Source organism: Limnohabitans sp., assembly GCF_046052825.1.
GTDB lineage: Bacteria > Pseudomonadota > Gammaproteobacteria > Burkholderiales > Burkholderiaceae_C > Limnohabitans.
Genome location: NZ_JAVLFP010000028.1, coordinates 1 through 55,540, shown reverse-complemented (window position 1 = coordinate 55,540; position 55,540 = coordinate 1). Strand labels below are relative to the sequence as shown.

Here is a 55,540-nt window from a genome sequence, read left to right as displayed (position 1 = left end):
CGCACCTGGGCGGTGCTGCCGTCCAGCTGGAGGTGCCCCAAGGCTTCGCGCATGGCAAAACCCACGGCGTTGCGGATCATGCCGGGGTAAATCGCCACGCCAATGCCGTGGGTGTGCAACTGGTCTGAGGTCAACTCGGCCAGTGCGCCACCGGCGTCGATGTTGACCACACAGGGCACCGGCACCCCATCGGCGATGCGGCGGATGTCGGCCAGGATGCCCGCGTGGCCTTTGAGTTCCACAAACACGGCCCCAGCTCCTGCCTGCGCAAAGGCTTGGGCACGCCGGATGGCTTCGTCTAGCCCCATGGAGGCCGCGCTGTCGGTGCGGCCAATCACCATGAAGTCGGGGTCGTTGCGCGCCGCCACGGCCGCGGCAATTTTGGCCACCGCCTCGTCAAACGGCAGCACGGTGCGCGCGCCAGGCAACTGGGCGCAGCGCTTGGGTGAGCATTGGTCTTCGATGTGGATGGCGGCCACGCCTGCGGCCTCAAACTCGGCTACCGTGCGCTGCAAGGCCACGATGCCGCCATACCCGGTGTCAGCGTCACAAATCAGCGGCAAGTCCATGCAGGCCGCCACGTTGCGGGCATGGTTGGCCATCTGCGTCAAATCAATCAAGCCCACATCGGGGCGACCCAACAAACAGGCCGACACGCCGTTGCCGGTCATGTACGCAGCTTCGAACCCGGCTTGTGCGACCAGGCGTGCGCCGTAGCCGTCGTAGATGCCGGGTGCCACCAAAGCACGCTGTTGGACGGTGGTCAAGCGCTTCTGAAAAGCTTGGCGGATGCGGGTGACGCGGCCCGGGGCGCGAGAGGTGGTGGTCATGCGGTGACTTCCCAGTTGGGGTATTTTTTCAAGAACGGAATCAGCCCGCCCTCACGCAAGATGGCCAAGATGGCCTCGGGCAACGCCCTGAAACTGCGCGTGATGGGCGGCTGACTGGCGTCGGCTGGGGTCACCGTGAAGGTGTGGGCCTGCAAGTCCAAACGCGCTGAGGCGCCGTTGAGCAGCCCCGTGGTGTCGCACTCCAGCACCAAGAGCCCGTTGTTGATGGCGTTGCGGAAAAACTGGCGCCCGAACGACGGCGCCACGATGGCCGCCACGCCCATGCGGCGCAAGATGTGTACCGCTTGCTCCCGCGAGGAGTTGATGCCAAAGTGCGTGCCCGCCACGATGATGTCGCCCGACTTGAAGCGCTGCACAAAACTCGGATCGACGGCTTCAAAGGCGTGGGCCGCGATGTAGGCCTCGTCTTTACCGGGCAGGTATTTGCCCGAGCAGTTGAGGTCGGTGTTGACGTCGTCGCCCAGCACCCAGGCGGTGGCTTCCATCAAGTGTTCAGACATGGCTGGCCTCCCATTGACCGCCTTCCACCGTGCGCGGGTCGGTGATGCGCCCGGTCAGGGCAGACGCGGCCACCGTGGCCGCCGAGCCGAGCCAAATCTCGGCCTCGTGGTTGCCCAAGCGGCCTTGGAAATTGCGGTTGGCGGTGGAAATCACCACCTCACGGTCACCCGGAATCAAATGGTTGGTGATGCCCACACAGGTGCCGCAGCCTGCGGCTTCCACCGAGGCACCGGCTTCGGTCAAGGTCTCAATCAGGCCCTCCCGCAAAGCTGCCAAATAAATTTGCCGCGACGCGGGGGTGATGATCATGCGCACGCCCGAGGCCAAACGGCGGCCTTTCAAAATCGCGGCGGCTTGGCGCATGTCGTCCAAGCGGCCGTTGGTGCAGGTGCCAATCAGCGCAAAGTTGATCTTTTGGCCGATCACCTCCTGGGCGGCCACCACATCGTCCACCGCATGCTTGCGTGCGACTTGGGGCGCGAGTTGCGAGGCGTCGATGTTCAGCCGATCGGCATACACCGCGTCGGCATCGGCAAACACAGGCTGGGGTGGACGCGCACCGTGCGCCGCCAGCCAGGCGAAGGTTTTGTCATCGGCTTCGAGCAGCGCGGCCTTGGCGCCGAGTTCGGCGGCGTGGTTGGCCAGGGTCATGCGGTCGTCGATTTCCATGGCGCTCACGGCCGAGCCCACGTACTCGATGGCACGGTAGTTCAAGCCTTCCGCGCCAAAGCGACCCAGCATGTACAGCGTCAGGTCTTTGGCCCAGACACCGGGTTGCAAACGGCCGTTGAGGGTGACGCGCACCGACTCGGGCACACGCAGCCACACCTTGCCGGTGGCCATGACGGCGCTCACGTCGGTGCCTTCGATGCCGGTGCCAAAGGCGTTGAACGCGCCGTAGGTGACCGAATGGGTGTCGGTGCCCACCACCAAGTCACCACAGGTCAGGTGACCGCCTTCAGGCAGTACCTGGTGGCAAATGCCGTCGCCAATGTCGTACAGCTGGCTGCCGTGTTCTTTGGCAAAACGGCGCATGGCGCTGTGGCCTTGTGCCGCCTCTAGCGTGGGCGGGGGCGAGTAATGGTCGAGCACCCACGCGGTCTTGGAGGCAAAGGGCAGCTTGGCGTCCATCTTCTCGACCATGCGAATGGCGTTGGGGGCACGGGCGTCGTGCACCATCGCGTAATCCACCTGGGCCACGACGATGTCGCCCGCGTGCACCTCGGTTTGGCCCGAACGTCGTGCCAGTATTTTTTCAGCCATGGTGGCGCTCATGTCAATCTCCGCTGATGCCTGCATTGCGCACAATCGCGCCCCACTTGTCGCTTTCCACCCGCATGTAGCGTGCGGTGTCTTCGGGCGAGGTGGGTGTGGGGACCAATCCCAGTTTGCGCAGCTGCGCGGCCACATGGGGGTCATTCAAGGTGGTGGTGATGACCTCGTTCAAACGCTTCACCACCTCTGGGGGGGTGCGCAGCGGCGCGGTGAAGGCATACCAGTTGACAGCCTCAAAGCCGGGGTAGCCCAACTCGGCCATGGTGGGCACGTTGGGCAACACGTCCATGCGCTTGGCGCTGGTCACGGCCAGCGGGCGCAGCTTGCCGTTTTGGATGAACTGCATGGCATCGGTCGGGCTGGAAAAGATCGAGGGCAGCACCCCACCCAACAAATCGTTCATGGCGGGCGCGCCACCCCGGTAGGCCACATGCTGGTTGGTCAAATTGGCGGTGGCCTTGAACAACTCACCCGCCAAGTGCCCTGCACTGCCAATGCCCGAAGAGCCAAACGACACCCGCGAGCGCTCGGTCTTGCCCTGGCGCACATAGTCGTCCAGGGAACGGATGTCGCTGTTGGCGTTGACCACCAACACGTTGGGGAACACGATGGCCATGCTCAAGGCCTGCATGTCGGTGACCGGGTTGTAGCTGAGCTTGTTGATGTGTTGGTTCACCGCCAGCGAACCAATGGTGCCCAGCATGATGGTGTAACCGTCTGCGGGCGCTTTGACCAATTGCTCAGAGGCGATGTTGCCACCGGCGCCAGGCCGGTTTTCGATCACCACCGACTGCTTGAGCAACTCGCCCATGCGGGGTGCCATGATGCGCGCCACGGTGTCCGAGCTGCCGCCCGGGGCAAAGCCAATCAGCAACTTGACGGGCCGTGTGGGAAAGGGATCGGCAGCGTGTGCTGCAGACAGCCCTCCAAAAAAAACGGCACCCAAAAGTGCCGCTAAAAACTGTCGTGTGTTCATGTGTTCTCGCAAGTGGCTAATCAACCTTCGCACCCGAATCTTTGACGATGCGCGACCAGCGTTGCAAGTCGTCGCGCACGATGATAGCGAGTTGGTCTGCCGTGCCTTTGAATGGCTCGCAGCCCAGAGTCGCCAACTTGTCTTGAGTTTCCTTGGCATCCAGCGCTTTGGCCACCTCGCCTTGAATTTGCGCCAGGATGTGCTTGGGCGTGCCCGCCGGGGCAAACATGCCATACCAAGGCGTGGCACCAAAGCCCTTGACGGTCTCGCCAATCGTGGGCGCATCGGGCAGTGCCGCCAAGCGCTTTTCGTTGACCACCCCCAACACCTTGAGCTTGCCCGAGCGGATGAAAGCAATCGAAGACGGCATGCTTTGCACCGACAGCGGCACTTGCCCGCCCACCACATCGGTGGCCGCCATGGCCGCGCCTTTGTAGGGAATGTGTTGCAGCTGAATGCCGGTGGCTTTTTGCAGCATCTCCCCAATCAGGTGGTTCAAAGTGCCGTTGCCCGCTGAAGCGATCGCCAGCGGCTCGGGCTTGGACTTGGCCAGGGCAATCAGCTCGGCCATGGTGTTGGCAGGCAATGCCGGGTTGGCCACCAACACATAACCGGCCTTGGCCAAGGGGGCCACGGGGTCAAAGTCTTTCACCGGGTCAAAACCCGTGCGTTGGTAGAGAAACGGGTTGATGACCTGCGCGCTGTCGGCGTTGACCAGCAAGGTGTAGCCGTCGTTCTTGGCCTTGGCCACCGAGGCCGTGCCCACATTGCCACCCGCACCGGGACGGTTTTCCACCACCACGGGCTGGCCCCATTGCTCGCTGAGCTTTTGCGCCAACACGCGGGCAATGGCGTCGTTGGCGCCGCCCGCAGTTTGGGGCACCACCAGGGTCACGGTTTTGCTGGGGTACTTGTCTTGCGCTTGTGCGCCGCTGCACAGTGCCAGGCTCAGACAAGCCAACCACCAGCTGCGACGGTGCATCGACGTGGACATGGTGGCCTTGCCGCTCAGGTGGTCAGCGCTTGCTTGACGCGCGCTGGGGCCAGTGGGTAGCGGCGGATGCGCACGCCAGTGGCATCAAACACCGCATTGGCAATGGCCGCGGGGAAGCAAACGATGGCAGGTTCTCCGGCACCACCGATGGGCTTGTCGGGACGGTTGAGCAACACGATTTCCACCTGACCGGGGATGTCGTCCAAGTTGGCAATGCGGTAGCTGTTCCAGTCCACGCTGTTGACGCGCTGGGCGTCAAAGTGCACTTCTTCGTACAACGCACGGCTGATGCCCTGCATGATCTGCCCTTCCATCGCTGCGCGCACACCAATCGGGTTGACGATCAAGCCGCAATCGTTGGCAATCACCAAGCGTTTGACCCAGACACGCCCGGTGTCGCGGTGCACTTCCACTTCGCACGCCACGGCAGCGTAAGAACCATAGCCGGCATGCAAGGCCAGGCCACGACCGGTCATGACCTTGGCGTTCGACTTGCCACGCGGCTGGCTGCGCGGTGCCCAGCCCAGTTTGTCGGTGGCCGCTTTGACCACATCGGCTTCACGCGGGTCTTGCATGTGCTTCAAGCGAAATGCGACCGGGTCCATGCCCGTGGCATGCGCCACTTCGTCCATGAAGCATTCTTGGCCAAAGCGGGTTTGCATTTCTTGTGGCGCGCGCATGTGGGCGGTGCGCATGGGCGAGGCCTGCTCCATGTAAGGCGGAATGGTTTCCCACCAGTGCACATGGTTGTTGAACTTGTAGCTTTCTTCGGGCACGTTGAAGTTGTAGGCCGTCCACTTTTTGTGCCCGGTTTGCATGCCCACCAAGGTGTGTTCTGGGCTTTCGGCATTGAACTTGACGTCCCAGCCGTTGAAGCCCTTGACTTTGAACAACCAGCCGGTGACGTTGTTGGCGTCGTCCAGACCCGCTTTCAGGGTGACCACAGCGGCTGGCGCTTTGGGGCCCCAGGCCATGCCATCGGCCCGCGACCATTGCATGCGCACAGGACGGCCAAACTCTTTGGACAACAGCGCGGCCTCATAAGGCGCCTCATCGGCATCGCTGCGACCATACGAGCCAGCACCGTGCATCCACTTCACTTGCACATTGGCCTCAGGCAAGCCCAAGAACTTGGCAATGCCTTCGCGCAAAAAGTGTGGCTTTTGCACATCGGCCCACACTTGCACTTGGTCGCCTTTGACGTCGACCACACCGCAAGAAGGGGCGATGCGGGCGTGGGTTTGGAAGCTGCATTCGTACTCCGCCTCGATCACGCGCTTGGAAGTCGCCAAGGCAGCCAGGGTGGGCTTGGGGTCGTAGTCCTTCTTACCGCCAAAAATGGGAATCGCATTGGATGCGGTCACAGGCGCCGAGCGGATGTGCTCAAACACGTTGGCTTCTCCTGCACCCAAAGGCCCTTTGGCATCCGACCAAGTGACCTTGAGTTGGCGCGCCGCACGCACCGCGTTCCACTCGGTCTCGGCCAACACGGCCACAAAGCCACCCTTGACAAAGTGCTTGGCACCGGGGATGTTGGCAATCGAGGCAGCATCCACCGACACAGGGACGGCGCCCGCCACAGGGGGGCGCACGGGGCGGGCGTGCAACAAGTTGTCAGGACGGATGTGCGCCGTGTAGTGCTCTTTTGCGCCTACCTTCTCGGCAATGTCTTTGCGCTTGAAGCCTTGACCCACGACCTTGTACTGCGACACGTCTTTGGGCTTGGCCATGCCTTGGGCGTTCATGCCGTTGCCAATGGCGTTGTTCCATTTCAAAGAGGCGCCAAAGTCTTTGCCGCCAATCAGGTCGGCGTAGCTCACGCTTTGCGCGGCGTTGGCTTTGACAAACACACGGCCGTTCTCGGTGGCCAGTTCGCTGGCGGCCACACCCAAACGGGCCGAGGCGGCTTCGACCAGCAAACGACGGGCTTCAGCGGCGGCGTTGCGCAGCGGGTTGGAGCCCATGCGCAAACCGGTGCTGCCGCTGCCGCCGCCTTGGTTGGGCGTAAGTCTGGTGTCGCCCATCACCACGGTGACCGCGTCCATCGAGACATCGAGCTCTTCGGCCACGATCTGCGCGATGGCGGTGTCCAGGCCTTGGCCGCAATCCATCTTGCCAAAGTTGGCCGTCACATGGCCGTTGGTGGCAATGCGAATCCAGGTGTCGAGTGCCGTGGGTTGTGGGCCAATCACCACCGGGGCGGCGGCTTGCGCCAGGGCATCGCCCACAAAAACAGAGCCACTGGCACCCACAATCAGGGCGCCTTGGGTCTGCATGAATTCACGACGGGAAAGCTTGGGTGTGTTCATGGTGGCTCCTTCAGGCTTTGGCGTTGGGGGTCATGGTGTCGCTGGCGCGTTTGACCGCGCGCATGATGGCAATTTGGGTGCCGCAACGGCATTGCACATTGGCAAAGGCTTGCTTGATCTGTGCCTGGGTGGGCTTGGGTGTTTTCTCCAGCAAAGCCACGCTGTTCATGATCCAGCCGTTCGAGCAGTAGCCGCACTGGGCAGCTTGCTCATGCACAAAGGCTTCTTGTACGGGATGGAGTTGGCCGTTTTTCGACAAACCGTCCAAAGTGCGAATGGACTTGCCCACCGCCACACTGGTGGGCGTGACACACGACCGCGTGGGTTTGCCGTCCACCAACACCGTGCAGGTGCCGCACTGCGCCAAACCACAACCAAACTTGGGGCCTTTGAGTTTGAGCTTGTCGGTCAAGGCATACAACAGCGGTTCATCGGCCTCGGCTTGGACCGTGTGCGAGGCTCCGTCGACGTTGAGGGCGTAATTGGGCATGGCGTCTCCTGGAAGGAAAAAGGTTTCTACAAAAACTGTTCGCATGCTAATGACGATCGCGCGCCAACACCTCAGCGTTTTCCCTTTGGGTATGTACTTAGGTGACAGCCCTCAACCAGTCACCAACGTGTCAGCCTCATGGCGCACGGCCAGCCATGATGCGCGGCAAAACTTGGAGACGCCTCATGATTTGCTTGCAACCCGACTGCACCGACCTCGCCTGCCAAACCCCTTCGGAGAACGCGCAAAGCTTCTTCGGACGACGCCAGTTTTTACGCGACCTGATCGGCGGCGGCGTGGCGGTGGGCAGTTTGTCGTCGATCAGCGGCTGCGCCACTTTGTTGGCGCCCGCGCCCACGGCAGAGACCCTCATCTTCAACGCCCGCATCGCCACCCTCAACCCCAAACAAGCCACGGCCAGCGCCATCGCCGTTGCCGACGGCAAGATTTTGGCCATTGGCAGCGAAGACGAGGTGATGCGCCACAAGGGCCCCAACACCCGTGTCATCGACGCCCAAAAACGGACCATCGTGCCGGGCTTGAACGACGCCCACACCCACTTCATTCGCGGTGGCTTGACCTACTCGATGGAAGTGCGCTGGGACGGTTTGTCGTCGCTCAGCCATGGCTTAGAAATCTTACGCATCCAAGCGCAACGCACACCCTCCCCGCATTGGGTGCAGGTGATTGGCGGCTGGACCTGGGCGCAGTTTGCCGAAAAGCGTTTCCCCACGTTGGACGAAATCAACGCCGCCACGGGCGACACCCCCGCCATGATCATGCACTTGTACGACCGTGCGTGGATCAACCGCGCCGGCTTGCGCGTGCTGGGCTGGAACAAAGACACACCCAACCCCTTTGGCGGCCAGATCGAGCGCGACGGCGCGGGCAACCCCACCGGCTTGTTGGTGGCCACCATTGGCCTGCCTGCGCTGGTCAACACCTGGTTGAAGATTCCACGCCTGTCGCCCGATGACCAAATTTTGTCGACCCAGCATTTCATGCGCGAGAACAACCGCCTGGGTCTGACCAGCGTGATCGACGCCGGCGGCGGTGGCCAAAACTACCCCGACAACTACGCTGCCATTGCTCAGTTGGCGCGCGACAAAAAAATGACCATGCGCATTGGCTACGAGCTGTTTGCACAAGCCGGTGGCAAGGAAATTGACAACTACCAGGCCTGGAGCAAGATGGTTCAAGTGGGCGAAGGCGACGACTACTTCCGCATGCTCGGCGCGGGTGAGTACATCGTTTGGGCCGCAGGTGACGTGACCAACTTTGACAAAGCACCGCCCACCATTCCTGCCGTGATGGAGAGCCAACTCACGGCCGTGGGCAAATTCTTGGCGGGCCAACGTTGGCCGTTTCGCATGCACGCGAGCTTTGACGCCACCGCACAACGCATCTTGGGTGTGCTGGAACAAGTGCACCGCGAAGTGCCCCTCACCGGCTTGCGCTGGGGCTTGGACCACTGCGAAACGCTGTCTCCCCAAACCTTGGAGCGTGTGGCGGCCCTAGGCGGCAGCATCAACATCCAAAACCGCATGTCCTTGGATGGCGAGGCCTTTCTCAAACGCTACGGCCCGCAAGTCTCGGCCAATGCGCCGCCCATCCAGCGCATTCGTGAAATGGGCATTCCATTGGCCGCAGGCACCGACGGTAACCGCGCCACCAGCTACAACCCCTGGGTGGGCGTGCATTGGTTGATCACCGGTAAAACTCTGGGCGGAGCCAAGCTCCAAGGCGACCACAACCTGCTGGACCGCACCGAGGCCTTGCGCCTGTACACCACAGGCGGCGCCTGGATGTCGAACGAAGAAAACAAAAAGGGCACGCTCGAAGTGGGTAAGTTTGCCGACCTGGTGTTCTTGTCGGGGGACTACTTCAACATGCCAGTCGATGAGATCAAGAACCTCGAATCGGTGCTCACCATGGTGGGGGGCAACGTGGTGTACGGAGCCGGTGCTTATGAGACCTTGGCCCAAGCCGCACCGCCCATCAACCAAGATTGGTTGCCCATGAAAGACTATGGCCGCTATTACAAGCGTGCCGGCATGGAGGCACCCACGCCCAATCGCTCAGCCCAAGCGGGGCACCAGCACCCCTTGATCATTGGCGATGCAGGCTCATGGCGCATGGAGTGCCCTTGCGCGTTTTGAACGCGAGGGGTTTTACTCCAGATCAATGCGGCGATCGGCCACCACTTTTTTGAGGTTGCCGATGTCGCGCTCGACGCGCTGACGGAACTCCGCAGGGCTGCTGGCACGCGGCGAACCGCCAAAGTCAATCAACTTTTGGCGCACATCGTCTTGCGCCAGGACAGCCCGGATCTCTTTGTTCAAACGCTCCAACACAGCGGGCGGCGTGCCCACTGGGGCTGCGATGCCCAACCACGACTCAAACACCACCTGAGGCAAGGTGTCTGCCACCGTGGGCACGCCTGCCAAGGGGCTGCCGCCCACCGGTGAGGTCACTGCGATCGCGCGAACGCGTTGGTCTTTGAGCAGCGAAGCTGTGAGCGTCATGGTGTCGATCATCACATCGACACGCCCAGCCAACAGCTCGGTCATGGGTGCGGTACCGCCTTTGAAGGGGATGTGCGTGACCTGCACACCCGCTTCACTGAACGCCCATTCGGCCACCAAGTGCATGGCCGTGCCTACACCTGCGGAGGAGTAGGTGTATTTGTTAGGTTCAGCTTTGGCACGTTTGACGAAGTCGGCAAACGAGGTGATGGGCGAGCCCGGTATCACCGTCAGCGCCAGCGGGTAGGTGGTGACGGTGCTGACCCAGGCAAAGTCTTTCACCGGGTCAAACGGCAAACTCTTTTTCATGGCGGCACTGCTGGCGTGACCGCTGGGCAACAAGATGAGGGTGTAACCATCTGGCGCAGCGCGCACCAGCATGTCGGAGGCGATGTTGCCCCCGGCACCGGGCTTGTTGTCGACCACCACGTTTTGACCCAAGCGCTCGCCCAGCGGCTTGGCCACCAAACGCGCCACGATGTCTGAGCCACCCCCGGCAGAAAACCCCAACAACAAGCGGATGGGTTTGCTGGGATAGGCCGGGTCCGCTGCCAGCGCAGGGGCCGCCGCCATACCCGCCATACCCGCCGACACAAGAACCGAGGCAACACGCGCCAAAGCGCGGGGGATGGAGGTGGCACGAGACAAGGTGGTCATGGCGAAAGCGATCTGTGAATCACAGAACTTGCGTGGCTTGTTCGAACGTCAAACGTGGGTTGCGGCCGAACAATTTGGTGGTGTCCATGTAACCCAAGTTGATCAGGTAGTTGGCTTGCAAGCGTCCGTCAGGGAAAAACTCGGCATTGACTTTGGCCACATCGAAACCACTCATGGCACCGCAGTCCAAACCCAGCGCACGGGCTGCAATCATGAAGTAGGCGCTGCCCAAGGTGCCGTTGCGGGTGGCAGTGCCTGCGGCCAAACCAGCGTTGCCCGCAAACATTTCCTTGGCGTCGGGCTTGTTGGGGAACACCACAGGCATGTGCTCGAAGAACTGGGTGTCGTTGGCAACGATCACGGTGACGGGTGCCTGGCTGGTTTTGTCCACGTTGCCGGGCGACAAGGCGGGCAACAAACGGGCCTTGGCTTCGGGGGTGGTCAAGAACACGTAGCGTGTGGGCTGGGTGTTCATCGAGGTGGGGCCCATCTTGGCAATCTCGTACACCTCTTTGAGCAGGCTCAAAGGCACGGGTTTGTCAATGAACCCGTTGGCCGTGCGTGCGTTGGTGAACAGATGGTCGATGGCGTCTTTGGAAATGGTCATGAAAGCCTCAAGAAAAGAAAAATAGAAAAAATCAGGCAGCCACTGTGCTCACAAAATCCACTTGGTGGCGGGCGATACGCACCGTTCCCAGGGTTTGTTTCACGCGCAAGTGCGCCGGGTGAGATGCGTAGGCATCCAACGACTCTTGCGAGTCGAACTCAGTGTAGAGCACCACATCGCAAGCATAGTCGACATGGCTGTGGTCGATGCCCACTTCCAGCGCCAACAACCCCGGAATGTGCCCCTTCAGCGCTTCAAACTCAGACTTGATGAGTTGGCGGTTGGTGTGTTTGCGCTCGGGCGTGTCGCCCTCGACATTCCACATCACGATGTGTTTGATCACAGGCAGACCTTTCAATCCGCTGCCGGCGCAAAGCCAGCTTTCTGCGGCCACAGGTTGACAAACGCTTGCACCTCGGTGCGCGCGTACAAGCCAGCCTGGGTGAAGGGCTCTTGGGCCAACCAAGCGTGGGCCTGGTCGCGCGATGCAAAGTCAATCGCCAACAAACTGCCCAACATGGTGTGGCCGTCGTCGTGTGTGAGGGGGCCGGCAAATGCGATGCGGTCAGCCACTTGCGCCAAGTACGCCTTGTGCACAGGGCGCAGCTCGGTGCGCAAAGCGGCGCTGTCGGGCTTGTCGATCAAGAAGAACGTGAAGATCATGGGGCCTCGCCTTGTTGCTGGCTCACATCAAGCCGCCACGGGGTTCAAGACAAAGTCGTAATCGACCAGCCAGCTGCCATCGGGCTGCTGCGTCCAGTCCGTCACCAAGGATTGGCGCACACCAAACACGGCATCTGAATCAAGGTACTGGTCGTCGTTGCGAAACACATGGGTGGTCAAGGTCTCGTAGCCTTCGGCGATGATCATGAAATGCAAATGCGCAGGGCGCCAGGGATGACGCTTGGTGGCAATCAACATCTCGCCCACAGGGCCGTCGTGGGGGATCGGGTAGGACTCGGCCAAGATGGAACGGAAGTGGAATTCGCCATTCGGTCCCGACTTCAAAATACCCCGCGCTGAGGCATGTGCGTAGTCGGGCAGTTGCACGTCGTACAAGCCATTGGCATCGGCTTGCCACACCTCCATCGAGGCACCGGAGATGGTCTTGCCGTCCAAGCCGCGCACCGTGCCGCGTACCAAGCAGGGTTGGCCCACGGCACCGTTGCCCACGTCGTCGCCGTGTTCGTAATGCGGTGCATCTTCCACATGGAAAGGCCCGACCACCGTGGCTTCGGTGCAGCCCTCTGGCTTGTCGTTGTTCATGGCGACCGTCAGCATGGACAGACCCAAGGTGTCCGAGAGCAAGATGAACTCTTGGCGCTTGTCGTCGCACTTTTGGCCCACGCGGGTCAAGAAGTCGATGCCCTGCTCCCATTCTTTCTCGGTCAGGCGCACCTCACGCGCAAACGCATGCAGGTGCTGCACCAAGCTGTTGATGATTTCTTTCAGACGTGGGTCGGGGGTGTTGGCAAAGCGCGCGATCACGGCTTGGGTGATGGTGTCTTGGTTCAAATTACGCATGTCGTGTGTCCTAGGGTGATGACGTGTCGGCGACTTTAAGATTTGCAGCAGACGATTGAAAGACCCAAAATAGAAAATCATTGTTCCGGCCAGCGGAAAGATACATGGATCGCCTCAAAGAACTAGAACTGTTTGTCCGCGTGGTGGAAACCGGCAGCCTGAGCAAAGCCGCGCTGGCCTTGGACCTGTCCAATGCCGCCGCCAGCCGTCACCTCGCCTCGCTCGAAGCTCGCTTGGCCGTGCGCTTGGTCGAGCGCAACACCCGACGCCTGTACCCCACCGGCGAAGGTCAGGCTTTTTTCAGCCGAGCCCGCGCCATCCTCAACGACTTGGCCGATGCCGAGTCCGAGGTCAACTCGGCCACGCTCGACCCCAGCGGCACGCTGCGCATCAGCGCTTCTCTGTCGTTTGCCATGCAACTCATTGCGCCGCGCATTGGCGACTACACCCAGCGCTACCCCAAGGTCAAGGTGCACATTGAGGCGTCGAACCGTTATTTGGATTTGATCGACAACGGCATCGACGTGGCGGTGCGCACCCGTGAAATGGAGCCCGACAGCAACATCACCATCCGCCGCCTGGCCACCACGCGGCGCATTTTGGTGGCGTCGCCCAAATATTTGGCCCGCATGGGCACACCCCAGCACCCCAGCGATGTGTCAGCCCACCAACTGCTGGTGTACCTGCATGCCAACAACCCCAATGAATTGCGTTTCACCCAAGGTGACGCGGCGGTGGTGGTGCCGGCCTTGGGCCTGCTCGAGTCCAACGACGGGCAAATCTTGCGCGCTGCGGCGCTGGAGGGCATGGGCATCTTGGTGCAACCCACCTACATCGTGTTCGAAGACATCGTGGCGGGCCGCTTGGTCCCCATCTTGGACGACTGGGACTTGCCACGCCTGCACATCAACCTCGCCTACCCGAGCCGCAAACACCTGTCAGCCAAGGTGCGCAGCTTCATCGACTTCATGGTGGAAGAGTTTGAGCGCCACGGCTACGAGCGCAAGTGGACGGGGCAGCAGGGTTTTTGAAGCGCGGTGAATCCCAGGTCACTCCGGCTGAATGCCCGCCGCCTTGATCAAGGGTACCCATCGGTCCAGGTCGCGCCGCAGTACAGCCTTGGCCTCGTCGCCCACCAGCGCCAAGGGTTTGCCGCCGGCCTTTTCCAGACGCTCCATCACATCGGGCGCGGTGATGACTTTGCGCAGTTCGGTGCGCAAGCGGTTGAGCTCGGCGGCAGGCGTGCGCGCAGGCGCAAAGTAACCAAACCACGACTCCAGTTCCAACGGCGCCACACCGGTTTCGCGCAGGGTGGGCACCGTGGGGTGCATGGGAGAACGGGTGGCACCCGACACGGCCAAGGCCTTGAGGCTGCCCGCATCCACGTGCGTGCGTGCCGTGGGAGACAGGTCAAAAAACACATCCACACGCCCACCGATCAAATCGGTGTAAGCGGGCTGCGCGCCACGGTAGGGCACATGGGTGAACTGCACGCCCGCCAAATGCCACAAGGCGGCCGCCAAGATGTGCTGGCCTGAACCATTGCCCGCCGAGGCGTAGCTCACTTTGTTGGGGTTGGCTTTGGCATAAGCCACCAGTTCGGCCAGGTTGCCAAACGGCAAATCTTTGCGCGCCACCAAGGTGTAGCTGTACGACACAGCCAAGCCAATCGGCTCAAAGTCTTTCACCGGGTCGTAGCTCAGGTTTTTGTACAAGCCTGCATTCAGCACCAAGTTGGAGACCGAGCCCATCAACAAGGTGTAGCCATCGGCCGGCGCTTTGGCCGCCAGATCGGTGCCCACCAAGGTGCCAGAGCCCGTGCGGTTCTCCACCACCACGCCGGGTTTGAACACCTGGCCCAGTTTGTCGGCCAGCACGCGGGCCACAAAGTCAAATCCGCCCCCGGGCGGCTGCGGCACGATGACGCGGATGGCGCGGTTGGGGTAAGCGTCTTGGGCCAAGCCGCTCAAGGGCAAGGCCCCCGCCATCAGGGCGCCCAAGAGTTTCAGGTGGGTGCGGCGTGGGTAGGCCATGCTCAACGCTCCAGGGGCTTGCCGGCCAACCAATCGGCGCCACGGCGGTACAGGTCTTGCACGCCCTCGCCTTTGAGCATGGGCATGTCCATCTTCACGGTGTAGCCAATGCGGGTTTGGATGTAGGCCAGGTGACGGTAGCCTTCAGGGAAGTTGGCCAAGGCCGCTTGGTCGATGTGCAAGGTGGCCGCCGAGTCAACGGGGTCGACACGGTCTTTTTCATAAATGGGTTGACGGTGCACCAAGCCCCATTGGCCGTTGCGCTCTTCAAAAAAGTCGTAGAAGCGCCCGGTACACACCACATCGCACAACACACCTTCGATCAAGCCGCGCTGCGAAATGGTCATCTTGGTTTGCGCAATCGCACGCGTGCCCTGCACGTCGATGGACGAGCCGCCCAAAAAATGCAGAATGCTCACGCCCTTGTTCCAGCCTTCGATGGTGACACGGATGAACTCTTCAAACGGCCCCTGAAACCAGGTGGCCATCATCACGCCGTCGTCATGCCAAACGGTGCGGAAACGGTCCCACAGGCCCGCATCGCGCCAAACGGCCCAGTTTTCCACCAGTTGGCGAATTCGAAGTTGTTGTTCCATCTCGTGTGTCATGCCCGGTCCTTTAGATTGAATGGCGCAGACTCTAGAAGCAGTCCTGCCCAACGTCAACGCTTGGGTTGAAAATTAGTTTTGCGCAGACTGAAAAAGAAACATCGTCCAATGTAGTTTTGTATCCTTGGTTCACCTCAGATTGTTGGAGTCTTTCCCCATGCCTCGCTTGCAGACCGCTGTGTTTCACCCTGTGTCCATCGTTCGCCGCACCTTGCTGGTCTTGGCTGGCAGCCTGTGCCTGAGCGGTGCTGCACTGGCCGACACATTTCCCAGCAAAGCCATCACCATCGTCGTGCCCTTTCCGGCTGGCGGCCCCACCGATGCCAACGCCCGCCTGATTGGCAAAGAGCTGTCTCAGGTGCTGGGCCAACCCGTGGTGATTGACAACCGCGCCGGTGCCGGTGGCACCGTGGGTTCGACCTTTGTGGCGCGCGCCCCTGCCGATGGCTACACCTTGCTGTGGGGCGGCACCAGCAGCTTGGTGGTGGCACCAGCGCTGTACCCCAACCTCAACTACGATCCGGTCAAATCATTCCAGCCCATTGGCATGGTGGTGCGCGGACCGATGATGCTGGCGGGTCGTGCAGGCTTGCCCGCCAAAACCATGGCCGAGTTGCTGGCCTATGCCAAAACCAACCGCTTGAGCTACGCCACGGCAGGCACGGGCTCGATTGGCCATTTGGCCGGTGAACTGTTTCAAGAAATGACGGGGGCATCCCTGGTGCACATTCCCTACCGAGGTGGTGCGCCAGCTCTCAACGATTTGCTCGGCGGTCAAGTCGATTTGATTTTTGAAACCGCGCAGTTCATGACGCCACAGATCAAGGCCGGCAAGGTCAACACCTATGCGGTGGCAGGCGCCAAGCGTTACCCGGGATTGCCAGACATCCCCACCATGGGAGAGTTGGTGGGCAAAGCCTCTTGGGAAGCCTATTCATGGTTTGGTTTGGTGGCACCCGCCAACACACCGGCGGCGGTGACGGCGGTGCTGGAGAAAGCCTTGCTCAAAGTGGTAACCGAGCCCAACACACGGGCACAAATCGTGGCGGGTGGATTAGAGCCGGTCAACTCCAGTGCTGAGTTTTTGGGTCAAGCCATTGAGCAAGACCTCACCAAGTGGCGCACCATCGTGACCCGTCGCAACATCAAACCCGAGTGAGATCGACATGCGCATACTGATTGCAGGGGCCGGCATTGGGGGCCTGATGGCCGCTTTGGCGTTGGCCCAAAAAGGCTTTGAGGTCGCGGTGTACGAGCAAGCGGCCGTTCTGGGCGAAGTGGGTGCGGGGGTGCAAATGAGCGCCAATGGCTCGCGTCTGTTTGATGAACTCGGGCTTGGCGATGAACTCAGCGCCGTGGCCTGCCACCCCACGGGCAAAGAAATACGCCTGTGGAGCTCTGGACAGACCTGGAAATTGTTTGACCTGGGTGCCGAGTCGATTGAGCGCTACGGCCACCCCTACTTGATGCTGCACCGCGCCGACATGCACCGCGTGTTGGTCGATGCCTTGAACCAACTGCGTCCCGGCTGCGTGCACCTGAACCACAAAGTCAAAGACATCCGGCAAGAAGGGCCAACAGTCTCCTTGCACTTTGAGCACGGTGCGTCTGCCGTGGGCGACGTGCTGATCGGCGCCGACGGCGTGCACTCGGTGGTGCGCCGTTGTTTGTTTGGTGCTGACCAGCCCGTGTTCACCGGCTGCATGGCGTGGCGTGGCCTGATTCCGGCCGAACAACTGTCGGCGCATTTGCAACGCCCGATCGGCATCAACTGGGTGGGCCCAGGGCGCCATGTGGTGCACTACCCGGTGCGCCGAGGCGAGCTGGTCAACTTTGTAGGGATTGTCGAGCGCGACGACTGGCAGCAAGAATCTTGGAACGAACGCGGCAGCAAGGCCGAATGTGCCCAAGACTTTGCGGGTTGGCACAGCGATGTGCAAGAAATGATTGCCCACATCGAAACCCCCTACAAATGGGCGTTGATGGGGCGCCCCCCCCTACCCACGTGGCAGCAAGGGCGCATCAGCTTGCTGGGCGACGCCTGCCACCCCACCCTGCCATTTTTGGCCCAAGGCGCCATGATGGCCCTTGAAGACGCGATCGTCTTGGCCCGCTGCTTGGAACGCTTCGCCGACCAGCCCGAAACCGCCCTGTCCCGCTACGAGGCGGTGCGTTTGGAGCGCACCTCCAAAATCGTGGTAGGTTCAACCGAGAATGCCAAACGTTTTCACAACCCATTGCTCAGCGATGCACAAGGCGCACAAAGCTACGTCAGCAGCGAATGGACGACGGAAAAAATCAATGCCCGCTACACCTGGCTGTTTGAATACAACGCAGCCACCGTCAGCCTTGAGGCAGCTTGAAGTTTTTAACCCACGACAACAGGAGACACAGATGCAAACTTTCACTTGGAAACGAATTGCCGCAGCCGCAGCGGCCCTGAGCTTGACCGCCTGCGCCAACCTCAGCATGCACGACAAAAGCTGGACCACCTTGTTCGATGGCCACAGCAACCTCAACGGCTACACCGTGGTGGGCGACGGCAACTGGCGCATCCAAGACGGTTTGCTGCAAGCTGACCTGATTCAAAAGGTCGGGCCCAGCTATCTGGTGACCAAAGAAAGCTTTGCCGACCAAGAAATCTATGCCGAGTTCTGGGTCGACTCACAGACCAACAGCGGCATCTTCATCCGCTGCCAGGACGCGAAAAAAATTGGCGCCGACAGCTGCTACGAAATCAACATCTGGGACACCCGGCCTGACCCCTCGTATGGCACGGGTGCGATTGTGGACGTGGCCAAGGTCTCACCCATGCCCAAGGCGGGTGGTCAGTGGAACAAGTTGGAAATCACCGCCAAAGGCAACCGCTTGATCGTCAAGCTCAACGGCGTGGTCACGGCCGACGCCACCGACAGCAAGTTGGCCAAAGGCCATCTGGCGCTGCAGTACGGCAGCGGCATTGTGAAATTCAGCAAGGTGCTGATTCGACCCATTTAACAGCCGCGACAAGAGCAACGGCCCTTTCGGGCCGTTTGCATTTGGGACTGACAGCGGGCACCACACAGGGCGCTTCAAACGCCGCGCTGAACCCGCAGCATTCAGACCGCGCAGTATTGGTTTTGAATGGCGTCGTCAGCCAACAAGGCTTGGGCACTGCCCTCGTGCACGATCAGGCCTTGGTCCAAGATGTAGGCACGGTCTGACACCGACAAGGCACGAGACACGTTTTGCTCCACCAACAAAATGGTGATGCCTTGCGCCTTCATGCGCGCAAACAGCTCAAACATCTCGTCCACCAGCACCGGCATGATGCCCTCGGAGGGCTCGTCCAACAAAATCATGCGCGGCTCGGCCATCATGGCGCGGGCAATGGCCAGCATCTGCTGCTCGCCCCCCGACATCGAGGTGGCCTCTTGCAACAGACGTTCTTTCAGGCGAGGGAAGGTTTCGGCAATCACCTCAATGCGGGCATCGATATCCACCTTGCGTCGACTCGCCAGCAGCCCCAATTGCAAGTTCTCCCGCACGGTGAGTGAAGGCACGATGCGGCGGTCTTCCGGGACATAGGCAAAGCCTTCATGAAAACGCGCATGGGCGGCTTGGGTCAGCAATTCTTGGCCTGCAAACACGGCGCTGCCAGTGCATTTGGTGACCAAGCCCATCAGCGTGCGCAAGGTGGTGGTTTTGCCAGCGCCGTTGCGCCCCATCAGCGTGACGATCTCGCCCGCATTGACATGAAACGACACGTCTTGCACCACATGGCTGCGGTCGTACCAGGCATTCAAACCGCGAACGTCTAACAACGGTGTGTGTGTTGTCATCATCAACCCTGACCTAAATAAACACGACGGACTTCGTCGTTGTTGCGAATGTCCTCGGGTGTGCCCTGGGCCAAAAACTCGCCGTGGTGCAACACGATCAAACGCTCGCAAATCCCCATCACCAACTTCATCTTGTGCTCCACCAAGATGACAGTGCGTTCCTCGGCCAATTCGACAATCAAGTCCATCATGGCGGTGGTCTCTTGGGGCGACATGCCCGCCGTGGGCTCGTCCATCAGCAGCAGCTTGGGCGAGGCGGCCAGGGCCATGGCAATTTCCAGCGAGCGCTGTTGGCCATGGGCCAAGTCGGCCACGGTTTTGTCGCGCAGCTGGATCAAACCCACGCGTTCGAGCAAGGCATTGGCTTCGTCAATCGCTTCGCGCAACTGGTGTCGCGGCGTGAGGATGTCAAAGCGGCTGTAGCGCATTTGCGCGGCCACGCGAACGTTTTCGTGCACGCTGAGTTGCTTGAACACGTTGGTGATCTGAAAGCTCTTGGCAATGCCACGTCGGGCGTATTCGTGCGGGGCCAGGCCGGTGATGTTTTGACCCTGAAAGAAGATCTCACCCGTGGTAGGCGTCAGGGCACCGCTGAGCACATTGAAAAACGTGCTCTTGCCCGCACCGTTGGGGCCAATGATGGCCGTCAACTGGTTGGGTGCAAAAGACACCGTCACATCCGACAAGGCCTTGAAGTGGCCAAAGTGGCGACTGACGTTGCGCACGTCCAAAAAAGCAGGGGCCGTCATGCGTGCGCTCCCTTCAACACACCGCGCTTGACCAGGGTGTGCATCCAAGTGCCCCAAATGCCGCGTGGGAAAAACAAGACCAAGGCCATGAACAAGATGCCCACCACGGCCATCCAATAACGCGTGAGCGTGGTCACCACGTCTTCCAAGTACAAGAACACGCCAGCACCGACAAACGGGCCGAAGAAGGTGCCCATGCCACCCAGCAAACACATCATCACCGCTTGTCCAGACTGCAAGTAATGCAGCGAATCAACAGGCACCACCGACAGATGCAAGGCACGCAACGAACCCGCCAAGCCGCAAATGCCAGCCGAAATGACAAACACCAGCAGCTTGGCGCGGTCCACGTCGTAGCCGCAAGCAGCGGTGCGTTTGTCGTTCTCACGGATGGCTTCGATCACCGAACCAAACGGCGAGGCCAGCACCCGCGACACCAGCCACAAGGCCAGGGCCACAAAGAACAGCAAGATGTAGTACTTGGACATGGGGTTCAAAAAGTCCAGATGCACCGGCCCGAGGTCGATGGCTTCGGGCTTGATGCCGCGAAAGCCGTTTTCACCACCCGTCCACTTCTCGGCCTTGTAGAACGTGTAGTACACGATTTGCCCCAAGGCCAAGGTCACCATGGAGAAGTAAATGCCGCGCGTGCGGATGGCGATGTAACCCATCACCCAACCCACCAACAAAGCCGCTATCACCCCCACCACGATGGCAGGCAACCAATGCAGGTTGAAGAACACCATGGAGATACCCGTGAGGTAACCCCCCACACCCAAAAAGGCCGCATGACCGAAGGACAACATGCCGGTGTAACCAAACACCAGGTTGAAGCCCACGGCATACAAACCAAAGATCAAGATGTTGACCGCCAGAGCCTCGTAGGGCATGAGCAGTGGAAACACCAGCAAAAAGGCCAACACAGCGCCGACCCGATGACGCGCCACCCAGTTGACGCCGTCTTTGAACACTTCACTCATCCCAATGCCCCCGCTTTGCCAAAGAAGCCTTGTGGCCGAACCAACAACACCAGCGCCATCAACACAAAGATCGACAACTCGGCAAATTCAGGCGCAACCAACGAGGTCAGGCTGAACACCACGCCCACCAACAGGCCAGCCACCACAGCCCCCGGCAGCGAGCCCATGCCCCCCACCACCGTGACCACGAACGACTCGGCCAACACCGGAATCCCCATCTCAGGGTTGACCGCCCGTGTGGGGGCAGCCAGCACACCCGACAAACCGGCAATCGCTGTGCCCAAGCCAAACACCAAGAACCACACCTTGGCAATGTCCACGCCCAGCACGCGCACGATCTCCGAGTCGCGTGAGCCGGCGCGGATGATCAAGCCATAGCGCGTCTTCTCCAAGAACAACCACAGCCCCACACTCACCACCGCCGTGGCCGCAATCAAAAACAAGCGGTACAACGGAAAGTGGCCAAAGCCTAAATTGACCGCCCCCCGCAACGCCGCTGGCGTAGAGGACGGCAAGCCTTCAATGCCAAACAGCACACGTGCCAAATCGATCAACACATACGACAGACCAAAGGTCAGCAGCAAGGGGTAATCGATGCCGCGCCCGTACAAGGGCCGCACCAAGAAGCGCTCGGCCAACAAACCCAAGGCGCCCACCACAAGCGGGGCAATCAACAGGCCCAGCACAAAGCTGCCGGTCAGTCCCAAGAAATAGACGCCTAAAAAAGAGCCCATCATGAAGAAAGCCCCGTGGGCAAAATTCACCACGGTCAACATGCCAAAAATCAGCGACAGGCCAATGGCCAAGAGCGCATACACAGCGCCCAAGGCCACGCCGGTCACCAGCTGCAGCATGAACAAATTGAGGGTGATGTCTGTCACGGGACTTGTCTCCTGAGTGGCTTAAGCCTTGTGGCCGAGTTCGGTGCAACTGCGCAGAGTGGCCTCGTTGGGTGCGTCGGTGCTGACCACATTGAACACGTCGTTCTTGTCTTTCATGCCCTTGGATTTGGACTCGACGATGATGACCGACTGCACCGACTGGTGGTCGCACTTGCGGTAGTACTGGTCGCCCTTGTACCAGTTGTATTTCATGCGACCCATGGCGTCGCTGACCTTGTTGGCGTCGGTGCTCTTGGCATCCAACACGCCTTGCAAGATGCTGCGGATACCGGCGTAGCCCAATGCGCCGTAGTCGGTGGGCACGGCCCCGTTGTAGGCCTTGCGGTATTTGTCGTTGAAGGCCTTGGCCGCGGGCACTTTGTCTTCGATGCCCCAGTAGTACGAGGTGCCACCCACCACACCATCGAACACCTCGGCACCACCGGCTTGGCGTGCGGTGAACAACAACACGGGCGTGATGATGCGGGTCTTTTCTTTCAAACCAAAGTCGCTGGCTTGCTTGGTGGCATTGAGCAAGTCGCGGCCAAAGTTACACATCACCAAGATGTCAGGGTTGAGCGCCTGAATGCGTGGCAAGAAAGCCGAGAAGTCAGAGGCACCAATGGGGTGACGGATGTCGGCCAGTGTGGTCGCACCCAGCGATTGACCGGCACGCTCAAAGCCGCGCACCATTTCGTGGCCGTAGGCGTAGTCGGCGGTCAAATACACCACGCGTTTGCCGAATTTAGGAAACGCATAACGCGCCACGGCGCCCGCCGTCATGTGGGGATTGAGCGCTTCGTGGAAGGTGTAAGGACTCCAGTCCTTGACTTCGTTGATGGCGTCCGATTGGCTGATCGAGTTGAAGATCATCTTGCGCTCGCGCGTGACCGCATTCATCGACAACTGCGTGGCGGCAGACAAAGAACCGGCCATGAAGTCGACCTTGTCTTTTTCAATCAGCTCCAGGGTGCGGGAAGCCGCTTCGCCGGGGTTGAGCTTGTCGTCACGCACCAGCAACTCGGCCTTGCGGCCGTTGAAGCCACCGGCGTCGTTGAACTCTTTGATGGCCAACTCAGCCGCACGCACTTGGTCTTGTGCTTCGGTGGAGTAGGCCCCAGTCAAAGGCACCAAAAAGCCAATTTTGATGGGCGCTGTTTGGGCGCTGGCCATGTTGAACAAAAACGGGGCACTGCCCGCAGCGCCCGCTGCGGCGCCCATTTGCAGCAGCTGGCGGCGGCTGGGAAGCTTGGAATTTGAATGCTCGTTCATGCGTGTCTCCTGTGGGGGTTGAAATGAAATCAATGCTCGGCGTGCTTGGCACCAGCGTGTTGTTGTGTCGGGGCTGGGGTAGGCCTGAACGCGGTGACATGGCCATAGCGGCCCAAGTCAATCGCGGTTTCGGCCACCACCTCGCGGGCGTTGCGCTCGGTGGCGTGGGTGTCATGGCCAGCGGCTTGTGACTGCATGTAAGCGCCCAGCCAACGTGCACGGTCCACCGCCATCTGGCACTGGGGCAAACGTTGTTGCTCGTACACGCGCAAGGCCTCGGCGGTCGCGCCGTGGCTGCGAATGGCGTCGGCCAGGGCAGCCGCATCTTCGGCCGCTTTGGTCACGCCCATGCCAATGTGGGGACGCCCCACAAACGAGGCGTCGCCCATCAGGGCCACGCGGTCAAACGCAATCTGGGTCGAGGCCAAGTCGTAGATGGGTTGCAAAAACGGCTGCGCGGTTTTTTCGATCATCTCGGCAAACTGCGGCGCCAAGATGCGGCGCGCGTCTTGGCGCATGTCGGACACGTTTTGCCATGACACCTTGTTGGGCGAAATACCGCCCGGGTGGTGCACGCCATCGGCGTCGGTGAGCAAGGCATCGAGTGCCGGGCCTGCTGGTGCGGGGCGGTACCACACAAAGTTGTAGGCACGCCGACCACGGCGGGTGTCGTTGCCGGGGCCGGCGACCGGGTAGCCAATGATTTGCTCGCCCACCGGCAAACAAAAGCCAAAGGTGTCGAACACCGTGTTCAGGGTGAGGTTGGACAGCACCGATTCTTCGCACACACCGCGCCAAGCCACATAGCCTGCATACACCTGTTGGATTTGCGGCGCAAACTGCTGACGCACCGCCGAGCGGATGCCGTCACTGGCCACCACCAAGTCGGCTTCGAACGTGACGCGCTGTTCTCCATCGAGGGCATGCACCACCACACGGTCAGCCAATTGCGCCACGCGCTCCACCGACACACCTTGCAAATAACGCTCGGCAGGCACCAAGCGGTGCAGCAAGTGGTAAAGGCGGCTCCACGAGGTAAGCACCTGCGGCATGTCAATTTCAATGCCCACCGACCCATCGTGGTTGAGCGACATGCGCCCATCGATCGCCACGCCCAAAGACTCTGAGTCGTCCAAGCCGGCACGCTTCAAGCCATCGGTCAAGGCGTCGTGGGTGACGATGCCAGCACCCCGCCCGTCCATCGAGCCACGCACTTTTTCAAGCACACGCACATCGTGGCCGTCTTTGAGCAACATATTGGCAGCCATCAGGCCACCCAGTGATCCGCCAACAATCAGTATCCGCGCCATGTGTGTTGACCTTGCGTTCAAGCGGCCAAGCCGGCCGCGCGTTTTTTGTCGAGCGCGTATTTCTCGTCAGTGGGGTAGTTCAACTCCACCACCACACCACTCGGGTCGTCAAAGAACAACTGGTGCAGGTGAATCTCAGGCACCGTGCGCTGACGCGGCACCACCTTCATTTGGGCCAAATGGTCGAGCATTTGCTCCAGCCCGTCGGCAAAAAACGCCACGTGGTCGACGGCACCACTGCCGTGCAAGGAGCCGATGTCGCGGTCACCCAGGTAGTTTTTCAAACCCTCGGGGTCGTTCATGTCAATGCCAATCACGTGCACCACGGCATTGGCCACATCGGTGTGGGGACCCCGGTAGAGCCACAAACCCGGAAACGGAAACGGTGGGCGCGGCCCCACGGTCAAGCCCAACACGTCGACGTAAAAACGCTCGGTGGCAGCCATGTCGGTGGTGCGAATCGAGTAATGGTTCAGGGTGAGTGCCATGTCAAGTCCTTAGGGTGTTGGGTCTGATTGCGCGAGAGTGGGCATTGGAGCGCTTTGTGACGCGCAAAGGTGTCGCCGTCTTGACCTTGGCGGGCTGAGGTTGACTCAACACCACGCAACTGGCCTGCAAATAGCTGCGCACCTGGTTGCGTATGACCACGCGGTCATAGGCAGGTGGATTGCCTTCGTGCACCGCTTGGCTGTAAACCCAACGACGCAGGCCGCTGTAAAAAATGCTGCCGTGCAAGCCCATCAACAACTCACGCTCCATCACCGATGCTTGCGCACGGCTCTTGAACGCGCGGTAGCGACGGGTTTCACGGATGAGTCGCGGGAACAGGCGTTCGCGCAGCAAGTCAAAAAATCGGTTGGTGATGGTTTGGTCGGTCAAACCCGAAAAAATCAAGATGCGCACAAAGTCGTGCGTCAACACCGTCTCGGCGTAATCGATGTAGAACAAGGTGAACTTGTCTTCGGTGGACAAATGGTCATCGTCCAGCCACTGCTCCCACTCGGGCTTCCAGCGGCCCTCGAACACTTCCAAATACACACGGTCCACCAAGGCCTGCTTGGTGGGGAAATAGTGGTACAGCAAAGCATGTGTGACGCCAATGCTTTTGGCCAAATCGCGCATTTGTGCGTCAAAGCCATGGCGCGCAAAAAATTGGATGGCGCCATCGACGATGTGACGATCACGGTCGAGCACCGACATGCGCTTGCGCGCCGCCTCTGGGGCAGCGAGCTTGCCTTTCGGGTTTTTCCTAGGCAAAGACCTATTTACCAATGCGTCAACCATGGGTAGCATTGTTGAACGTTTGGTCAATAACATCATCGGGGCAAACCCTCAGCGCAGGCACCCCTGCGACAAGTCCTCCGCATGGCCATGACAGCCCCACAACATCCTGAAAGAACACCATGGAATTGACTGGAGAAGTTCGCATCAACGCGCCCCGAGAGCGCGTCTGGCATGCGCTCAACGATGCACGCACCTTGATGGCGTGCATTCCGGGCTGCGAAGAAGTTGAGATCACCTCACCCACCGAACGCCATGTGCGTTTGCTGGTCAAAGCCGGTCCGGTGCGGGCCCGCTTCGTCGGAAAAATCACCCTCAGCGATGTGGTGGCAGGCAGCGCCTGCGTGATGAACTTTGAAGGCTCAGGCGGCACGGCTGGCATGGCCACCGGCAAGTCGTCGGTGCAACTGCGCGACGACGGCGACGCCACCGTGGTGCACTACACCGCCACCGCCTCGGTGGGTGGCAAGCTGGGGCAAATTGGCGCACGCATGCTGGACGCCGCTTCCAAACAAATGGCCGATCAATTCTTCAAGCGCCTCGGCCAAGAATTGGGGGATGGGCAGACCCCGCCTTCATCCACCGCAGGTGCACCGCCCACGCATGGTGCCGCTGCCGCGCACTCGGCAAGCACCAGCGCTTCTCACGCCAGCCATGTGCACAGCCCATCTGCCGCAGCCCCGCTCCTCAGTGAAGGCACCCGCTTGCTGTGGTTTGCCTGCGGCTGTGCGGCCACCGGATTTGGCGTCGTGTTGGCCAGCTTGTTTCGCTGAGGCACCGACATGAAATCCCCCGAATTCGATTACATCAAAGCCCGCTCCCTGGAGCAGGCGCTGTCGCTGCTGGCCAGCCACGGTGACGAGGCACGCATCCTGGCCGGTGGGCAAAGCCTGCTGGCCGCCCTCAACATGCGCTTGTCCGAGCCTGCGCTGCTGATTGACATCAGCGGGCTCAGCCACTTGCGCGGCATCCAGGTCACGCCCACCGCGTTGCGCATTGGGGCCTTGACCACCCACACCGACATTGAAAACTCCAGCTTGGTGGCCCAACACGCCCCCCTGCTGAAACTGGCGGTGCCGCACATCGCCCACCGCGCCATCCGCAACGCGGGCACATTTGGCGGCTCCATCGCCAACGCCGACCCCGCCGCCGAGTGGCCTTGCTGCTTGCTGGCCCTGGACGGCCAGGTGGTGGCCCAGAGCCCACGCGGTGAACGCCGCATCGCGGCACTGGATTTTTTCACCGGTCTCTACACCACCGAGTTGGCCGATGACGAGGTGTTGACCGCCTGTGAATTGCCACTGGCACAGCGCGACGACTGGTTTGGTTTTCAAGAACTGGCACGCCGCCATGGCGACTACGCCATCGCCGGCTTGGCCATGCACCTGCGCTTTGCGGGCCCAGTGGTGCAAGCGGCCAAGCTCAGTTGGTTGGGTTTGGCCAGCACGCCCTTGCGCAGCCGCAAAACCGAACATTTGCTGGTCGGCAAACCGCTGGACGCCACCACGTTTGAAATGGTCGTGGCCTCGCTGCGCGAAGAGCTCGACCCCTTGGCCGACCTCACCAACAGCGGCGCCACCAAAAAACACCTCGCCACTGTGTTGGCGCGCCGCCTGCTGACCCAGGCCCAGGCCACACGCCAAAGCGTGGCTGCTTGACACCCCACAAGGCACACACCATGTCAGACCTTCACACCATCCGACTCCATGTCAACGGCCAGCCGCACAGCTGTGCCATCCCACCCCGATTGCATCTGATCGATTTGTTGCGCGACGAACTCGGACTCAAAGGCTCCCATCTGGGCTGCGAGCACGGCGTCTGCGGCGCTTGCACCGTCGAGGTCGACGGCCGCATCGTGCGGGGTTGCCTCACACTCGCGGTGCAAGCCGACGGCGCCCAAGTGCGCACGGTGGAGGGCCTGTCGGACTTGCCCGACGCCCGTGTGTTGCAACAGGCGTTTGTCAAACACAACGCCTTGCAGTGCGGCTTTTGCACGCCCGGCATGTTGATGGCCGCCCGTGAACTGGTGCAACACAAACCCGATGCCACCCGCGAAGAAGTGCGCGAGTGGATGAGTGGCAACTACTGCCGCTGCACCGGCTACCACGCCATCGTGGACGCCGTGTGCGACGTGCTGGCGCAACGCCACCAGGAGGCTGCCGCATGAGCACCGTGGTCCACACCCAAGACACCCCCTTGCACGACCTGACGCAAGACCCGCGCTACATCGGCCACAGCCCCGAGCGCCCCAGCTCACGCCGTTTGGTGCAGGGCCAGGGCTGTTACGTCGACGACATCGAACTGCCGCGCATGGCCCATGTGGTGTACTGGCGCAGCCCGGTGGCGCACTGCCGAATCACGCGCATTCAGGGCGACTTTGCGCGTCGCATGCCCGGCGTGCTGCTGGTGGCAGACGGCCCCATGCTGGCCAAAATTTGCAAGCCTTGGGTCGCCACCCTGGGCCACTTGGCCAACATGAAGTCGGCCCCGCAATACCCCCTGGCCATGGAACGCGCGCACTGGCAAGGCGAACCGGTGGTGGCCATCGTGGCCGAAACCCGCGCCCAGGCCGAAGACGCGCTGCAATACCTGCAAGTCGACTGGGAGCTGCTGCCTGCTGCCGTGGACATGGAAACCGCCCTCGACCCCAGCACCCCGGTGATTCACCCCGAGCTGGGCGACAACCTGTGTTTCACGCGCAGCCTAGACACCGGCGGCGTGGACGAGGCCTTTGCCCAAGCCGACCAGGTGGTCAACACCACCTTCGAGTTTGGCCGCCACACCGGGGTGACGCTGGAGCCACGTTGCCAAATTGCCGACTGGCGCACCGCCGAGCAGCAGCTCACGGTCTACCACTCGCAACAAGCGCCGCACATGATGCAAGACCTGTACGCGCGCCAATTTGACATTCCTGAATCGTCGGTGCGCGTGATCTGCAAAGACGTGGGCGGCTCGTTTGGCATCAAGGTTCACGCCTACCCCGACGACTTTGCCACCGTGGCTTTGTCCATGATGCTCGGCCGTCCGGTGAAGTTTGTGGCCGACCGCATGGAGTCGTTCACCAGCGACATCCACGCCCGCCACCACCGCATCGACGCCCGCATTGCGGTGCGCAACAACGGCGAAATTCTGGCCTTTGAAATCGACGACCTGACCGGCATTGGCCCGTTCTCGATGTTCCCGCGCACCAGCGCGATCGAGGGCAACCAGGTGGTCAACCTGGTGGGCGGTCCGTACAAGCACCAGCACTACCGCGCCAAGTTGAATGTGGTGTTCCAAAACAAAACCCCCACCTGCCAATACCGTGGCGTGGGTCACCCGATTGCCTGCGCCGTCACCGAAGGCTTGGTGGACATGGCGGCACGTGCCATCGCCATGGACCCGCTGGAGATTCGCCGTCGCAACGTCATCCCCGACGACGCTTACCCGTGTTCGGGCATCAGCGGCATCAAGCTCGAAGGCCTGTCACACCAAGCGTGCCTGGACAAGTTGGAAAGCCTGATGAACTACCCGGCCCTGCGTGCCGAACAAGCGGCGTTGCGCGAACAAGGCATTTACCGAGGCATTGGCATTGCCGCCCTGATTGAGCTGACCAACCCCAGCGCGGCGTTTTATGGCGTGGGCGGCGCCCGCATCGCCTCGCAAGACGGCGCCACTGCTCGGCTAGACCCCAACGGCGGTGTGACGGTGATGGTGAGCGTGGGCGAACAAGGCCAAGGCAACGACGCCATCTACACCCAGATTGCCGCCGATGCGGTGGGCGTGGACATGGCGCAGGTGCGTGTGGTCACGGGCGACACCGAGGTCACGCCCTACGGTGGCGGCACCTGGGCCTCGCGTGGGGCCGGTATTGGCGGCGAAGCTGTGTTGTTGGCCGGCCAAGCGCTGCGCGCGAACATCTTGAAGACAGCCGCCGTGATCTTGAAACGCGAGGTGAGCGAGATTGAATTGCACCGAGGCCAAGTGGTGGACGCCCAGACCCGCGAAGTGCTGACGCCGCTGACCGAGGTGGGCCGCATTGCCTACTTCCGCTCCGACTTGCTGCCCAGCGACTTCACGCCCGAGTTGAGCGTGACGCGCCACTACGCGCAGCGTGACTACCCGTTCATCTTCACCAACGGCATGCAAGCCTCGTATGTCGAGGTTGATCCTGACACCGGCTTTGTCAAACTGCTGCAGCACTGGGCGGTGGAAGACTGCGGTCGCGTGATCAACCCCCGCTTGGTGGATGAGCAAATTCGCGGCGCGATTGTGCAAGGCATTGGTGGCGCCATGCTGGAAGAGTGCCTCTACGACAACCAAGGCCTGATGCTCAACGCCAACATGGCCGATTACCTGGTGCCCATGTCCGCCGAGATGCCCGACATCCATGTGGCCCACGTGCAAACCCCCACCAAGAGCAGCCAGCTCGGCGCCAAAGGCGCGGGCGAAGCCGGCACCGCCGGTGCCCCGGCTGCGGTGATGAACGCCATCAACGACGCGCTGGCGCCGTTCAAGGCGCAGGTGCTGTCGCAACCGTTCACGCCTGAGAAGGTGTTGAAGGCGCTGGGCAAGGTCTAAGACCTTCGCGCGGGTTGACAGGCCAAGCTAACAGACGCTTGGCCTGTTAAAGCCAAGTCCCGTTGTGCTGCGGTACCGTTGTGCGCCTGTTTCACGCCTGCGCGTGAATCACCCGCAGCAGCCGATCTGGCGTCATCGGCAAATGGCGCGGTCGCACCCCCAGTGCATGCACCACCGCATTGGCAATGGCCGCACCCACAGGCCCTGCGGCCACTTCGCCCGCGCCCAAGCTGGGTTGTGCGAGGTCGTCCACCAGGGTGATGTGGATGTCAGGCACCGCGTCAAAATTCAAAATCGGGTAAGCGTCCCAGTGGCTGCTGGTGATGCCCTCGGGGCCCCAAGTCACGGCCTCTTGGAGGGTCCAGCTGATGGCTTGCATCACACCGCCCTCCACTTGGTTGAGCAGCCCGTCGCGGTGCACCACGCGGCCTGCATCCACCGTGCACCAAACCTGCTTGACGCGGATGGACTCATCGACCTCCACCTCCACGACCACCGCGCAATAGCCTGCACGGTTTTTGTAGCGACCAAAGGCCAGGCCCAAGCCCTGCCCTTCCCCACCCTCGCCGCGTTGCGCCCAACGCGCCGCTGCTGCGGTGGTTCGCAGCACATGGCTGGCACGGTCATCTTTGGCGTGACGCAGTCTGAATTCAAGGGGGTCCACCTGCGCCATCACGGCCAACTCGTCCATGAACGACTCAATGGCGAAGGTGTTGGCATAAGCGCCGAGCGAGCGCAAAGCCGACACACGGACCGGCCCGTGGGGCACAAAGTGTTGCGTGACCTGCAAGGCCGGCAAGTCGTAATAAGGAATGATGTTGCGCAAGCCGCCGCCCGTGGGCAAGGTGACGTCTTTTTCTTCCGGTCTGGGGACGTCAGGGTGCAAGGCCCAAGCCCCCAAAAGGTTGATGCCGCTCGACCAACCGGGGCGGTTCAAGTGGCTGTGGCTCCAGGTCTGGGCTTGCCAATCGGTGATGCGCCCTTGTGGGTCTAGGCCTGCGCTCAGCTCCACCAAGCTGGCAGAACCCATTGGCGAGACACACAACTCGTCTTGCCGCGTCCACTGCACACGCACCGGCACTTGGAGTTGATGCGCCAAGAAGGCGGCGTCCAAGGCCACATCGTCAGCGCCGTTGTGGCCATAGCAACCCGCGCCGGGGCTGTGCACCACATCGAGGGTGTCCACCGCCACGCCCAAAGCAGCGGCCATTTGTTCGCGCAGCTTGAACACGCCCTGCGAATGCGTCCACACGGTCAAGCCCGCTTGTCCGCTGCCCGTGAGTGAAGGCTCGGCCACCGCGCAGGCCAAGCCGATGGAGGCGTGTGCAATATAAGGTTTGGAGTAACGCTGCGTGAGCCGCTGGGCACAAGCCATGGCTTGCCCCTCGTTCACCACCTCTTGCGTGACCGCTGGCAAGCTGGTCAGCAAGGGCTCGATTTCTTGAAAAGCGGGCAACTCGGGCAACACCCATTTCACCAAAGCACAGGCTTTTTCATGGGCGCGCAGCAGCGCCGCCTCATCGGGCCCCAGCAAGGCGATGAACTCGCCTTGACACACCAGGTGCGTCACGCCGTCCAATGCCCGCAAAGCGGCCAAGTCGGGCTGGTGTACACGCGCCTCGGCATGCAGGCCACGCAGAACTCGCGCATGCAGCATGTGTGGGCGCACGATGTCATGCACAAACCCCGGGCCGGTGAATTTGTCCCACAGGTCCACACGCACAAAAGCATCATCGGCGGGGGATAGCAGCTGGCCCGGGTCTGCCTCGTCCGTGAGCGGCAGATCGAGCCGCGTGGCGGCGTAGTCAAAACTGTGTGCCAAGTCGTGGTAACTCACACGCTGGGCGGTCGCGTCTGCCGAAAACACACCGTCTTTCAAGCTGAGCGCGGAAGGCAGCACCGACAGATGCGCACTGGCCTGCTGGGCAAACACACGTCGCATCTGCACGCACGCATGGCGCAAGGCCGAGACACCCACCTCCACCGAGAAACTGCCTGCGGTGTAGCCCTCGTCGGGGCTCTGCGCGGTGTGGCCTGCGAGCAAGCTGGTTTGGTCGGGGCGCAAACCCAATTCTTGGCAAGCCACTTTGAGCAAGGCGGCAGAAATGCCCTGCCCCAGTTCGACCTTGCCGCTGCGAATTTGAAAATGGCCATCGTCCAACAGGTGAACCCATTGGCCCAACAAAGGCGCGGTTTGAATGCTGGAAGGAAGTGGTGCAGACATGGCTTTAACCCTTCGCATTCAAACGTTGAATGGCCAAGCGCGTGGCGCGCACGATGCGCACATGGGTGCCGCAGCGGCACAGATGGCGGTTCAGGGCTTGGGTGATGTCGCCGTCCGAAGGTTGGCGGTTGTGCTGCAACAAGGCGGTGACAGACATGAGCATGCCGTTGATGCAGTAGCCGCACTGGGCTGCTTGCTCGTCCACAAAGGCTTGCAGCACCACCGCGCCCACCGGGTCTTGCGGCAACGAGGCGGGTGTGCGCACATCACAGCCTTGCACCGCCCCATTGGGCGTGTTGCACGACTGCTGCGCATGGCCGTCCACGATGACGGTGCATGCGCCACAGTTGCCTGCGCCACAGCCGTAGCGCACGTCTTTGGCGTTGCAGGGGTTGCGCAGCACATGCACCAGCGCGGTGTTGGCCTCGGCCTGCACGGCAACGGCTTGGCCGTTGAGCTGAAAACTCGCAGTGTTCATGCGCACCCCTTGGCGTTTCAGGCTTTGATCTTCAACAGCTTCATGGCGTTGAGGCCTTCGATCATGCGGCGCTGTGTGGCAGGCAAGCCTTTGACGCTGGCGATCAAGCCCAGTGGATCGTCCATGCCCATGTCGTAGGGATAGTCGGTGCCCAGTAGCACATGCTCAGCGCCGTAACGGTCGATCAGGTTTTTCAACATGCGGGGGTCGAAGGTGATGGTGTCGAAGTAGAACTTCTCCAAATAGCTCGATGGCTTTTTCTTGATGACGGTGCGCACGTCGGGGCGGGCCTGCCACGCATGGTCCATGCGGGCCCAGTAGTGGGCAATGTAGCCACCGCCGTGGGCGGCGATGAATTTGATTTTGGGGTTGCGTGCCACCACGCCATCCAAGATCAGGTGACTCACGGCCACGGTGGTCTCAAGTGGGTTGCCAATCACGTTGTTGAAGTAGTGGTTGGTCAAGCGCTCGCCCTGGGTGTAGCCCAGGGGGTGCATGAAGATCACGGTGCCCAACTCATTGGCTTTGGCAAAGAACTTCTCCAAGCCCAAACGGGGGTCGGTCAGGTTCATGCCGTTGACGTTGGTACAAATTTCCACGCCGCGCATGCCGAGTTTTTTGACGCAGTACTCCAGCTCTTTGACGGCCAGTTCGGCGTTTTGCAAAGGCACCGAGCCCAAGCCCACAAAGCGGTCGGGGTGCTTGGCCACCAACTCGGCAATGCCGTGGTTCACGTCGCGTGCCAACTCGGCACCGAGTTTGGGCTCGGTGAAATAAAAGTAGTGGTAAGGCGCTGGGCACACGGCCTGTATGTCCACGCCCATGCGGTCCATGTCTTGGATGCGCTCTTCGATGCCCATCAATTTGGGGGCACGGGTTTTCATTTGCTTGACGTTGGTTTGGTTGGTCAACTCGTTGGCAAAGATCACCGTGGGGTCGTACTGCGCCGCATTGAGGTGGGCGGTTTTTTTGTTCACCTCGGGGTTGAGGTAATGGCAGTGGATGTCCACCACTTTGGATTTGCCGCGACGGTCTTTGACGATGTGGGCGGTGGCTGATTTGGACTTGACGCCCGTGGTGGCAGCGGCCTTGGTGCTGCTGCTCTTGGCCGCTTTGGCCGTGGCGGCCTTGGCTGTTTTGGCGCTGCTGGCGAGGGAGAAGCCGTGGTCGTGATCGGGGTCACTGCAAGAAGCGGCACAGGTGTAAAACATGGTTTGTCCTTTGAAGTTTGGGATAAATGGAAAAGGTCAGAACACGCCCAAGTGGCGTGTGGCTAATTCAGGGTTGGCACGCACCGCATCATGGGTGCCGGCAAAGGCCACCTCACCGGTGTTGAGCACCACGATGTCGTCGGCCAAGCCCATGGCGAGTTCGAAGTTTTGCTCCACCAAGATGATGGACAAACCTTCTGACTTGAGTTTGGCGATGCCGCGTGACACCTCGGCCACGATCAGGGGGGCCAAACCTTCCGAGGGCTCGTCGAGCAGCAGCACATCGGGGTTGCCCATCAAGGCGCGGCCAATCACCAGCATCTGTTGCTCGCCGCCCGACAAAGTGCCTGCACGTTGCTTGTGGCGTGGCAGCAGCTGCGGGAACAAGTCGTACACCCGCGCCAACGTCCAAGGGTGGGCGATGTCGCGGTTTTGTTCGGCCACGATGAGGTTCTCTTCCACGCTCAGGCTGGCAAACACACGCCGGCCTTGTGGCACCAAGCGGATGCCACGTTTGGCAATGGCTTCGGGCGGCAGCGCGCCAATCGACTGACCACCGAGCAGCACCTGCCCTCCCGTGCAGGGCAGCAGCCCCGACAAGGTGAGCATGGTGGTGGTTTTGCCAGCACCATTGCGGCCCAGCAAGGCCAGCACATGGCCTTTTTTCAGAGAGAACGACACCCCATGCAACACATGGCTGTCGCCGTAATGGGCGTGGATGGCATCCAGTGTCAACAAATCAATGGCCAAGGTAGACCTCCCGGGTACGCGGGTGGTTGACCACGGTTTCGCGGTCACCTTCCACAATCAAACTGCCGTAGTGCAGCACAGCGATCTGCTCTGCAAAAGCCAGGGCCACATCCATGTCGTGTTCAATCATCACGATGGTGGTGGACTTGGGGAGCGCCGCCACCAGGTCCCGCACGATGATGCGTTCGTCATGCGACAAACCCGCCAGCGGCTCATCGAGCAACAACAAGCGCGGCGACTGGGCCATGGCCACCGCAATCTCGACCCGGCGTTGTTCGCCATAAGAGATTTCACTGGCCGCCAAGTGCGCACTGTCTTTCAAACCCACGGACGCCAAAATGGTCTCAGCCTGGGCATAGAGCGTGTCGTCGAGCTTCAACGGCTTGAAGGCCTGAAAACGCCGCGCGCTCACACCCAGGAGCGACAAGGCCACGTTGTGCAGCAAGGTGTCTTTGGAAAACAAGGTGATGATTTGGTAGGTACGGCTCACGCCCGCATGCGCACGCCGGTGCACAGGTTGGTGGGTCACGTCTTCACCAAAGACTTTGATGGTGCCGGAGTCGGGCTGCAAGTCGCCTGAGATTTGGTTGAACAGCGTGGTTTTGCCGGCGCCATTGGGGCCAATGATGAGTCGGCGTTCACCGGGCTTGACAACAAATGACACGTCTTGCGTGACCTTGACGCCGCCAAAGCTTTTGCACAGATGGCTGATTTCAAGTGCGTAGGTCATGCCTTGCTCCCGCCATGAAAACGTTTCTTCCACACATCCACCGCAGACACCAGGCCTGCGGGCATGAAGATCACGATGAACAAAAACACCAGCCCCAACAGCATGTTCCAGCGCTCCACATACGCCGAGGCGTAGTTCTTGAGCATCACCACCACCAGAGCACCGAGCAAGGGGCCGACCAAGGTGCCAGAGCCACCCGCGATCACGCACAGCAAGGCCTCGGCAGAGACGGTGATGGCCATCACACTCGGGTGGATGTATTTGTGGAAATAGACATACAGCAAACCGGCCACCGCCCCCAAGAAACTGGCGATCACAAAGGTCGTCCACCGAATGGCCCACACGTTGTAGCCCAACGCACTCATGCGCCGCGCCTGATCGCGGGTGCCACGGATCGAGGCGCCAAAGGGCGAGCGAATCAGCACGCTGATGGCATACACGCACACACAGGTGATCACCAGCGCAAACCAGTAAAAGTTGTTGCTGATGTCCAAGTCAATGCCAAAGGGATGAGGTCGGGTCAGACCCGACAGGCCGTTGTCACCGTTGGTGACCGAGACCCAGCGGTAGCCCAAGCCCCAGACGATTTGCGACAGCGCCAAGGTCAACATCAAAAAGCCCAGCCCTGTGGCACGCAAAGCGATCCAACCAAACACCATGCCGATCAAGGTGGTGAGCAGCAAGGCCGCAGGGGCCGTGATGGTGTGGTCCAGCCCCATCTTGATCGACAACCAAGCCGAGATGTAGGCCGACAAGCCCATGTAAGTGGCGTGCCCGAGCGACGTCAACCCGGCGTAGCCCACCAACAGGTTGAGGCTGGACGCAAAGATGACGGCAATGAGGATTTGGCTGCCCAGGTTGACGAAGTATTCGCCTGAAACCAAGGGCAGCGCAGCGAGAAAAATGATGCCCAACAGCACCCCTGTACGGTTCATGTTGTGACTCTTCCAAAGAGGCCTTGCGGCTTGAAGGCAATGACCACCACCATGGGCAGAAACAAGATGACGTAGGCCAGATCAGGCACCAGGGCAATGCCAAAGGTGTAGATGAAGCCCACAATGAAACTGGCCACAAAGGTGCCCACCAAACTGCCCACGCCGCCCAGAATCACCACGATCAAAGCCAGCGGCAACATGTCGGCGTCGAGGCCCGGATAGGCATTGAAGATCGGTCCACCCAAGGCCCCGCCCAAACCTGCCAACGCAGCGCCCAAGCAAAACACCGTGGTGAACAAGCCCGAGGCCGGAATGCCCACGGCGCGCGCCATGGGCATGTCGTCCACACCGGCACGAATCATGGCCCCCAGACGGGTGCGCTCCATCAGCAAATACAGCAGCACACCCACCACGATAGAAAAGCCCAACACCACCAAGCGGTAAGTGGGAAACCTCAGGTTGAACATTTCCATGGGGGCTTGAAACATCGATGGGGTTTGGATCGGCAAGGGGTCACCGCCCCACAACATCAGGCACAGATCGGCCACCACAAACGACAGCCCCAAGGTGGCCAGCACCTGGCCTTGGGCGTTGTTGGCAAGGCGACGCAAGATGAAACGTTCGATCAAACCGCCGACCACCGCCATGGTGAGCATGGACGCACAAGCGGCCAGCACCAGGCCGTGGCCTTCGCGAATCATCGTGGCCGCCACATAAGCGCCGAGCATGAACAACGACCCATGGGTCAGGTTGGCAATGCGCATCAAACCGAAGATGAGCGCAAATCCGGAGGACAGCATGAACAGCAGCCCTCCGAATGCCAGACTGTTGAGGGTTTGGATGACCCAAATCTGCATGATGAGCCTTGTGGTTTAAGACTCGAGGTTCTTGGCCGGTGGCCAATCGCGCGAGTACACCGGGTTGGCCAAGAACTGCTTGGGGTCGTAGTTCCAGAACTGGCTCACGTTGGGATAGGTCTTGATCACCGAATTGACCAAGCGGCCTTCTTTGCGTGCCACTTGGCGGATGTAGACATCGCCCACCACGTTGCCAAATTCGTCGAACTTCACGTTGCCGCGGGCGGTGGCGATGTTGGTCTTCTTCAAAGCGGCCATCAAGGCGTCGCGGTCGTTGACTTTGCCACCAATGGCTTTGACGGCGGCTTCCAAAATCGCACCACTCACATAGGTGCCCGAGGCGTAGTAACCGGGGTCGTAGCTGAACTGTTTGCGGAAGGCGGGCGCAAATTTGGCGTTGATGGGGTTGTCCAACTCGGCGGAGTACCAGCACACGGTTTGGATGCCCAAGGCTTCGTCACCCATGTTGCGCAACACGGCTTCGTCGAGTGCGGTCATGCCACCCACAATGGTCATCTTGTTGCGCAGACCGTATTCGTTGAACTGGCGCACAAAGCGGAAACCGTTGGAGCCGGCAAAGCCCAAAAAGATGCCATCCACATCGGTCTTGAGTTGGGCCAGGAAGCTGCCGTAGTCAGGCGCCGTGAGCGGTGGGAACATTTTTTGAACGATCTTGCCGCCGTTTTCTTCGAACACGCGCTGAAAGCCTGCGTTCATTTCATGGCCGTAGGCAATGTCGTCGGCGATCATGGCCATGCGCTTGAACTTCAAGGTTTTGGCGCAATGGTCGGCCATCACATGCGAGCACTGTGACGACGACGAGGTGGCGCGCACAAACCAAGGGTTGGGCTTGCGCTGGGTCATGTCGTCGGCCGCAGCCACCGACAAGGTGGGTATTTTTTGTGCCTTGATGTAGTCGTCAATGGCCAAGGCCTCGAACGCAGCCAACGGGCCCATCAACACATGCACCTTGTTGAGTTCGACCAACTCTTGCACTTTGGACTTGGCCGTGGCGGGGACGCCGCCGGTGTCGGCCACAAACAGCTGCACTTTTTGCCCAGCCATCATGTTGTTGCGTTCAGCCAAGTACATGACCAAGGCGCGCTCCATGTCGATACCGCCCGAGGCCAGAGGGCCGGTTTTGACGGTCAACAGGCCCAAGCGAATGCCCTCACCCGCTTGCGCTTGTGCGGCCATGGGCAAGGCCATGGTCATACCGGCGGCTGCCGTGGTTTGTAAAAAGTCGCGTCTTGTCGTCATGAATGTCTCCTGATGTGGATGCTGTGAATGAAAAACTTGGCTCTCACGCTTCCTCTGCGGGAAGTTACAAATGGCGCCCTCGCGGGATGACGGGCAGCAGCAAGTATGGCTGCGCGTCGGCATCAAAGTGCAGGGTAGTTTCCCCTGCAAACACACCGTGCGGGCGATCCCGTGAGTCGTTGTGCAAGAAGGGTCCGCAGCCCAGCAACTCGTTTTTGAAGTTGGACAACTTCAAACCGGTTTTTTCGGCATAGATGTAATCGCGCCCACGCACCGACAGTGCCAAGCGGTGGCCCGCCGGGATGACGATGGAGGTGGGCCACAGCTCCACGTCCAGCGTGACCGCTTGACCTGGCGTCAAAGGCTGGGCTTGGGTGTGCGTGTGGTAAGGGCGGTAGGGGCGCGTCAGCTCGGCATCCAGCGCGCGATGCGACGCGCGCAACCAACCTTGGGCCACGGGCGTGTGCGGGTCGATGGCACCGGCAAAAGTGACTTCGCGCAGGTCGGGCGTCAAGACACGCAGCACCAAAAACACATCGGCGTCCGTGGTGCTCGACGACACCGTGAGTTGCGCGGCCAATGGGCCGGTCAACTCCATGTCGTGGCTCAGCGGAGCCGACACAAAACTCAAACCATCGCCCATGGCCTGAAAACTCAAGCGCCCTGCTGCGGCTGAATGCTGCTCAGACAAAGACTGGTCCTGGACCGACAAATACATCTTGGTCCATTGCGTCTGCGGCAAGGGCCAGCTGCTGTCGGTGCGTTCCTCAAAGTGCTTGGGGTGGCGCACTTGCACGCGCACCGGCGGCTCTTGGTCCCACCCGTTGGCCTCGCCTTTGAGGAAGTGGGCAAAGAAACGCTTTTGAATCTGAAGGCCGTAGTCGGTGTAGAAGTGGGTCCAGTGCTCTAGGCCATGCATCTCCAGCCACTTGTGCTTGGAGGCGGCGCGCATGAAGCTCTCGGAATTGCCACGCAAATGCAAGCCCTGGCCACCCCAATTGCCAGCCGACAAAAACGGCACGGTGATCTTGTCCCATTGGGCCGACCGCTCGCGGTGGTAGGCGTCGTCTTCGGGGTGCGACAAGATGTCTTGTCCGAACTGGCAGCGGTTGGCGGCCAACTCGCTGTCTGACAGGGTGACGTCCCCACACACCCAGGCACCTGTGGCCGGGCTTTTGGGGCCAAGCTCGCCGACACCGTGTTGCACGGTTTTGACTTGCATGTCGTACCAGTTGTCCCAGAAGGTGGACAAGATGCCACCGTGGTGTGTCATGTCGCGGTACCAGTCGGCTGCACCCTCCCAAATGCACATGGCACTCAGGTACTTGGGTTGGCGGCTGGCCACTTGCCACTGGTTGATGCCAAAGTAAGACACGCCCGACAAACCCACTTTGCCACTGCTCCAAGCTTGCTGACCCGCCCACTCGATACACGCCACAAAGTCATCGGTTTCGCGCGGCGAAAAATGGTCCACATAGCCAGGTGAACGACCACAGCCACGCGAGTCAACGCGCACGCACACATAACCATCGGGCACCCATTTTTCAGGGTCGACCACTTCCCAGTTTTGAAACAGGTTGGACGAGCCATGCGGCACATCGGGGTGCTCGCTGACCATCTTTTGCCAAGCGCTGGGGTAGCCCTCTTGAAATGCCAAACCTTTGGCGTAGGGCCCGTAACTCAACAGCACCGGGTACTGGCCCGGTGCGATGGGGCGAAACACGTCGGCACGCAAGACCAGTCCATCGTCCATTTGAATCGGGACATCCCAATCGATGGTCATGCCGGCACGGACTTCGGTGAATGTGCTGTCGTTGAGGGCGGTCAAGTGGGTCTCCAACGCATTCAACAAGATGGGTCAGTGGCCGATGGCGGCGTTGACACGTGGCATCACCTCGTTGGCAAACAGCTCCATCGAGCGCTTGCCCAAGGCGGGGTCCATCCAGTCGTGGCAGGCGTACAAGAGGTTGCCAAAGTCGCCCACTTGTTCGCGAAAGGCCAAGATCTGATCCACCACCGAGTTCACGGTACCGGCCAACACCAAGCGGTTGGTCACGTATTCTGGGGTGACCAAGGCGTCGTCCATGTTGGGGTCGGTCTTGAACAAATTGCTGCGCCCGCCGTTGAGCATCTTGCGCACCAACTGCTTGAAATAGAAATGGTAGGGCCCCCCCTCCTCCAAGCCATAGCGCTTGGCGGTGGCGTCGTCGTCAGCCACAAAAATGCTCTTGGCCACGCGCCATTCGCTGGGGCTGGCGACAGAACCGACGGCGTCACGACCTTCCACATACTTGGGCCAGTGGGTCTTGACCCATTCAGGCATCAAGAAGTTGGCAGAAATAGGCTGCCAGCCGCGCTTGGCCATTTCGGTCACACCCTTGGAGAACGGGGCCACGGCGGTGCCCACGATCAGGGGGTGCGGCCGCTGGTAGGGCTTCATGATGAAGCCTTGGCCGATTTCAGGCAGCATGGTTTTACCGACAGAGACTTTCCAGAACTCGCCTTCGATGTCGTACGGTGGATCCGATTCCCAAATTTTGAGCACCATGTTGATGCTCTCGACAAACATCGCGTTGCGGTCTTTGCCAAAGTTGCCAAACACCTCGGCATCCGACATCAAGCCGCCTGGGCTGATGCCCATGATGAAACGGCCCTTGAGCATGTGATCCATCATCGCTGCTTGAGCGGCGATTGCCGCAGGATGGGCATTGGGCATGTTGATGGTGCCGGTGCCCAGCATGATTTGCTTGGTTTCAGAGATCAAGCTGGCCAAAAAAATCATGCTCGAGGTCACGGTCTCAGCCGCATCGGTGACGTGTTCGCCGACATAAGCTTCGCTGTAACCGCAACGGTCCGCCAAGAGAATGGCTTCGCGGTCCTCTGCCAAAGTCTCGCCAATGTTTCGTCCGGGCGGGTGCAATGGCATCATGAACATGCTGTGTTTCAATGTCTTCTCCTTGAATGGTTGGTTTGAGGCGCTCAGGCCACGCTGTATTCAGCACCCTGCACATAGCTGCCTTGGCAAAAGAGCAACGTGGGTTTGCGCTCATAGGCATAGCGCTCCACTTGACCCAAAAATAAGATGTGGTCTCCCACCACCAAGCGTTCGGTGGTTTTGCATTCCAGGGTTGCCACGCAGTCGTTCAATACGGGCAGGCCATCGAGGCCCAAGCTGTGGTTCACACCCTCGAATTTGTTGGTCAGACCCGCACTTGAAAAACGTTTGGACAAGTCGACTTGGTCCAGCGCCAAGATGTTGATGACGAAGCGACCGGTTTGGTCGAACACATCCAAGCTGGGGGAGCCTTTGACCAAGCTCCAAAGAACAATGGGCGGGTCCAGAGAAACTGAACTGAATGAGTTGGCGGTCACGCCCACCAATCGGGTCTGCGCATGGCCCGAGGTCACCACAGTGACGCCGGTTCCGAAACTTCCGAATGCGTGGCGCAAGTCGCGCGGGTCAAAAACAGGCTGCTTGGTGTTCATATGATCACTTTAAAGTGATCACGTGATCAACAGCATCAGTGTTTTCCCTAGGCGCGCACTTTATTTCGAGGTTTCTTGTCGGGCGTCATGCCCAAGATTTGGGGCAACACCACGCGAGCCCCGGCCATGAAGTGCGCGATGGTCACCCGGATCATGTCGTCCACATCGTCCTCAATGGGCACATTGAAAATCCAGCGCCGCTGACCAAAGTAAAAAATGCGCGCATTGATGCTCCACACCAGTTCGATCTCGGCCGTTTTGAGCGGCAACTCTTTGACCGTTGGCAGCTTCAACTCGTGGCGCAACTCGGCCGCGACCGGCTCCAAAATTCGGCTGCGCAAGACGTCGAGGTATTTTTTGTTGATGCTCTCGCCACGCAAACCCGAAAACATGAAGATGCGCACCCAGTCACGGGTCAATGCGGCCTTGGAGTATTCGATGTAGAGGCTGACCAAGCGCTCTTCCAAAGCAATGCTGCGGTCTTGGATGACCGACTCCCAAAACGGATTCCAACGTCCGAGGTACACCTCTTCGTAGACCCGGTCAATCAAGGCTTCTTTGTTGGGAAAGTATTTGTAGATCAGCGACTGCGTCACCCCCAAGCGCCGCGCCAACTCACGCGTGTCGCCACTGAAACCCACTTCGGCAAAGAACTCCACCGCGCCGCGCGCGATCTGCTGCTCGCGCTCTTGGCTGCTGAGGCGTTTCTTTTCAGGGGTGTCTTTTTTCACCATCATCCCGAGCCTGCCCATCAGTCTGGCGATGTCACGGGCTCGATCTTGTGCGAGACCGCCGAAGTCATGATGGCCTCTAAGGCTGCCACATTGGCCAGCAACTCGCGGTGTGTCACCGGATAAGGTCGCTCATGGCGAATGGCGCATGCAAAGGCTTCCAGGTTGGCCAACACCGTGGGGTGAGGTGCGGCAAAACTGGTGACCGGTGCCTGGCCTTGCATGACGCGCTTGATGTCCCAACCCGTGGGGTTTTCTGGGTGGGTGCGGTCCCGAATTTCAAACCAGCCTTTGGAGCCATACACGGCAAAACGTCCTTCAAATGGCGTGGCCAAGATGGCACTGATCAAGGCATTGGCGCCGCCCGGGAAGGCCAGCATCAGCCCCAAGGTGTCGCCATTTTCAAACTCAGAGCCGCGTGTGGCCAAGCGCGCCCAGACAGCCTCGCTCGGGCCCAAGATGGCAATCGCCAAGTCCACCAAATGAATGCCTGTGGCGGTGAGCGGGCCCACCGGTGCGTGTTGGTTGGATAAGCGCCAATTGTCTTTGGGCAGGGCAAAGAATTTGTCTTGGCTGAAGTTGGCCTCAATTTGCAAGATGGTGCCAAAGGTACCGGCCTCGATCTCGCGGCGCAACTCGATCACCGAGGGCTCAAAGCGCCGCTCATGGCCAATGCCCAAGACCCGCTGGTGCTGGGTGCAACTTGCAATCGCGCGTTGGGCATCTTTCACGGTGAGGCACAAAGGCTTTTCGCAAAACACGTGCTTGCCAGCGTCGGCAGCCGCCACAATTTGGTCGGCGTGCTGCTGGTGGGGCGTGCACAGAATGACCGCCTCCATCTCGGCGATTTGCAAAAACGCGTCAAAGCTGTCCAGCACCTGCACGCCCTGCAACACAGGATCGGCGGCCATTTGCTGGCGCAACTCGGCACTCACCTCCACCACTGCCACCAACGACATGAGGTTGGAGCTGGCAATTTGTTTGGCAATGGTCTTGCCCCACCAGCCGTAGCCCACCAGGCCCATGCGGACCGGTTGGCGTGAAGAGGGGGATTGGGTTGGGCTTGTCACAGCGGTGTCTCCTGAAATGGGTTCTTGTTTTAGACTCTGCACGAATTTACACCAAATAGGAGATCAAATGACCACCAAAACAAAAACGAGCCCTCGCAAAACAACAAAGTCCAGCGCCCTAACCGCCGTCACAACCACGCCGACTCAGGCGAACGCCACCAAGATTGGCTTTCTTGGCTTGGGCATCATGGGCTCGGCCATGTCGGGCAATTTGTTGAAGGCTGGGTTTGCGGTGTTTGGCTTTGATCCCACCGATGCAGCGCGCGCACGGTTGAAAAAAGCAGGTGGCACACCTTGCGCAAGCATGGGCGAGTTGGCGTCCCAGGTGGATGTGATCATTTCATCCTTGCCCCATGCTCAAGCCTTGATCGATGCCTCTCATGCCGTGGCGCTGACGGGCAAAAAAGGTTTGCTGGTGGTCGACACCAGCACGCTCGACATCGACGACAAAATTGCCGCCCAAAAGATATTGGCCAAAAAAGGCATCACCCTGCTCGACTGCCCCTTGTCTGGCACGGGCGCACAAGCGGTGCGCAAAGACCTGTCGGTCTACTCCAGCGGCCCGGCCAAAGCCGTGAAGCAACTCGCCCCGGTGTTTGAAGGCTTTGCCAAAGCCAACTATTACTTGGGTGACTTTGGCAACGGCATGAAGATGAAACTGATGGCCAATTTGTTGGTGGCCATCCACAACGTGTCGACGGCTGAAGTGTTGCTGTTTGGCGAGCGCTTTGGCATTGCGCCCGACGTGGCCGTGAAAGTGCTGGCCGACGGTGCCGGTGGCTCACGCATGCTCGATGTGCGCGGCCCCATGATGGTCAACCAAAGCTGGGACCAAGCCACCATGAAGGTGTCGGTGTGGCAAAAAGACATGAAGCTGATCGGCGCGGCTTTGGCCCAAACGCACACCGCAGCGCCCTTGTTTGCGGCCACCATCCCGGTCTACAACGCCGCCATGGGTTTGGGCCATGCCGAGAACGACACCGCAGCGGTGTTTGATGTGCTGTCGCACATGTGTGTGCCCAAGAAAGCGGCCAAAGCCAAAGCAAAACCCCAAGTGAAAGCCAAGGCCAAATAAAGGCAAGGCCAGCGGCTTGGCGCGCCAAACGCCAAGCCCATCGCTTCAGGCAGCAGGCGTGACCGCCCCCACGGCCGCAAACAAATTGCGAATCACATCGGCCTCGATGTTGCGGGTGATGAACACCAGCCGTGAATCGGTGTCAGCACTGGGCCAACGGTCCAGCTCCACGGGGGTGTGAAAAATATGCTGCACCCCCTGCACCACCACCGGTTTGCCATCCACATTGACGATGCCTTTGACGCGCAACAAATCAGGACCGCGCAAGGTGCTGAGCAACTCCAGCGCGGCTGAAAAAGACGTCCACTGGAACGGCTGTTTGAAACGCAAGGACACCGTGCGCACCGAGCGGTCATGCGTGGCAGCCGCCTGCGCCAAATAACGCCCGCCCTCGGGTGCATCGGTGGCGGTCGAGCCATCGAGCGCCTCGCCCAAAAACCGCAAAGTCTGCTGACCCGCACGCGCACTGGCAAGCCCCAATGCCATCAGGGCGTGGGGTTCAATCTCGCCGTTGACCAAGGTGTCGATGCTGGCTCTGGGGTTGAGCGTGCCAATGGCGTCACGCAAAGCTTGCAGCGTGGGCGCATCGGCCAGGTCCGACTTGGTGATGAACACCTTGTCGGCAATCGCAATTTGTTTGACAGCTTCGGTCTGGTCTTGAATTTGTCCCAGGCCCAGCACGCCGTCGACCAAGGTGATCAGGCCGTCGAGCCGGTACTGCGCTTCCAGCAAGGTGTCACTGGCCAGGGTCTGCACCACGGGTGCGGGGTCGGCCAAGCCCGTGGTCTCTACGATGACACGGTCAAAGTCAAACACCTCACCCACACGGCGTTGCGCGAACAAGTCACGCAGTGTTTCTTGCAGGTCGGTGCGCACCGAACAACAGATGCAGCCATTGGCCAGCAAGGTGATGTTCTCAGAGGACAGGGTGACCAAGTCATGGTCAATGCCAATCTCGCCCACTTCGTTGATGACCACCGCCACACGCCGCATGTCGGGGTGCTTGAGCAATTTGGAGATCAGCGTGGTTTTGCCACTGCCCAGAAAGCCGGTGATGAGGGTGACAGGAATTTTTCCTGCCAGCGCGTCGCGTTGCCAAGTCACGGATGGGTCTTCAGATGTTCATCTCAAGAATGTAGAGGCCACCGGTGAAACGGTCCACGGTGTAGACGATGCGGCGGTCATCCACGTACACATCGTTCAACTGAATCGCGCCAGCCGGTGACAGCTTGGGCGCACCGGGCACAAAGTACGCAATCTCTTGCACCTGGTAAGGGTTGCGGGTGTCGTACACACGCACGCCCGCATTGAAGAACGAACCCACGATGATGGTGTCGGAGCGAAACGAGGTGGGGCCAGGCAAGTTCTCGTGCAAGTTGTGCGCCCCAAAACGGCCACCGCGTTTGGCGAATGCCTCAAACGATGGCGCAGGGAACGTGCCAATGGGCACAGGGTTGGCTTCGTTGCGGGCGTCGACCACCCACACCAACTTGGGCCAATCAGCGCCGTTGTCTTGCACGCATTCGTCGCTCACGATCCACAAGCCACGGTCAAACAAAGGCAAGACGGTGTGGGTGAACCCATTGAAAGGTGGCGAGTGGTTCCACTGAGACACCACCTTGATGTCTTTCATGTCCGAGATGTCGAGCACCACGGCACCACCGTCGATGTAGCCCACAAAGGCACGGTCAGGACGGTCGGGGAACACGTTGGTGTTGTGGGTGCGAAAACCGGTGTCGAATTGCTTGGGCAAGCGTGCAGGCGGTGGTGCCTCGTCACCTTCACGGGTGCCGGGGTACCACCAGCGGCCCGCTTCAACGGGGTTCGTGGGGTCGGAGATATCAACGATGCGGTAGAACTGGTCATCCAGCGGATTGCGTGGCTGAAAGTCGTGCGCACCCGAGGACATGTGGATGTATTTGCCGTCCACAAACCACACCGCATGCACGCCGCGTGAGTAGGGGCCAGAGCAATCAAAGTGCGACAGCAAGCGCGGTGTCTCGGGTGTGCTCACATCAAAAATGTCCACACCGGCTGGCTTGATGCCAACTTCAGAAGCTTGGTAAGCCACCACCAAGGTGTTGCCCACCACGTCGAGTGAATTGGAACGCAGCTTCATGTGCGGCAACTCGGTTTGCACAATCAGCTTCGGTGCTGTCGGGTCGGTGACATCTACGCCGGAGAAGTTTTTAGGTGCTGATTCGTGCGCCAACCACAAGATGCGGCGACCGTCCGAAGTGAGCTGCATGCCCATGCCCTCGCCCAATCCACCAAAGCCAGCCAGCTCATGGTGGGCCAACAATTTCATGTTGTGTGACAGGGTCTGATCGGCACGTGAAGCGGGGGATGGCGCATGAAGCATGGGTTATCACTCTCTGTATTTTTGACGCTTTGTAATATAACTTGAAGGTTGATTTGTATATCGACACGTAAGTGACTTACCCAAGAAAACAGAGGATAAAAAATGAAATCGGTGTTGCGATCAGGCGTTATCAAACACAGTGCATGGCTCATGGCGCTGGCCATCTCTTGCGTGGCATCTTTGGCACAAGCTCAAAGTTTTCCAAACAAACCCGTCAAGCTGGTGGTGACCTATCCACCCGGCGGTAGCTCAGACTTGATGGCTCGCATCATGGGACAAAAACTCAGCGAGCACTGGGGTCAACCTGTGATCATCGAAAGTCGCCCCGGCGCAGCCGGCTCGATCGGTATGGAATACGCCGCGCGTCAACCCGCCGATGGCTACACCTTTGTGGTGGGCAACTTAGGCCCAGCCGCAGTGAACCCGCTGATCACCAAAGTGCCTTACAGCATGGAGAAAGACTTCATCCCCGTCTCTCTCACCGCCACCGGCCCCAACATCTTGGTGGTGCCTGCCGCATCGCCCTACAAAACATTGGCTGATTTGCTGGCCGATGCCAAAGCCAAACCCGGCGTGTTGAACTTTGGCACCAGCGGTGCCGGCAGCATGGCGCACTTGGGCGGTGAATTGATCATGCGCCAAGCCGGCGTAAAGATGATTGGCGTGCCCTACAAAGGGGGCGGCTTGGCCGTGAACGACTTGATCGCAGGCCAAATCAACATGATGGTGTCAGACGCTCTGCCCGTGAGCCAACACATCAAGACCGGTCGCTTGCGCGCATTGGCCATCACCAGCGCCAAACGTTCACCCATGAGCCCAGACATCCCCACCTTCGCCGAAGCGGGCCTGCCCGGTTTGGTGGCCGTGAACTGGTGGGGCGTGTACCTGCCCACCGGCACCTCCAAAGCCATTGTGGAGAGTTACCACGATGCCTTGGTCAAGATCATGGCCAACCCCGATTTGAAAGACCGCTTTGCCGGTTTGGGTGTGGAAGCACAAGCCAGCACGCAAGACGAGTTCAAAGCGTTCTTGGCCGCCGAGCATGCCAAATATTCCAAGCTGATTGCCGACAACAACATCAAAGCCGATTAATTTTTAAAGTGAGTTTTCATTCATGCGCATAGGCATAGCAGGAACCGGCAAGATGGGCAGCGTCATCGCTGCACGCTTGCACACATTGGGCAATTCAGTGACGGTCTGGAACCGCTCCAAAGAGCGGGCCCAGGGCCTGATCGACTCAGGCATTGGCTGGGCGGCAACGCCCGCCGAATTGGCCGCGCACTGCGACGTGGTGCTAAGTTTGGTGACCAACGAACAAGCCTTGGACGACGTGTACCTGTCCCCCCAAGGTTTGCTCAGCGGTGACGTCAAAGGCAAGCTGTTCATTGAGATGAGCACGGTCAAACCGGCCAAACAGCAAGAGTTGGCCAAGCTTGCCGAGAACGTGCATGCGGCCTACTTGGAATGCCCTGTCAGTGGCAGCGTAGGCCCTGCCAAAGATGGCAAGCTGATTGGCTTTGTGGGCGGTGACGCACAGCACCTGGAACGCGCCAACGCCGTGCTGACGCAACTCTGCCGTCGCATTGAGTTTGTCGGCCCCCACGGCTCAGGGGCCACCATGAAACTGGCCATCAACCTGCCGCTGATGGTGTACTGGCAGACCTTGGGCGAAGCCCTGTCGCTGATTGCACCTTTGGGCTTGGACCCACAGCGGGTGATTGAGGTCTTTTCGGAATCTTCCGGCGGCCCCAATATGCTCAAAGTGCGCGGTCCCATGATTGCGCAAGCCTTGGCAGGCGAGAAGAACGATGCGGTCACCGTGGACGTGGCCACCATGCGCAAAGACGTGCGCGCGATGTTGGCCCAAGCGCAAGCGCATCAGCGCAAGCTCCCTTTGACCGAAGCCACGCTCAAGAGTTTTGATGCGGCTGCAGACAGCGGCCTCAATGCCTCCGACTGCTCTAAGCTGTTGGTGTGGTGGCTCGGTGAAGGCGGCAAGGCCTGATCAGACAAGCCGCTTCATGCACACAGGGCCACATCCAAGATGTGGCCCTGTTTTTTTAGTCGAGCTTCATGTCGCGGATGACGGAACGGAACTGGTCCATCTGACGGCGCAGCATGGCGTCTTGCTCGGCAGGGGTGGAGCCCACGGGGTCGGCGCCCAAATCGGCCAAGCGCTTCATCACCTCGGGGTTGCGCACGGCAGAGGCGATTTCTTTGTGCAAGCGCTCAATGATGTCTTTGGGCGTTTTGGCGGGGGCAAACACGCCGTTCCAACCTTCCAGCTCCAGCGAAGCAAAGCCGAGTTCGCGCACCGTGGGCACATCGGGCAAGCTGGCAATGCGTTTAGAGGCCGTGGTGGCAATGGCTCGCAAACTGCCGTTGCGAATTTCGGCCAACGACGATGACAACTGGTCGCCACCGATTTGAAGACGTCCACTCAGCAACTCTTGCTTGAGCGGTGCCGCACCTTTGAACGGCACGTGTTCCATCTCGACCTTGGCATCGCGCTTGAAGGCTTCGCCCAACACGTGGACGGCAGTGCCAGGGCCGGTAGAGCCGTAGTTGTATTGCAGGCTTTTGTTGGTCCTCAGCAAATTAGCCAGCTCACGCAAATCTTTGGCGGGCACGGCAGGGTTGGCGGTCAATACGAACGGCACATACACCGCAATCGACACACCGGCAAAGTCTGTCTCTGCATTGAACGGTGAACGGTTGGCCAAGGACTGGGCCACATACGACAAGGGGAACGAAATGTTGTGCATCAACAGCGTGTAGCCGTCGGGCGCCGCCTTGGCCACCAAGTCAGCCCCAATGGCGCCACCGGCACCGCCCTTGTTGTCCACCACCACGGGCTGGCCCATGGTCTCGCTCATGCGCTGCGCCACGATGCGCGCCACGATGTCGGTGGTGCCACCGGCTGGGAACGGCACGATCAACTTGATGGGTTTGGACGGATACGTCTGAGCCATCACCGCAGTGCTGCTGAGCGCGGCAAGCGCCACCAGCCCAGTGGCCAATGCCTGAACCATGCGTCGTTTCGTGAATGCCATGTTGTGTCTCCTCGGGTTTAAAACTTGACGTGCGCGCTGCCTTTGAGTTGCAGCATCTCACGGGCCTCATCGGGCGTGGCCACCTCGTGGCCCAGGCCCTCGATGATTTGGCGCACCTGGCGCACTTGGTCGGCATTGCTTTTGGCCAAGGTGCCTTTGCCTTGCCACAAGCTGTCTTCCAGGCCCACACGCACGTTGCCACCCATGCCAATCGACAAGGTGGCAATGCGCATTTGGTGGCGACCGCCGCCCAGCACCGACCATTGGTAGTCTTTGCCAAACAAGCGGTCGGCGGTGCGTTTCATGTGCATCACGTCTTCTTCGTGCACGCCAATGCCACCCAGAATGCCAAACACCGACTGCACAAAAAACGGTGGCTTGATCAAGCCACGTTCGGCAAAGTGCGCCAGGTTGTAAAGGTGGCCAATGTCGTAGCACTCCAGCTCAAAGCGCGTGCCGTTGGCGGCACAGGCGGCCAAGGCGTATTCGATGTCTTTGAAGGTGTTGCGGAAAATCAAGTCACGGCTGCCCTCTAAGTGCTCTTTCTCCCAGGGGTGCTTGAAGGTTTTGAAACGCTCCAACATCGGGAACAACGCAAAGTTGATGGAGCCCATGTTGAGCGACGCCACCTCAGGTGCAAAGCGCAGCGAGGGCTGAATGCGCTCATCGATCTTCATGAACGGCGAGCCACCGCTGGTGAGGTTCAGCGCGGCGTTGGTGCGGGCTTTGATTTGCGGCAAGAACTTGGCAAAGGCCTCGGGGCTTTGGTCGGGCTTGCCGGTGATTGGGTCGCGCGCATGCAAATGGATGATGGCCGCGCCTGCTTCAGCGGCGCCGACCGAGGCCTCGATGATCTCCTCTGGGGTGACCGGTAAATAGGGCGACATGGACGGGGTATGGATAGCCCCCGTGACAGCACAGGTGATGATGACTTTGGACATGGTTCGCAGTAGACAACTAAGACCGAAACATCGTATTTCTCGCGGACCGCTTTCACACGCGCGTTAACCCTCTGCCACTGCGCGGACATGCCAAAATCTGTCGCATGCGGCACACCTGTTGCCTAGGTGGACACTGCATCTGCTTGTCTAATCAACCCCCCAAACAGCCCAAGCTGTTGGCTGTTTTTTTCACTTTCATTCCAAGGAATTCTCATGTCCAAACTCACGCTCGACGCTGCCCTGAAAATTGCACAAGAAGCGGCCAAAGCCGCTCGCGTGGCGGGCTACCAACCCATGGGCATCGCGGTGCTCGACCCAGCCGGTGACTTGGTGACCTATGTGCGTGAAGACGGCGCCAGCATGTTCCGCTTTGACATTGCCAAGGCCAAAGCCTGGGGTGCAGTGGGCATGGGTGTGTCCAGCCGCGTGTTGGCCACGCGCGCCAAAGACAACCCCAACTTCTTTGTGTCCTTGTCGGCCACATCGCATGGCCAGTTCTTGCCCCAACCCGGCGCCGTGTTGATCAAAGATGCACAGGGCAACATCTTGGGTGCTGCGGGCGCGAGCGGCGGCACCGGTGACGAAGACGAAAAAATCTGCATCGCCGGCATCGAAGCTGCGGGTCTGGTTGCAGGCTAAGCCGGTGGACCAGGGGGGGGTCGCCCCCCTGCCCTTGGTGTCCCCTTAAGCCATCTTGGCCAGCAACGCCGGGGTGATGTCGGCCACGCTGCGCACGCCACAAAGTTGCAAGGTGCGCACCAGCTCGGTCTGCAAAATCTCCAACGCGCGTTGCGCACCGCGGTCCCCGTCCGACACGGCCCCAAACAAAGTGGCGCGCCCCAGCAGCACACCCCCTGCGCCCAGAGCTTTGGCCTTGACCACATCTTGACCACGGCGCACACCGCCATCGACCCACACCGGCACACGGTGCGCTGCGGCCTCAACCACACCGGGCAAGGCGTCGAGTGTGGCCACGGCGCCATCGAGCTGACGCCCGCCGTGGTTGGACACCACCAAGGCATCACACCCCATGGCGCAAGCTCGGTCGGCATCGTCTGGATGCATCACCCCTTTGAGGATGAGCTGACGCGGCCACAGGTCCCGGATTTTTTGCAAGGCCGCCCAATCGAAAGACGCGTCGTAATTGCGCCCCACCGACGACGCCATGCTCGATGCGCTTTTGGCCTGGTCGTCCAAACCAATCAGGTTCTCCATCACCGGCATGCCACGGCTGAGCATGTGCCAGCACCAACCCGGCTTTTGTGCAAAGTCCCACACGTTCTTGGGTGTGAAACGAAAAGGCACCGAAAAGTGGTTGCGCTGGTCGCGTTCGCGCTTGCCGCCTACGGGCAAGTCCACGGTGATCATCAAGGCCTCGTAGTCGGCCACGCGGGCCCGCTCAATCAAGCGCGCCAGAAATGCTTTGTCTTTGAGGATGTAGGCCTGAAACCACAAACGGCCCGGCGCCGCATCGGCGATGCGTTCAATTGACGCTGTGGCCGTGCTTGACAAGGTGTAGGGAATGCCCGCCGCCACAGCGGCTTTGGCGATGGCGACATCCCCTCCGGGATAACCAAAGCCCACCGCACCGGTGGGCGCAATGGCCATGGGCATGGCGATGGGGCGGCCAAAGATCTCACTGCGGGTGTCGATCTGCGACACGTCTTGCAACACCCGTGGCAAAAAGCGGTGGCGTTGAAATGCCGCGCGATTGGCCGCAAGGGTGATTTCGTCCTCGGCTCCGCCGTCAAAAAAATCAAAGATCGCACGTGGCAATCGGCGCTGAGCGGCAGCGCGCAAGTCGGCGATGGAATAGGCGGCAGTCATGGGCGGTTCAGTTCAGATCGGCTTTGACTGCCGCGGCTTTGATCACGCCGTCCCAACGCTCGTAATCGCGTTTCAAGAACGCAGCAAATTCAGCCGGTGTGTCACCCACGATGACCGCGCCCAATTTTTCCAACTGCACCCGCACCTCAGGTTTGGCGAGTGCTTTGGTCATGGCGTCGTGCAAGCGGGTCACCACCGCTTGCGGGGTTTTGGCAGGGCCCATCAAACCGACCCACGGCGCGGTTTCTTCAAAACCACCAAAGCCCGCTTCAGCCATGGTGGGTGCCTCAGGAAACTGCGCCAAGCGCTTGGCCGTGCCCACCGCCAAGACATGCACGCGCTTGGTCGCGACGTAATCGGCCAAACCCACCACCGGATAGATCATGAAATCCACACGTCCTGCCATCACCTCCAACAACGCGGGGCCATTGCCTTTGTAGGGCACGTGCAGCATCTTGGCTTTGGCAGAGGTGGCCAACAACTCAGCCGCCAAGTGCCCCGAGCCGCCACTGCCCGACGACGCAAAACTCACCGCTTCGGGTTTGCTGCGGGCTTGCTTGAGCAAGTCGGGGATGGTGCGCAAGGGCGAGTCATAGGCGGCCACCACCACCATGGGCAACACCGCCGCATTGGAGATGGGGGTGAAGTCGGTCTTGGGGTTGTAGCCCGCTTGCTCACCCAGCAAGATGGGGTTGACGTTCATGCCCAGAGACGAGAACAACAAGGTGTAACCATCGGGGGCTGAATTGCGCACTTCACGGGTGGCGATCATCGAGCTGGCACCGGCTTTGTTCTCCACCACCACCGACTGGCCCAGCGTGGTGGTCATGTCTTTGGCCAACACACGTGCAATCACATCGGTGGGACCACCGGCTGAAAACCCCACCAACAAACGGATGGGCTTGTTGGGGTACACGTCAGCAGCGTGGGTCCAGCCACACAGCGCCAGCAGCGAGACGCTCAGCAAGCGGGTGAAAGTTTGACGGGTCATGTGTGTCTCTTGGAGTTGTGGTGAAAAAAACTGGCCAGGTGCAACACGCATCATGCAATCGCGTGGGTCATGCTGCCCACACCGGTGACTTCCAAGCGAAGTTCGTCACCGGGTTGCAAATACAGCGGGGGCTGGCGAAATGCGCCAATGCCAGCGGGCGTGCCGGTGGTGATCACGTCACCCGGCTCCAGGGTCATGAACTGCGAGACATAAGCCACCAGTGTTTTGACTGGGAACAACATGTCGGCGGTGTGGCCGTGCTGCATGCGCGCACCATTGAGCCAGCACGACACCTCCAAGGCCTGCGGGTCGGGCACTTCGTCACGCGTCACCAACCACGGGCCCATGGGGCAAAAGCCATCCATGCTCTTGGCGAAGGTGGTTTGGGCCGGCGAAATATCAAACTGAAACTCACGTGCACTCACATCGTTGAGCACGGTGTAACCTGCCACGTGCTCCAAAGCTTGGGACTCGGGAATGTGGCGGCCAAAGGCCCCGATCACCACCGCCAACTCTGACTCAAAGTCCAACTTGGTCACACCAGCAGGTCGCACCACGGGTGCACCGGGTGCCACCACCGACGAGGGCATTTTGAAAATGATGCGTGGCTTTTCAAAGGGTGCCACCCCCGTTTCTTTGGCGTGATCCGCATAGTTGCGCCCCACCCCAATGATCTTGCCGGGGCGCGGCACCGGCGCGTACAGGTGCACATCGGTCAGTGCCACTTGAGGCACAGCGCCCCAGGCCACGTGGTCTTGTAACTTGGCAATGGCTTGCGGGCCGGCACTGAGCCAACGCAGGATGCCACCCACCGGTACAGCGGTCCCAACGCGCTGATGGTGCGCCGAAACGCTGGCACTCACGGGCATGGCCTCGATCCAGTCAGAAATATCCAAAACCTGCTGGTTCACCACAACGCCCGTGCGAACCCAATCATCTTGGTGGTGGTAGGTGATGAGCTTCATACGGTGGCAGCGTCAAAGTAACGATTGGCCATGACTTGACAGCGCTTGATGTAGCGCGGCTCGTACGCACGGTAGTCGGGCACGGCGTTGTGCAGCGTGCCCAGGTTGTCCCACATCAACACATCGCCCACTTGCCAGCGGTGCTTGTACTGGTACTTGGTTTGCAATTGGTGCTCAAACAAGAACGCCAAGGTTTGCTCGCTCTCCGCTTCAGGCATTTCGTTGATGCGCATCGAGTAGCCTGGATTGGCGTACAACACTTTCTTGCCTGTGATGGGATGCCGCAAGATGGCCGGATGTGACACGGGGGGTTTGGCCTGGCGTTGTGCGGGGGTCAGGGGCTGTCTCTTATACACATCTGACGCTGCCGACGATAAGGCTCGTGTAGAT

The 55,540-nt window shown here is 60.2% G+C and carries 56 protein-coding genes (1 of these 56 cut by a window edge); 13 read left to right on the top strand and 43 right to left on the bottom strand.

Going from position 1 to position 55,540, the window contains the following annotated elements; genetic code table 11:
• The 7 genes in view from ACKWJN_RS04155 to ACKWJN_RS04125 are tightly spaced (at most 26 nt apart) and all read right to left on the bottom strand, a layout consistent with a single transcriptional unit that may run on beyond the window.
• Positions 1-830, bottom strand: the 5' portion of a protein-coding gene (locus tag ACKWJN_RS04155; RefSeq protein WP_408594797.1) for an oxaloacetate decarboxylase. It extends 91 nt beyond the left edge of the window; 830 of the gene's 921 nt are visible here — the first part of the coding sequence; it begins with the start codon at positions 828-830; its stop codon lies beyond the left edge, outside the window.
• A complete protein-coding gene (locus tag ACKWJN_RS04150) occupies positions 827-1,351 on the bottom strand; it encodes a 3-isopropylmalate dehydratase (protein ID WP_408594795.1) in 525 nt (174 codons plus the stop codon). The genes ACKWJN_RS04155 and ACKWJN_RS04150 overlap by 4 nt, the downstream gene beginning before the upstream one ends.
• Positions 1,344-2,627: a 3-isopropylmalate dehydratase large subunit gene (locus ACKWJN_RS04145; RefSeq protein WP_408594794.1), complete on the bottom strand. Its 1,284-nt coding sequence runs from the start codon at positions 2,625-2,627 to the stop codon at positions 1,344-1,346. Before ACKWJN_RS04145 ends, ACKWJN_RS04150 begins: the two co-directional genes overlap by 8 nt.
• A 1-nt stretch (position 2,628) precedes the next feature.
• On the bottom strand, positions 2,629-3,603 hold the full coding sequence (locus tag ACKWJN_RS04140; RefSeq protein WP_408594792.1) for a Bug family tripartite tricarboxylate transporter substrate binding protein: 975 nt from the start codon (positions 3,601-3,603) through the stop codon (positions 2,629-2,631).
• Positions 3,604-3,619: 16 nt separating this feature from the next.
• A complete protein-coding gene (locus tag ACKWJN_RS04135) occupies positions 3,620-4,585 on the bottom strand; it encodes a Bug family tripartite tricarboxylate transporter substrate binding protein (protein ID WP_408594919.1) in 966 nt (321 codons plus the stop codon).
• A 26-nt stretch (positions 4,586-4,611) separates the two neighbouring features.
• The gene (locus tag ACKWJN_RS04130; RefSeq protein ID WP_408594790.1) at positions 4,612-6,906 is read right to left on the bottom strand and encodes a molybdopterin cofactor-binding domain-containing protein; all 2,295 of its coding nucleotides are present in this window, start codon (positions 6,904-6,906) and stop codon (positions 4,612-4,614) included.
• A gap of 10 nt (positions 6,907-6,916) precedes the next feature.
• On the bottom strand, positions 6,917-7,396 hold the full coding sequence (locus ACKWJN_RS04125; protein WP_408594789.1) for a (2Fe-2S)-binding protein: 480 nt from the start codon (positions 7,394-7,396) through the stop codon (positions 6,917-6,919).
• 185 nt (positions 7,397-7,581) lie between these two features.
• Between ACKWJN_RS04125 and ACKWJN_RS04120 the strand changes: the two genes are divergently transcribed.
• On the top strand, positions 7,582-9,555 hold the full coding sequence (locus tag ACKWJN_RS04120) for an amidohydrolase (protein WP_408594787.1): 1,974 nt from the start codon (positions 7,582-7,584) through the stop codon (positions 9,553-9,555).
• Between the two features lie 12 nt (positions 9,556-9,567).
• Here the strand turns inward: ACKWJN_RS04120 and ACKWJN_RS04115 are convergent, their stop codons facing one another.
• The 5 genes from ACKWJN_RS04115 to ACKWJN_RS04095 are packed head-to-tail and all read right to left on the bottom strand — an operon-like array spanning position 9,568 to position 12,709.
• Positions 9,568-10,578 carry a tripartite tricarboxylate transporter substrate binding protein gene (locus ACKWJN_RS04115; RefSeq protein WP_408594785.1) on the bottom strand — a complete coding sequence of 337 codons (1,011 nt, stop codon included), beginning with the start codon at positions 10,576-10,578 and terminating at the stop codon, positions 9,568-9,570.
• Between the two features lie 19 nt (positions 10,579-10,597).
• Positions 10,598-11,185 (bottom strand): malonic semialdehyde reductase, encoded by a 588-nt coding sequence (locus ACKWJN_RS04110; protein WP_408594783.1) that lies wholly within the window; start codon positions 11,183-11,185, stop codon positions 10,598-10,600.
• Between the two features lie 31 nt (positions 11,186-11,216).
• Positions 11,217-11,528, bottom strand: coding sequence for a Dabb family protein (locus ACKWJN_RS04105; RefSeq protein ID WP_408594782.1), 312 nt, complete (start codon positions 11,526-11,528; stop codon positions 11,217-11,219).
• 11 nt (positions 11,529-11,539) lie between these two features.
• Positions 11,540-11,848 (bottom strand): YciI family protein, encoded by a 309-nt coding sequence (locus ACKWJN_RS04100; RefSeq protein ID WP_408594780.1) that lies wholly within the window; start codon positions 11,846-11,848, stop codon positions 11,540-11,542.
• A 27-nt stretch (positions 11,849-11,875) separates the two neighbouring features.
• Positions 11,876-12,709 (bottom strand): intradiol ring-cleavage dioxygenase, encoded by an 834-nt coding sequence (locus tag ACKWJN_RS04095; RefSeq protein ID WP_408594778.1) that lies wholly within the window; start codon positions 12,707-12,709, stop codon positions 11,876-11,878.
• Between the two features lie 104 nt (positions 12,710-12,813).
• Here ACKWJN_RS04095 and ACKWJN_RS04090 point away from each other — a divergent pair, with 104 nt between their 5' ends.
• The gene (locus ACKWJN_RS04090; protein WP_408594776.1) at positions 12,814-13,740 is read left to right on the top strand and encodes a LysR family transcriptional regulator; all 927 of its coding nucleotides are present in this window, start codon (positions 12,814-12,816) and stop codon (positions 13,738-13,740) included.
• A gap of 18 nt (positions 13,741-13,758) precedes the next feature.
• On the opposite strand, the gene ACKWJN_RS04085 is transcribed toward ACKWJN_RS04090, so the two are convergent.
• Together ACKWJN_RS04085 and ACKWJN_RS04080 are read right to left on the bottom strand one after the other, a co-directional pair.
• The gene (locus ACKWJN_RS04085; protein WP_408594774.1) at positions 13,759-14,742 is read right to left on the bottom strand and encodes a Bug family tripartite tricarboxylate transporter substrate binding protein; all 984 of its coding nucleotides are present in this window, start codon (positions 14,740-14,742) and stop codon (positions 13,759-13,761) included.
• Positions 14,743-14,744: 2 nt separating this feature from the next.
• On the bottom strand, positions 14,745-15,350 hold the full coding sequence (locus ACKWJN_RS04080) for a nuclear transport factor 2 family protein (RefSeq protein ID WP_408594772.1): 606 nt from the start codon (positions 15,348-15,350) through the stop codon (positions 14,745-14,747).
• A gap of 157 nt (positions 15,351-15,507) precedes the next feature.
• Between ACKWJN_RS04080 and ACKWJN_RS04075 the strand changes: the two genes are divergently transcribed.
• From ACKWJN_RS04075 to ACKWJN_RS04065, 3 genes are read left to right on the top strand one after another with little or no spacing between them, the layout of a single operon-like run.
• Positions 15,508-16,509, top strand: coding sequence for a Bug family tripartite tricarboxylate transporter substrate binding protein (locus ACKWJN_RS04075; RefSeq protein WP_408594770.1), 1,002 nt, complete (start codon positions 15,508-15,510; stop codon positions 16,507-16,509).
• 7 nt (positions 16,510-16,516) lie between these two features.
• A complete protein-coding gene (locus ACKWJN_RS04070) occupies positions 16,517-17,713 on the top strand; it encodes an FAD-dependent monooxygenase (protein ID WP_408594768.1) in 1,197 nt (398 codons plus the stop codon).
• A gap of 31 nt (positions 17,714-17,744) precedes the next feature.
• Positions 17,745-18,347, top strand: coding sequence for a DUF1080 domain-containing protein (locus ACKWJN_RS04065; RefSeq protein WP_408594766.1), 603 nt, complete (start codon positions 17,745-17,747; stop codon positions 18,345-18,347).
• A gap of 101 nt (positions 18,348-18,448) precedes the next feature.
• Here the strand turns inward: ACKWJN_RS04065 and ACKWJN_RS04060 are convergent, their stop codons facing one another.
• Genes ACKWJN_RS04060 through ACKWJN_RS04025 form a run of 8 tightly spaced genes read right to left on the bottom strand, consistent with a single transcriptional unit; the run spans position 18,449 to position 25,647 of the window.
• Complete coding sequence (locus ACKWJN_RS04060; RefSeq protein WP_408594764.1) at positions 18,449-19,171, bottom strand: ABC transporter ATP-binding protein; 723 nt, start codon at positions 19,169-19,171, stop codon at positions 18,449-18,451.
• 2 nt (positions 19,172-19,173) lie between these two features.
• Positions 19,174-19,920 carry an ABC transporter ATP-binding protein gene (locus tag ACKWJN_RS04055; protein WP_408594762.1) on the bottom strand — a complete coding sequence of 249 codons (747 nt, stop codon included), beginning with the start codon at positions 19,918-19,920 and terminating at the stop codon, positions 19,174-19,176.
• Positions 19,917-20,900: a branched-chain amino acid ABC transporter permease gene (locus ACKWJN_RS04050; protein ID WP_408594760.1), complete on the bottom strand. Its 984-nt coding sequence runs from the start codon at positions 20,898-20,900 to the stop codon at positions 19,917-19,919. The genes ACKWJN_RS04055 and ACKWJN_RS04050 overlap by 4 nt, the downstream gene beginning before the upstream one ends.
• A complete protein-coding gene (locus ACKWJN_RS04045) occupies positions 20,897-21,781 on the bottom strand; it encodes a branched-chain amino acid ABC transporter permease (RefSeq protein ID WP_408594758.1) in 885 nt (294 codons plus the stop codon). Before ACKWJN_RS04045 ends, ACKWJN_RS04050 begins: the two co-directional genes overlap by 4 nt.
• 21 nt (positions 21,782-21,802) lie before the next feature.
• Positions 21,803-23,053 (bottom strand): ABC transporter substrate-binding protein, encoded by a 1,251-nt coding sequence (locus ACKWJN_RS04040; RefSeq protein ID WP_408594756.1) that lies wholly within the window; start codon positions 23,051-23,053, stop codon positions 21,803-21,805.
• Between the two features lie 29 nt (positions 23,054-23,082).
• Complete coding sequence (locus ACKWJN_RS04035; protein WP_408594754.1) at positions 23,083-24,363, bottom strand: FAD-dependent monooxygenase; 1,281 nt, start codon at positions 24,361-24,363, stop codon at positions 23,083-23,085.
• A 17-nt stretch (positions 24,364-24,380) separates the two neighbouring features.
• Positions 24,381-24,851 carry a VOC family protein gene (locus ACKWJN_RS04030; protein WP_408594752.1) on the bottom strand — a complete coding sequence of 157 codons (471 nt, stop codon included), beginning with the start codon at positions 24,849-24,851 and terminating at the stop codon, positions 24,381-24,383.
• 1 nt (position 24,852) lies between these two features.
• Complete coding sequence (locus ACKWJN_RS04025) at positions 24,853-25,647, bottom strand: TetR/AcrR family transcriptional regulator (RefSeq protein ID WP_408594750.1); 795 nt, start codon at positions 25,645-25,647, stop codon at positions 24,853-24,855.
• Positions 25,648-25,766: 119 nt separating this feature from the next.
• Here ACKWJN_RS04025 and ACKWJN_RS04020 point away from each other — a divergent pair, with 119 nt between their 5' ends.
• From ACKWJN_RS04020 to ACKWJN_RS04005, 4 genes are read left to right on the top strand one after another with little or no spacing between them, the layout of a single operon-like run.
• Positions 25,767-26,417: a CoxG family protein gene (locus ACKWJN_RS04020; RefSeq protein WP_408594748.1), complete on the top strand. Its 651-nt coding sequence runs from the start codon at positions 25,767-25,769 to the stop codon at positions 26,415-26,417.
• A gap of 9 nt (positions 26,418-26,426) precedes the next feature.
• Positions 26,427-27,302, top strand: a complete 876-nt coding sequence (locus tag ACKWJN_RS04015) for an FAD binding domain-containing protein (RefSeq protein ID WP_408594746.1) — start codon at positions 26,427-26,429, stop codon at positions 27,300-27,302.
• Between the two features lie 20 nt (positions 27,303-27,322).
• The gene (locus ACKWJN_RS04010) at positions 27,323-27,811 is read left to right on the top strand and encodes a (2Fe-2S)-binding protein (protein WP_408594744.1); all 489 of its coding nucleotides are present in this window, start codon (positions 27,323-27,325) and stop codon (positions 27,809-27,811) included.
• On the top strand, positions 27,808-30,204 hold the full coding sequence (locus tag ACKWJN_RS04005) for a xanthine dehydrogenase family protein molybdopterin-binding subunit (RefSeq protein ID WP_408594743.1): 2,397 nt from the start codon (positions 27,808-27,810) through the stop codon (positions 30,202-30,204). Before ACKWJN_RS04010 ends, ACKWJN_RS04005 begins: the two co-directional genes overlap by 4 nt.
• 91 nt (positions 30,205-30,295) lie before the next feature.
• Here ACKWJN_RS04005 and ACKWJN_RS04000 read toward each other — a convergent pair whose 3' ends face one another.
• The 13 genes from ACKWJN_RS04000 to ACKWJN_RS03940 all read right to left on the bottom strand — a co-directional run bounded on the left by ACKWJN_RS04000 (position 30,296) and on the right by ACKWJN_RS03940 (position 43,936).
• Positions 30,296-32,428: a molybdopterin cofactor-binding domain-containing protein gene (locus tag ACKWJN_RS04000; protein ID WP_408594741.1), complete on the bottom strand. Its 2,133-nt coding sequence runs from the start codon at positions 32,426-32,428 to the stop codon at positions 30,296-30,298.
• A gap of 4 nt (positions 32,429-32,432) precedes the next feature.
• Positions 32,433-32,906, bottom strand: coding sequence for a (2Fe-2S)-binding protein (locus tag ACKWJN_RS03995; RefSeq protein WP_408594739.1), 474 nt, complete (start codon positions 32,904-32,906; stop codon positions 32,433-32,435).
• A gap of 17 nt (positions 32,907-32,923) precedes the next feature.
• Positions 32,924-34,117, bottom strand: a complete 1,194-nt coding sequence (locus ACKWJN_RS03990) for an amidohydrolase family protein (protein WP_408594737.1) — start codon at positions 34,115-34,117, stop codon at positions 32,924-32,926.
• A 36-nt stretch (positions 34,118-34,153) separates the two neighbouring features.
• Positions 34,154-34,867 carry an ABC transporter ATP-binding protein gene (locus ACKWJN_RS03985; RefSeq protein ID WP_408594735.1) on the bottom strand — a complete coding sequence of 238 codons (714 nt, stop codon included), beginning with the start codon at positions 34,865-34,867 and terminating at the stop codon, positions 34,154-34,156.
• Positions 34,857-35,597 carry an ABC transporter ATP-binding protein gene (locus tag ACKWJN_RS03980; RefSeq protein WP_408594733.1) on the bottom strand — a complete coding sequence of 247 codons (741 nt, stop codon included), beginning with the start codon at positions 35,595-35,597 and terminating at the stop codon, positions 34,857-34,859. Before ACKWJN_RS03980 ends, ACKWJN_RS03985 begins: the two co-directional genes overlap by 11 nt.
• Positions 35,594-36,532, bottom strand: a complete 939-nt coding sequence (locus ACKWJN_RS03975) for a branched-chain amino acid ABC transporter permease (RefSeq protein ID WP_408594731.1) — start codon at positions 36,530-36,532, stop codon at positions 35,594-35,596. The genes ACKWJN_RS03980 and ACKWJN_RS03975 overlap by 4 nt, the downstream gene beginning before the upstream one ends.
• On the bottom strand, positions 36,529-37,389 hold the full coding sequence (locus ACKWJN_RS03970) for a branched-chain amino acid ABC transporter permease (protein ID WP_408594730.1): 861 nt from the start codon (positions 37,387-37,389) through the stop codon (positions 36,529-36,531). Before ACKWJN_RS03970 ends, ACKWJN_RS03975 begins: the two co-directional genes overlap by 4 nt.
• Positions 37,390-37,404: 15 nt before the next feature.
• Positions 37,405-38,649, bottom strand: a complete 1,245-nt coding sequence (locus ACKWJN_RS03965) for an ABC transporter substrate-binding protein (RefSeq protein WP_408594728.1) — start codon at positions 38,647-38,649, stop codon at positions 37,405-37,407.
• A 64-nt stretch (positions 38,650-38,713) separates the two neighbouring features.
• Positions 38,714-40,477 (bottom strand): CocE/NonD family hydrolase, encoded by a 1,764-nt coding sequence (locus ACKWJN_RS03960; protein ID WP_408594726.1) that lies wholly within the window; start codon positions 40,475-40,477, stop codon positions 38,714-38,716.
• 30 nt (positions 40,478-40,507) lie between these two features.
• The gene (locus tag ACKWJN_RS03955; protein ID WP_408594724.1) at positions 40,508-41,596 is read right to left on the bottom strand and encodes an LLM class flavin-dependent oxidoreductase; all 1,089 of its coding nucleotides are present in this window, start codon (positions 41,594-41,596) and stop codon (positions 40,508-40,510) included.
• A 32-nt stretch (positions 41,597-41,628) separates the two neighbouring features.
• Entirely contained in the window at positions 41,629-42,135 is a 507-nt protein-coding gene (locus ACKWJN_RS03950; protein WP_408594722.1) for a flavin reductase family protein, read from the bottom strand.
• A gap of 47 nt (positions 42,136-42,182) precedes the next feature.
• Entirely contained in the window at positions 42,183-42,869 is a 687-nt protein-coding gene (locus ACKWJN_RS03945) for a TetR/AcrR family transcriptional regulator (RefSeq protein ID WP_408594720.1), read from the bottom strand.
• A 17-nt stretch (positions 42,870-42,886) separates the two neighbouring features.
• The gene (locus ACKWJN_RS03940) at positions 42,887-43,936 is read right to left on the bottom strand and encodes a Gfo/Idh/MocA family protein (protein WP_408594718.1); all 1,050 of its coding nucleotides are present in this window, start codon (positions 43,934-43,936) and stop codon (positions 42,887-42,889) included.
• Between the two features lie 67 nt (positions 43,937-44,003).
• Between ACKWJN_RS03940 and ACKWJN_RS03935 the strand changes: the two genes are divergently transcribed.
• A complete protein-coding gene (locus ACKWJN_RS03935; RefSeq protein WP_408594716.1) occupies positions 44,004-45,011 on the top strand; it encodes an NAD(P)-dependent oxidoreductase in 1,008 nt (335 codons plus the stop codon).
• Positions 45,012-45,056: 45 nt separating this feature from the next.
• Here the strand turns inward: ACKWJN_RS03935 and ACKWJN_RS03930 are convergent, their stop codons facing one another.
• Positions 45,057-46,115, bottom strand: coding sequence for a CobW family GTP-binding protein (locus ACKWJN_RS03930; RefSeq protein WP_408594714.1), 1,059 nt, complete (start codon positions 46,113-46,115; stop codon positions 45,057-45,059).
• Between the two features lie 10 nt (positions 46,116-46,125).
• Entirely contained in the window at positions 46,126-47,319 is a 1,194-nt protein-coding gene (locus ACKWJN_RS03925) for an LVIVD repeat-containing protein (protein WP_408594712.1), read from the bottom strand.
• Between the two features lie 156 nt (positions 47,320-47,475).
• Between ACKWJN_RS03925 and ACKWJN_RS03920 the strand changes: the two genes are divergently transcribed.
• Positions 47,476-48,465, top strand: coding sequence for a Bug family tripartite tricarboxylate transporter substrate binding protein (locus ACKWJN_RS03920; protein WP_408594710.1), 990 nt, complete (start codon positions 47,476-47,478; stop codon positions 48,463-48,465).
• A 22-nt stretch (positions 48,466-48,487) separates the two neighbouring features.
• Positions 48,488-49,378 (top strand): NAD(P)-dependent oxidoreductase, encoded by an 891-nt coding sequence (locus ACKWJN_RS03915; protein ID WP_408594708.1) that lies wholly within the window; start codon positions 48,488-48,490, stop codon positions 49,376-49,378.
• 55 nt (positions 49,379-49,433) lie between these two features.
• Here ACKWJN_RS03915 and ACKWJN_RS03910 read toward each other — a convergent pair whose 3' ends face one another.
• Both ACKWJN_RS03910 and ACKWJN_RS03905 read right to left on the bottom strand, forming a co-directional pair.
• Entirely contained in the window at positions 49,434-50,426 is a 993-nt protein-coding gene (locus tag ACKWJN_RS03910; RefSeq protein ID WP_408594706.1) for a Bug family tripartite tricarboxylate transporter substrate binding protein, read from the bottom strand.
• A gap of 17 nt (positions 50,427-50,443) precedes the next feature.
• Positions 50,444-51,367, bottom strand: a complete 924-nt coding sequence (locus tag ACKWJN_RS03905) for a 3-keto-5-aminohexanoate cleavage protein (protein WP_408594704.1) — start codon at positions 51,365-51,367, stop codon at positions 50,444-50,446.
• Between the two features lie 213 nt (positions 51,368-51,580).
• Between ACKWJN_RS03905 and ACKWJN_RS03900 the strand changes: the two genes are divergently transcribed.
• Entirely contained in the window at positions 51,581-52,006 is a 426-nt protein-coding gene (locus ACKWJN_RS03900; protein ID WP_408594702.1) for a GlcG/HbpS family heme-binding protein, read from the top strand.
• A 45-nt stretch (positions 52,007-52,051) separates the two neighbouring features.
• On the opposite strand, the gene ACKWJN_RS03895 is transcribed toward ACKWJN_RS03900, so the two are convergent.
• The 4 genes from ACKWJN_RS03895 to ACKWJN_RS03880 all read right to left on the bottom strand — a co-directional run.
• A complete protein-coding gene (locus ACKWJN_RS03895; protein ID WP_408594700.1) occupies positions 52,052-53,194 on the bottom strand; it encodes an alpha-hydroxy acid oxidase in 1,143 nt (380 codons plus the stop codon).
• Between the two features lie 7 nt (positions 53,195-53,201).
• Positions 53,202-54,185 carry a Bug family tripartite tricarboxylate transporter substrate binding protein gene (locus tag ACKWJN_RS03890; RefSeq protein ID WP_408594698.1) on the bottom strand — a complete coding sequence of 328 codons (984 nt, stop codon included), beginning with the start codon at positions 54,183-54,185 and terminating at the stop codon, positions 53,202-53,204.
• A 50-nt stretch (positions 54,186-54,235) separates the two neighbouring features.
• Positions 54,236-55,150 carry a fumarylacetoacetate hydrolase family protein gene (locus ACKWJN_RS03885; RefSeq protein WP_408594696.1) on the bottom strand — a complete coding sequence of 305 codons (915 nt, stop codon included), beginning with the start codon at positions 55,148-55,150 and terminating at the stop codon, positions 54,236-54,238.
• Positions 55,147-55,540 (bottom strand): TauD/TfdA dioxygenase family protein (locus tag ACKWJN_RS03880; RefSeq protein WP_408594695.1); only part of this gene is annotated, 394 nt, incomplete at its 5' end. The genes ACKWJN_RS03885 and ACKWJN_RS03880, both read right to left, overlap by 4 nt.

Bases quoted from the DNA above. Each gene is read 5' to 3' on its own strand.
- ACKWJN_RS04150 (WP_408594795.1), bottom strand. From the start codon at position 1,351: ATGTCTGAACACTTGATGGAAGCCACCGCCTGGGTGCTGGGCGACGAC.
- ACKWJN_RS04145 (WP_408594794.1), bottom strand. From the start codon at position 2,627: ATGAGCGCCACCATGGCTGAAAAAATACTGGCACGACGTTCGGGCCAA.
- ACKWJN_RS04140 (WP_408594792.1), bottom strand. From the start codon at position 3,603: ATGAACACACGACAGTTTTTAGCGGCACTTTTGGGTGCCGTTTTTTTT.
- ACKWJN_RS04135 (WP_408594919.1), bottom strand. From the start codon at position 4,585: ATGCACCGTCGCAGCTGGTGGTTGGCTTGTCTGAGCCTGGCACTGTGC.
- ACKWJN_RS04130 (WP_408594790.1), bottom strand. From the start codon at position 6,906: ATGAACACACCCAAGCTTTCCCGTCGTGAATTCATGCAGACCCAAGGC.
- ACKWJN_RS04125 (WP_408594789.1), bottom strand. From the start codon at position 7,396: ATGCCCAATTACGCCCTCAACGTCGACGGAGCCTCGCACACGGTCCAA.
- ACKWJN_RS04120 (WP_408594787.1), top strand. From the start codon at position 7,582: ATGATTTGCTTGCAACCCGACTGCACCGACCTCGCCTGCCAAACCCCT.
- ACKWJN_RS04115 (WP_408594785.1), bottom strand. From the start codon at position 10,578: ATGACCACCTTGTCTCGTGCCACCTCCATCCCCCGCGCTTTGGCGCGT.
- ACKWJN_RS04110 (WP_408594783.1), bottom strand. From the start codon at position 11,185: ATGACCATTTCCAAAGACGCCATCGACCATCTGTTCACCAACGCACGC.
- ACKWJN_RS04100 (WP_408594780.1), bottom strand. From the start codon at position 11,848: ATGATCTTCACGTTCTTCTTGATCGACAAGCCCGACAGCGCCGCTTTG.
- ACKWJN_RS04095 (WP_408594778.1), bottom strand. From the start codon at position 12,709: ATGCGTAATTTGAACCAAGACACCATCACCCAAGCCGTGATCGCGCGC.
- ACKWJN_RS04090 (WP_408594776.1), top strand. From the start codon at position 12,814: ATGGATCGCCTCAAAGAACTAGAACTGTTTGTCCGCGTGGTGGAAACC.
- ACKWJN_RS04085 (WP_408594774.1), bottom strand. From the start codon at position 14,742: ATGGCCTACCCACGCCGCACCCACCTGAAACTCTTGGGCGCCCTGATG.
- ACKWJN_RS04080 (WP_408594772.1), bottom strand. From the start codon at position 15,350: ATGACACACGAGATGGAACAACAACTTCGAATTCGCCAACTGGTGGAA.
- ACKWJN_RS04075 (WP_408594770.1), top strand. From the start codon at position 15,508: ATGCCTCGCTTGCAGACCGCTGTGTTTCACCCTGTGTCCATCGTTCGC.
- ACKWJN_RS04070 (WP_408594768.1), top strand. From the start codon at position 16,517: ATGCGCATACTGATTGCAGGGGCCGGCATTGGGGGCCTGATGGCCGCT.
- ACKWJN_RS04065 (WP_408594766.1), top strand. From the start codon at position 17,745: ATGCAAACTTTCACTTGGAAACGAATTGCCGCAGCCGCAGCGGCCCTG.
- ACKWJN_RS04060 (WP_408594764.1), bottom strand. From the start codon at position 19,171: ATGACAACACACACACCGTTGTTAGACGTTCGCGGTTTGAATGCCTGG.
- ACKWJN_RS04055 (WP_408594762.1), bottom strand. From the start codon at position 19,920: ATGACGGCCCCTGCTTTTTTGGACGTGCGCAACGTCAGTCGCCACTTT.
- ACKWJN_RS04050 (WP_408594760.1), bottom strand. From the start codon at position 20,900: ATGAGTGAAGTGTTCAAAGACGGCGTCAACTGGGTGGCGCGTCATCGG.
- ACKWJN_RS04040 (WP_408594756.1), bottom strand. From the start codon at position 23,053: ATGAACGAGCATTCAAATTCCAAGCTTCCCAGCCGCCGCCAGCTGCTG.
- ACKWJN_RS04035 (WP_408594754.1), bottom strand. From the start codon at position 24,363: ATGGCGCGGATACTGATTGTTGGCGGATCACTGGGTGGCCTGATGGCT.
- ACKWJN_RS04030 (WP_408594752.1), bottom strand. From the start codon at position 24,851: ATGGCACTCACCCTGAACCATTACTCGATTCGCACCACCGACATGGCT.
- ACKWJN_RS04025 (WP_408594750.1), bottom strand. From the start codon at position 25,647: ATGGTTGACGCATTGGTAAATAGGTCTTTGCCTAGGAAAAACCCGAAA.
- ACKWJN_RS04020 (WP_408594748.1), top strand. From the start codon at position 25,767: ATGGAATTGACTGGAGAAGTTCGCATCAACGCGCCCCGAGAGCGCGTC.
- ACKWJN_RS04015 (WP_408594746.1), top strand. From the start codon at position 26,427: ATGAAATCCCCCGAATTCGATTACATCAAAGCCCGCTCCCTGGAGCAG.
- ACKWJN_RS04010 (WP_408594744.1), top strand. From the start codon at position 27,323: ATGTCAGACCTTCACACCATCCGACTCCATGTCAACGGCCAGCCGCAC.
- ACKWJN_RS04005 (WP_408594743.1), top strand. From the start codon at position 27,808: ATGAGCACCGTGGTCCACACCCAAGACACCCCCTTGCACGACCTGACG.
- ACKWJN_RS04000 (WP_408594741.1), bottom strand. From the start codon at position 32,428: ATGTCTGCACCACTTCCTTCCAGCATTCAAACCGCGCCTTTGTTGGGC.
- ACKWJN_RS03995 (WP_408594739.1), bottom strand. From the start codon at position 32,906: ATGAACACTGCGAGTTTTCAGCTCAACGGCCAAGCCGTTGCCGTGCAG.
- ACKWJN_RS03990 (WP_408594737.1), bottom strand. From the start codon at position 34,117: ATGTTTTACACCTGTGCCGCTTCTTGCAGTGACCCCGATCACGACCAC.
- ACKWJN_RS03980 (WP_408594733.1), bottom strand. From the start codon at position 35,597: ATGACCTACGCACTTGAAATCAGCCATCTGTGCAAAAGCTTTGGCGGC.
- ACKWJN_RS03975 (WP_408594731.1), bottom strand. From the start codon at position 36,532: ATGAACCGTACAGGGGTGCTGTTGGGCATCATTTTTCTCGCTGCGCTG.
- ACKWJN_RS03970 (WP_408594730.1), bottom strand. From the start codon at position 37,389: ATGCAGATTTGGGTCATCCAAACCCTCAACAGTCTGGCATTCGGAGGG.
- ACKWJN_RS03965 (WP_408594728.1), bottom strand. From the start codon at position 38,649: ATGACGACAAGACGCGACTTTTTACAAACCACGGCAGCCGCCGGTATG.
- ACKWJN_RS03950 (WP_408594722.1), bottom strand. From the start codon at position 42,135: ATGAACACCAAGCAGCCTGTTTTTGACCCGCGCGACTTGCGCCACGCA.
- ACKWJN_RS03945 (WP_408594720.1), bottom strand. From the start codon at position 42,869: ATGGTGAAAAAAGACACCCCTGAAAAGAAACGCCTCAGCAGCCAAGAG.
- ACKWJN_RS03935 (WP_408594716.1), top strand. From the start codon at position 44,004: ATGACCACCAAAACAAAAACGAGCCCTCGCAAAACAACAAAGTCCAGC.
- ACKWJN_RS03925 (WP_408594712.1), bottom strand. From the start codon at position 47,319: ATGAAATTGTTGGCCCACCATGAGCTGGCTGGCTTTGGTGGATTGGGC.
- ACKWJN_RS03920 (WP_408594710.1), top strand. From the start codon at position 47,476: ATGAAATCGGTGTTGCGATCAGGCGTTATCAAACACAGTGCATGGCTC.
- ACKWJN_RS03915 (WP_408594708.1), top strand. From the start codon at position 48,488: ATGCGCATAGGCATAGCAGGAACCGGCAAGATGGGCAGCGTCATCGCT.
- ACKWJN_RS03910 (WP_408594706.1), bottom strand. From the start codon at position 50,426: ATGGCATTCACGAAACGACGCATGGTTCAGGCATTGGCCACTGGGCTG.
- ACKWJN_RS03905 (WP_408594704.1), bottom strand. From the start codon at position 51,367: ATGTCCAAAGTCATCATCACCTGTGCTGTCACGGGGGCTATCCATACC.
- ACKWJN_RS03900 (WP_408594702.1), top strand. From the start codon at position 51,581: ATGTCCAAACTCACGCTCGACGCTGCCCTGAAAATTGCACAAGAAGCG.
- ACKWJN_RS03895 (WP_408594700.1), bottom strand. From the start codon at position 53,194: ATGACTGCCGCCTATTCCATCGCCGACTTGCGCGCTGCCGCTCAGCGC.
- ACKWJN_RS03890 (WP_408594698.1), bottom strand. From the start codon at position 54,185: ATGACCCGTCAAACTTTCACCCGCTTGCTGAGCGTCTCGCTGCTGGCG.
- ACKWJN_RS03885 (WP_408594696.1), bottom strand. From the start codon at position 55,150: ATGAAGCTCATCACCTACCACCACCAAGATGATTGGGTTCGCACGGGC.